Consider the following 56,085-nt stretch of genomic DNA (forward strand, 5'->3'; position numbering starts at 1 on the left):
CGGTGGAGGAGCAGTTCTACCTGATCTGGCCGTTCGCTCTCCTCGGCCTGCTGCTGGTGAGGAGCGGCCGGCTCCGCCTGGCACTCGTCGCCGGCCTGGCCCTGGCCTCTGCCGTCTGGATGGGGCTACTGTACGACCCCGCCGACCCCACCCGGGTGTACTACGGCTCGGACACGCACAGCTTCGGGCTCTTCACGGGTGCCGCGCTCGCGCTACTGCTGCGCCGTTCGGGCCTCCCGGGCGACACGGCACCCCGCCTCGCCGCCCTGCGCGACCGCTGGCGGCCGTGGCTGGGTCGGCTCGCCCTGGCCGGGGTGCTGGCGGCGGCGTTCGCCCTGCCCGACACCGGCCTGGCGACCTATCGAGGCGGACTGATGCTGGTGAGCCTGCTGACCGCGGTCGTGATCTGGGCGGCCGTGCGCGGGCCCGGCTTCGGCCCGGCGCTGGACACCGCGCCGCTGCGCTACCTGGGTGAACGCTCCTACGGCATCTATCTGTGGCACTGGCCGGTGCTTGTGCTCGCTCAGGGGGCGTGGCCGGCGGCCGCCGCATCACCGACCGTGCTGACGAGCATCGGAGTCGGGGTGCTGGCGGGCGCGCTGACGCTGCTGGCGGCCGGTGCGTCGTACCGCTGGCTGGAACTTCCCGTGCGCACGAAGGGCGTGCGCGGCAGCATCCGTCGCCTACGGCAGAGCACGAGCGGCGCGCGCACGATCCGCACGCCCGGCAGGCTCGTCTGGTTCGGCCTGTTCGGCGCCGCCGCGCTGTTCCTGGCGACCGGCACGATCGCGGCCCTGCTCACCGCTCCCGCCCAGACGAGCGCGCAGAGCGAGATCGAACGCGGCCAGAAGGCACTGGATGCTGCGCAGCGGCAGGCCGTGCAGAACGCACGGCGCGCGTCCCGGCCGGCCGCCAGCGCCATCGAACGCGCGGCGCCCGGGGACCTGATCACGGCCGTGGGCGATTCGGTGATGCTCGCCTCGGCCCCCGAGCTGCAGGCCGGCTTCCCGGGGATCGCGATCGATGCCACCGTCTCTCGGGGCATGGGGGCTGCCCCCGACATCCTGGCCACCCAAGCCGAGGCCGGCGCGCTCCGGCCGGTGGTCGTCGTGGGCCTCGGCACCAACGGGCCGATCCGTTCGAGTCAGCTGGCGGCCATCCGCGCGGTGATCGGTCCGGACCGGGAGCTGATCCTGGTCACTGCCTTCGCCGAACGTGACTGGACGGCCGGGGTGAACGCCAGCCTGGCCGAGTACGCGGCCCGGCACCGCGCGGTCGAGCTGGCCGATTGGAGCACGGCGATCGCCTCGCACACGGATGTGCTCGCAAACGACAACATCCATCCCGGTCCGGCCGGCGGTCGGATCTATGCCGACGTCATTCGGGCCGCTCTGGAACGGCTGGCCCAGCCGCCGCCGCAGCCGGGCCTCGAGGCGTATCGCCTGCCCGACCCTGCCGGGTCACCCTCTCTCCGGCCGCCGCTGCTGCCGTGACAAAGTCCGGGTCTGCCGGGTCGGCCGGGTCGGCGGGTGCGGGACCCGGGTGGGACTAAAGCTCAATGGTGAAGGCGAGACTGCGGGTGGTGGGCGTGAAACCCATGCCGAGGTACAGGTTCAGCGCGCCGGTGGGACTTTCGGAGTCGACGACCAGGGTCGCCCGGGCCAGACCCTCGGCGCGTGCGGCACGCAGATGCAGGCCCAGCAGGTTCCGCGCGATGTGTTTGCCCCGCCATCCGTCGATGACGCCGACGAGGTCGACGTGGCTGCCGGTGTAGCCCTGGTTCAGCCAGTCGTCCTCGTTGACCGTGGCCAGGGTGAAGCCCACGACCTTCGGGGTGCCGTCGGGGCCGGTCGCGAGGGCCAGGTATGAGAGGTCGGGGCGGAATTTGCGACTCGTCACGAAGGAGTCCCAGGCATCGTCGCTCATCGGTTGGCTGGCCCAGTGATCCCGGAACGACGAGTCGCGCGCTTCGTGAACGGCCGCAGAGAACTCCGTGGTGAATTGGATGACGCGAATGTCAACCGGAAGGTCGATCTCGGGGACCGGCTCGTCGAGGCGCCGCTCGAGGGACTGGAAGTACCGGGCGCACTCCATGCCGAGGCGCCGGAACAGACGGATGCTGCGGTACGCGGTCTCCTCGGTGTACGCGAGGATCCAGCGTGGAACCGAGGGATCGTCGGTGGCGAGCTGCTGCTCGGCCCGGCCCAGCTGCCACGCGAGCAGCTCGCGGCCGATTCCGCGTCCGCGGTAGTCGGGGTGAACCCCGCCGACCAGGATCGCGCGGGCCAGCGTCTCGCGCCGCGGCGGCGCCATCACCATCCCCATCGCCACGAGGGTGCCGTCGGCGGTGAACCCGATCAGGGAATCCCGCTCCGGATGGAAGTACGACAGACCGAAGTCCCGCTCGATGCCCTCCCGCGTCGTCAGGTGGTACGGATGGTCCGCCTTGCCGACCGCTCGGGTGAGTTGCCACAGGTCGTCGGCGTCCGACACCGTTGCCGGACGCCACCGGGCGATCTCAGGGTGGGCGGGCCCCGGCGCGTCGGGCGGCAGGGCCGCACGGCGCCGCGGACCCTGATTTTGGGTTCCGGTCAGGCGTTCCATGGCGTAGATCGTAGCCGGGGCCCCGCGAGGGCGCTAGCCCGTCGCCGGGGCACAAAGAGAGGGGCCCGACCGAAGTCGGGCCCCTCTCAATTCAACACAGCGATTCAGCTGAGTCGATACAGCACAGAGTGCCTACTTGGATTCCTCAGCGGCAGCGACATCATCCTCGACGACGTCAGCTTCGTCAGCAGCATCCTCGACGACGACCTCGGCCGGAGCCTCGGCAACGGGCGCTGCCGCGGCGGGCTTGGAAGCAGCCTTGGCGGAGGAGCGCTTGACCTTCGGGGTGACGGGCTCGAGAACGAGCTCCATCTGCACCATCGAAGCGTTGTCGCCCTTGCGGAAGCCGAGCTTCGTTATGCGGGTGTAACCACCCTCGCGAAGGGCAACCTGAGGTGCGATCTCGGTGAAGAGCTCATGCACGACGGTCTTGTCGCCGATGGTGGCAAGCACGCGACGACGGGCGTGCAGGTCACCCTTCTTTGCGAAGGTGATCAGTCGCTCGGCGACCGGACGCAGGCGCTTGGCGCGCGTCTCGGTCGTCTTGATGGACTTGTGGGTGAATAGGGATGCGGCCAGGTTGGCGAGCATGAGGCGCTCGTGGGCCGGTCCGCCTCCGAGGCGGGCTCCCTTAGTGGGCGTAGGCATTGGTTATCTCCAGTATCAAAGTCGAAAGTCAGTCTGAACGACTGCTTTAGATGGTTTCTTCGTCGTAGCCGCTGTAGAAGTGGGCGCCGTCGAATCCGGGCACCGAGTCCTTCAGGGACAGGCCGAGCTCAACGAGCTTGTCCTTGACCTCATCCACCGACTTCTGTCCGAAGTTGCGGATGTTCATCAGCTGGGTCTCCGAGAGGGCGACCAGTTCGCTGACGTTGTTGATGCCCTCGCGCTTGAGGCAGTTGTACGAGCGCACCGACAGATCGAGGTCTTCGATCGGAATCGACAGCTCGGTCGACAGCACGGCATCGACCGGCGCCGGGCCGATTTCGATGCCCTCGGCGGCGGTGTTCAGCTCACGGGCCAGACCGAACAGCTCGGTCAGCGTGCGACCGGCGGATGCGATGGCGTCGCGAGGCGAAATCGCCGACTTGGTCTCCACGTCGACGACGAGGCGGTCGAAGTCGGTGCGCTCACCGGCACGAGTTGCCTCGACGCGGTAGGTCACCTTGAGCACGGGCGAGTAGATCGAGTCGACCGGAATCTGGCCGGCCTCGGAGTACTCGTTGCGGTTCTGGGTGGCCGACACGTAGCCGCGGCCGCGTTCGATGGTCAGTTCGAGTTCGAACTTGGCCTTGTCGTTCAGCGTGGCGATGACCAGCTCGGGGTTGTGCACCTCGACACCGGCCGGAGCCGAGATGTCGGCGGCCGTGACCTGGCCGGCACCCTGCTTGCGTAGGTACGCGGTGATGGGCTCGTCGTGCTCGCTGGAGATGACGAGGCCCTTGATGTTGAGGATGATCTCGGTGACGTCTTCCTTGACACCGGGAACGGTGCTGAACTCGTGCAGCACACCGTCGATCCGGATGCTGGTGACAGCGGCTCCGGGGATCGATGACAGGAGGGTGCGGCGCATCGAGTTGCCGAGGGTGTAACCGAAACCAGGCTCAAGAGGTTCGATGACGAACCTGGATCGGAACTCCGAGATGTTCTCTTCGGTGAGCGTGGGGCGCTGTGCAATAAGCACTGTTGATTCCTTTCGGCTAAGTGTCCGCTATATGACACTTGCGTGGCGAGGTTTTGAGTTGTGTGTCTCTCGACAAGCCCGACAATCGAGCACATCGTCGAACGAGGGAGGGGTGATGCCCCACGACCCGCCACAGCCGGGCCCGTCTTGTGACGGGCCCGGCCGATGGCGAGATGCCGGTTGGTTAGACGCGACGACGCTTGGGCGGACGGCATCCGTTGTGCGCCTGGGGGGTGACGTCGTTGATCGAACCGACCTCGAGGCCGGCGGCCTGGAGCGAACGGATCGCGGTCTCGCGGCCCGATCCCGGTCCCTTGACGAAGACGTCAACCTTCTTCATGCCGTGCTCCTGCGCCTGGCGGGCAGCCGACTCGGCAGCCAGCTGTGCGGCGAACGGGGTCGACTTGCGCGAACCCTTGAAGCCGACTCCACCCGAGGACGCCCAGCTGATGACCGCACCGGTGGTGTCAGTGATCGAGACGATGGTGTTGTTGAAGGTGCTCTTGATGTGGGCCTGGCCCACAGCGACGTTCTTCTTTTCTTTCTTGCGCGGCTTCCGAACGGCCGACTTTGGTGCTGCCATGAATTTCTCCTGAGTCCTAAAGGCGAGACGGGCCAGGCCGAGGCCTAGCGCGCCTTCTTCTTGCCGGCTACGGTGCGCTTCGGGCCCTTGCGGGTGCGAGCGTTGGTCTTGGTGCGCTGGCCGCGAACGGGCAGGCCCTTGCGGTGGCGGATGCCCTCGTAGCTGCCGATCTCGACCTTGCGGCGGATGTCAGCGGCAACCTCACGGCGGAGGTCACCCTCAACCTTGAAGGTTCCTTCGATGTAGTCACGGAGGGCGACGAGCTGCTCGTCACTCAGGTCCTTGACTCGGATGTTTCCATCGATTTCAGTGTCGGCGAGGGTCTTGAGTGCCCTCGTGCGGCCAACACCAAAGATGTAAGTCAGTGCAACTTCCACGCGCTTATCGCGGGGAATATCAACGCCGGCTAGACGTGCCATTGTGGCTTCTCCTGTATATGAGTGGAGGTCTGTGACAGTGCCTGTTCATCGGCCTCCAACCGATGGTGTCCCCCCGAAGGGTTCCCGGCACTGCTATTTTCTGTATTCAGTTGCATCTCGTCCGACTCGACCGTGATCGAGCCTGTCGAGATCAGCCCTGACGCTGCTTGTGACGAGGGTTCTCGCAGATGACCATCACGTTGCCATTACGGCGGATGACCTTGCACTTGTCGCAGATCTTCTTGACGCTGGGCTTGACCTTCATGGTGTGTCCTTGTATTCGCTGTCTTCGTACCCCAGGAACGCCTCGGGCCGTTACTTACAGCACTCTCTACTTGTAGCGGTAAACGATCCGGCCGCGAGTCAGGTCGTACGGGCTCAGCTCCACGATCACGCGATCCTCCGGGAGGATACGGATGTAGTGCTGACGCATCTTGCCTGAAATGTGGGCAAGAACTTTGTGGCCGTTGCTCAACTCGACGCGAAACATCGCGTTGGGAAGAGCTTCGACTACCGCGCCCTCGATTTCGATGACACCGTCTTTTTTGGCCATAACTCACTATCGCTAGGGTATTGATTGCTGGTCGTGCGTGGATTGTGGTGCACTGGTACGCCGCATACGTGCGCGCAAGACACCAAGGATTTACTCTATGGTACGGAGTTGCCTTTTGGCAATTCTTCCCTATAATCCCTCGCGGGATTCTCCGCTCAGAGGGCCTTCTGCACCGCGGCCACGACCAGGACCACGTCGGCGAACAGCGGATGCGCGGCGTCCAGGCCACACACCGACGCGGTGAACGATTCGGCCGTCTCGGCGCGCAGCATCCGTTGCAGCAGGGCGCTCTGCTCATCGTCGGCGACGTCGAACCGGAGTGCGGCTTCGACGGCTGCGAGCAGCGCGACCGGGCGGGTGCCGTGTTCGGCGATCTCGGCGGCAGGGCCGATGAACCGTTCGTGGCGGCTGAGCTTACGCAGCGGCTGGCGGCCGACGCGCTCTACCGTGTCGGGCAGGGACGGGTTGGCGAAGCGCACCAGGATCTTCTCCCGGTAGGCGCGCTGGGCGTCCACGTCGAGGCCGTGCTTGGCCACGAGCAGGGCCGAGGTTTCCTCGAGCACCGCTCGGACGCCGTCCAGCACCGCCGGCACCAGGAGCGCGTCGGAGATCTTGGAAGCCCCGGCAACACCGCCGAGATAGGCGACGGTCGCGTGTCCGGTATTCACCGTGAACAGCTTGCGCTCGATGTAGGGCGCGAGATTGTCGACGAAAGTGGCACCCGGGATGACCGGCACGGCGCCGTTGAAGGCGCCCTGCTCGATAACCCACTCGTAGAAGGCCTCGACGGTTACGTCGATGCCGGCACCCTCGGCCTGGCCGGGCACGATGCGGTCGACTGCCGTGTTGGCGAAGACGACGCGCTCGGCCACAGCCGCTCGTTGCGGCTCCGGCACGTTGGCCCAGACCTGTTCGGCGAGGACATCCGTGGCGTTGATGGCGTTCTCGCACGCCATCACGGCCAGGGGCGGCAAATCGGCCGACCGCCGCCCCAGTCCGGCCGCGATGACCGGAGCCACGAAGCGGAGGACGGTGGGGCCGACCGCGGTGGTGACGATATCGGCCGTCGCGATCTCGTCGATCAGTGCGGCCTCATCCGTGACGCTGTTGATGGCCCGGAAAGTGTCGACCACGCGGGTGGTCGACACGTCCCCTGCCTCGTGCACGGCGTAGCTGCCGGCAGCCTGCAAAGCGTCTATCAGGGAGACATTCACATCGGCGAAGACAACCTCGTATCCGGCATCGTGAAGCAGGAGGCCGACAAATCCGCGGCCGATGTTCCCTGCACCGAAGTGAATGGCCTTCATTCTGCGTTTACCTCCTCGAGGAGCATGAAGATGTCCTCTGCTGTGACGGCGTCAATCAATTTCTGCACTTCGTCCTCGTCCGAGAAGACGATCGCGATCTTCTGCAGGATTTCGAGGTGCTCATTGTTGAGCCCCGCGATCCCGACGGCGAAACGCACCTGCTGGCCGTTCCAATCGATCGGTTCGGCGTAACGCACGAGCGACAGAGCCGACCGGACGATCGACTCCTTGGCGTCGTTGGTCCCGTGCGGGATCGCCAGGAAATTTCCCATGTAGGTCGACACGCTGGCTTCGCGGTCGAACATCGAGTCGACGTAGTCTTCGCGCACGGCGCCTGCGGTGACGAGCAGGGCGCCGGCCTCACGGATGGCGCCCTGCTTCGTGGTGGCCGCCCCCGCGGCCACGACGTTGCCCAGTTCCAGAATGCGGTCGGTCATCGCGCTACCTCCTCGGCCGCCTGGCCCTGAATCAGGGCGACGACATCATCGTATTTCGGGCTGTTCATGAAATTCTCGACCGAGACATGCGTCGAGTCAGGAGACTTCGACTGGGCCCGGGCGGTCAGGTCCTGATGCGTGATGACCAGATCGGCCGTGCCGTCGAGGTTCGCGATCGCCTGGTTGGTCACGGTGATTCCGTCGAGACCGGCCTTCTTGATCTTGTTGCGCAGCACCGAAGCGCCCATGGCGCTGGAGCCCATTCCGGCGTCGCACGCGAAGATGATGGTCTTCACACGGCGAGCGGTAGTGACCGAAGTGCCGGAGGCTCCGAGGCCGCCGAGGATGGTACTGGCCTTGCCCTTGTTTGCTTCGGTCTTGGCGATGGCCTCGGCCATGTCACCGGTGTCGCCGGCGGTCAGGTCGCGCTTGCGGCTGGCACGGAGGATGACGGCTGCGATCAGGAATGACACCGTGGCGGCGCCGATGACGGAGAGGATGACGCCGACGTAGCTGCCCGGGGCGGTCTGGATCAGGATGGCGATGATGCTGCCGGGTGAGGCAGGGGCGCGCAGGCCGGTTGCGAAGGCCACGTTGATGGCGACACCGGTCATGCCGCCGCCGACTGCGGCGAGGAGCAGTGCCGGCTTCATCAGCACGTACGGGAAGTAGATCTCGTGGATGCCGCCGAAGAAGTGGATGATGATGGCGCCCGGTGCGCTGGCCCGTGCGATGCCGACTCCGAAGAAGGAGAACGCGAGCAGGATGCCCAAGCCGGGGCCGGGGTTCGCCTCGAGCAAGAACAGCACCGACTGGCCGTTTTCCGCAACCTGCTGCACACCGATCGGCGTGAGCACGCCATGGTTGATAGCGTTGTTGAGGAACAGGATCTTGCCGGGCTCGATGAAGATGCTGGCGATGGGCAGCAGGCTGTTGGAGACGAGCCAGTCGACGATCATCTCGAGGAAATTGCTGATCCCGGTCACGAGCGGGGCGATTCCGAAGAACGCACCCAGCGCGAGGATCATGCCGAGGATGCCGGACGCGAAGTTGTCGACCAACATCTCGAACCCGGGCTTGATCTTGCCGGCCCAGAGGCTGTCAAGCTTCTTCAGCAGGTACGCGGATCCCGGGCCGACGATCATGGCGCCGATGAACATCGGGATCTCGCTGCCCACGATGACACCCATGGTCGCGATCGAGGCGATGACCGCACCACGCGTTCCGTAGACCATCCGGCCACCGGTGTTGGCGATCAGAAGCGGCAGTAAGTACACGATCATCGGTCCGACGAGCGTTTCCAAGGTCGCGTTCGGGGTCCAACCGGTCGGAATGAAGAATGCGGTGATCAATCCCCACGCAATGAATGCAGGGATGTTGGGCATGACCATTCCGCTGAGGAAGGTGCCAAAGCGCTGAACGTGCACACGGGTTCCTCCGCTCTTGGTCTTGGTAGCTGACGTCGTCGTCATTTCTCTGCCTTTCGTAGGGATGCGATGAGGAGTTGCCCCGTCACGTTGCGACTGATTCAAGTCTGATCAAGACGGTCTTGCGGGGCCACCAGAGACTTTTCCGCACCCCCGGAAATCTCGTGGCAGTTATCCGGCCGGGAGCGGCGTGGGAGACTTACTTTTTACTTGGGAGTTTCATGCGATGAGCGACAAACAGACACGGATGCTGGATTTTCTGTCGCAGACACCGGCCTGGGTCACCGCCGGCGAGCTTGCCGACCTCCTGGGCGTCACGCCCCGGACCGTGCGCAGCTACGTCACGAACCTGAAACTGGCTGCCGGGCCGCTCGAGATCATCGAGTCGGGTCCGGCCGGGTACCGGCTGGACCTCGAGGCGTTCGCCGTGTACCGCGCCAGGGGGCGCATACACTCGGACGAAGCCGAGACCCCGACGGATCGCCTTTACGCTTTGGTGCGCCGCCTCACGGAGTCCCACGAGGGGCTCGACGTCTACGCTCTGTCCGCCGAGCTGTTCGTCAGTGACTCCACGATCGACTCCGACCTGACCAAGGTGCGGCAGCTACTGCCCGACACCGGGCTCACGCTCACCCGCCACGGCAGCGTGGTCACGCTCGCCGGCTCCGAGACCGACCGGCGGCGGCTGCTCAGCCGGCTGTTCCGCGAGGAGAGTTCGCGCGGTCTGCTCGAACTCGAGGCGATTCAGCGCGAGTTCGCCTCCGAGAGCCTCGGAGAGTTCAAGACGGATCTGATCGCGATGCTCGACTCGCAGGGGTATTTCGTCAACGAGTACGGCACCAACGACGTTCTACTCCATGTCGCCATCGCCATCGACCGGGTCACGAGGCGCACCTCCCCCGTGGTGGCCGAGACCGCGGCATCCGTCGGCTCCCCCGATGCGATGACCCTCGCCCTCTCCGGGCTGATCGTGCGCCACTTCCACGTCGAACTGGGTGCCGGTGACCTCGACTACATCGCACTCCTGCTCAAGACCCGGGTGATCACCCCCGGGCAGGACCAGCCGGCGCAGGTTCTGATCGAGAGCTTCGTCCGCCCCGAAGATCTCGACGCCGTGCGCCGGATCGTCGGCCAGGCCGGGGACGAGTTCCTGCTGGACCTCGCGGAGGAGAACTTCATCGTGCGGCTCACGCTGCACGTGCGCAACCTGATCAACCGGGCGACCGACCGCTCGTACTCGCACAACCCGCTCACCCGGTCGATCAAGACGTCGTACCCGATGATCTATGAGGTCGCCGTCTACATCGCCAGCCAGTTGCAGCGGCAAGAGCAGATCGTGATCAACGACGATGAGATCGCGTACATCGCGATGCACGTCGGTGCCCACCTTCAGCAACAGTCCCGGCGCGAGGACCTGGTCACGTGCGCCCTGATCTGCCCGAACTATTACGACATGCACGTGCTGCTGCGCGAACGGATCGAGCGGGTCCTCGGTGACGAGCTCGAAGTTGTGTCGGTGGTCACCCGCAGCGACGTCGACTGGAAGGCCCTGGATGCGAAACTCGTGCTCACCACCATCGAACCGCAGTCGCCGGCCGAGTCCGTCATCGTGATCCAGCCGTTCCTGACCGAGGCCGACATCGACCGTGTGCGGAAGGCCGCGAGCCGCATCCGTCGACTTCGCCGTCGCGCCGACCTCAAGGACGAGCTGCTGCAGTTCTTCGACGAGTCTCTGTTCGCGCACAACTTCCACGCCGCTGACGAGACCGCGATGATCCGCGCTCTCGGCGAACGGATGATCGCACACGGCGATATCGACCAGAGCTACATCGACGGCGCGATCGAGCGCGAGCTCATGTCGTCGACGGCGTTCACGGACAACGTGGCGGTGCCGCACTCGATGTCGATGACGGCAATCCGTACCTCGATCGCCGTCGTGATCAACGACACGCCCATGGCGTGGGGCGAGAACCGGGTCAACGTGGTGGCGATGGTCGCCTTCAGCGCCGCCGGGCGCAAGAGCTTCCAGACCGTCTTCGACCAGTTCGTGGAGGTCTTCTCGGACCGGGCCGACGTGCAACGGCTGGTCAAGCGGTCGGTGGACTTCGCATCCTTCATCGACGAGCTCGTGCACCTGATGGACCAGTAGGCCACCGGTCAGCTACTTTTTCGTTTCGGCCCAGTCACGCGTCTTGTAGGCATAGATCGCGGCATCGAGCGCTTCGTCGCCGTTCTGCGAGGCGAAGACGGTCTCCTCCAGCAGGGCGATGCCGACCCCGGCGTGCACGGCCTGAAGGCGGATCTTCTCAAACCGAGGTGCCAGGTGGGGACCCACCAGAAGCACGTCGACCGGGCCGAGGGAGGCCGGCAGATCCGATTCGCTCCCCGCGAAGACGTGGACATCCAGACCGCGGGCCGCGGCCGTGTGCCGAACCCGATGTGCGACAAAGGCACTGGAGGCGCCAGCACCGCAGACGATGAGAATCTTCATGGAATCGCTCTTTCCCTGAGCCGAGACGGACGGTTTGTCCTCTCCACCATCCTCCCGCCTCCGGAGTCCCGAAGAGACCAGATCCCCTCCCCCGAGTGCGGCTGGTTCGGGCCGTGTGCGGCTACGGGAGCGGGTTCCGATTGCCGCGGGTGAGGGGCGATCGCGGGTGGCGGGTGAGTGGCGATTGGTCCATGTCTCGGACAGGCGAGAAGTTGACCGCAGCGCGGGGTGGATGCCCGCTGCAACCGCCGTCTCGTACGATTCCGGAGCCCGGGGACGACTCACCCCGAACGAATTCGACGGAGATTCTGCCCAAAACACCGCTTTCGGGCACGAAAACGGGTGTTTGACCCAAAATTTCCGTCGAATTGGTTTGGCATCGGGCACGGCATTTCGCATGCGGAACGGCGTCCACGCAGTGCGGTGAGATCCGACGTTCCGTGTGCGGCTGGTTCGGGCCGTGTGCGGCTACGGGAGCGGGACGGGCGTGATGCCGAGCGGGGCCAGCCCCGCAGCGCCGCCGTCGGCGGCGGTGAGCACCCAGATGCCGTCCTTGTGCACGGCCACGCTGTGCTCCCAGTGCGCGGCGGCCAGGCCGTCGCTGGTGGCGACGGTCCAGTCGTCGTCGCGCACGAACGTCTCGATGGATCCCATGACGACCATGGGCTCGATCGCGATCACGAGACCAGGCTTCACGTCCGGACCCTTCTGGCGCACGCGATAGTTGAACACGGGCGGGGCCTCATGCATGGACCGGCCGATGCCGTGACCGACATAGTCGGTGAGGATTCCGTAGTCCCCCTGAGACTCGACGTAGTCTTCGATGGCATCGCCGACCTCGTTGAGGTGACGCGCCACCGCGAGCCGGGCGATCCCGTGCCACAGCGACTGCTCCGTGACGTGCGACAGTTTCTCGCGCTCGGCGACGACCTCGGGCCGGGCCGGGTCCGGAATCACGAAGGAGAAGGCCGCGTCGCCGTTCCAGCCGTCGATGATGGCGCCGCTGTCGATCGACACGATGTCGCCGGCGGCGAGCACGCGAGCCCCCGGGATGCCATGCACGACATCCTCGTTGACAGAGGCGCAGACCGTGTGGTGGTAGCCCTGCTCCAGCTTGAAGTTCGGCAGGCCGCCCCGAGCCACGATGGCCGCCTCGGCGGCCGCGTCGAGCTCGAGGGTGGTCCCACCGACCCGGATGGCCGCCCGGGCCGCATCCAGGGATGCGGCCGTGGCCAGTCCGGGCGCGATCATCAACCGCATCTGCGCCGGCGACTTGTAGATGGATCGTCGAAGGCTCATGGTGAAGATCTCTGCAAACTGCTGAGGACGCGCACGCTGGGCGTGCACGACCGGGTTAGGAGGCGCTGGCTGCGTCTCCGCTGGTGACGGGAACGCTGGTGACAGGCGCGCTGGTGACGGGCACGGAGAGTCCGCGCTCGGTCAGTGCCGCAAGGATGCGCCCGGTCACCTCGTCGACGGCGCCGAGGCCGTCGACCGTGACCACGAGACCGCGGGAGGAGTAAACGTCGATCAGAGGAGACGTCTGCTCCTCGTAGACGGAGAGGCGGTGCCGGATGACGTCGGCGGTGTCGTCCGCACGCCCCTGCTCGGCGGCACGTTTGAGGAGTCGGGCGACGACCTCTTCGGTGTCGGCGACGATCAGCACGACGGCGTCGAGTGCGTCACCGTCGGCCTCCAGTATCCGGTCCAGTTCCAGAACCTGTTCCTGCGTGCGCGGGTAGCCGTCCAGCAGGAATCCCCCGGTGGCGTCGGGCTGCTGCAACCGATCGGACACGATCGCGTTGGTGAGGGAATCGGGCACGTACGCGCCGGCATCCATGAACGCCTTGACTTGAAGACCCAGTTCGGTGTCGTTCTTCACGTTGAAGCGGAAGATGTCACCGGTGGAGATGGCCGGAACGTCGAAGGCATCGGACAGGCGCTCGGCCTGGGTTCCCTTGCCCGCGCCGGGCGGGCCGATCAGCAGCAAACGGGTCATCGGAGAAGCCCTTCGTAGTGGCGCTGCTGGAGTTGTGCGTCGATCTGTTTGACCGTCTCGAGTCCGACACCGACCACGATCAGGATGCTGGCGCCACCGAACGGGAAGTTCTGGTCGGCTCCGATCGCGGAGAACGCGATCAGCGGCAGCAGGGCGATCAGGCCCAGGTACAGGGCACCGGGCAGCGTCACCCGGGTGAGAACGAAGTCCAGGTACTCGGCGGTCGGACGACCGGCACGGATGCCCGGGATGAATCCGCCGTACTTCTTCATGTTGTCGGCGACCTCTTCGGGGTTAAAGGTGATCGCTACATAGAAGTAGGTGAATCCGACGATGAGGAGGAAGTACAGCGCCATGTAGAGCGGATCGTTGCCCTGCGTGAGGTTGTTGGTGACCCAGGTGACCCACGCCGCCGGCGCCTGTCCGGCCGCCGGCTGGTTGAACTGCGCGATCAGGGCCGGCAGGTACAGCAGTGACGACGCGAAAATGACGGGCACAACGCCGGCCATGTTCACCTTGATCGGGATATACGTGTTGTTCCCGCCGTAGGTGCGGCGTCCGACCATCCGTTTGGCGTACTGCACCGGAATGCGACGCTGGGACTGCTCGACGAAGACCACGGCGGCGACCACGACCAGACCGACCGCGATCACGATCATCAGGATGTCGAGGCCCTTCTGCTGACCGATGGAGGCGAGCGATCCCGGGAAGAGGGCTGCGATCGAGGTGAAGATCAACAGTGACATGCCGTTGCCGATGCCGCGCTCGGTGATGAGCTCACCCATCCACATGATCAGGCCGGTGCCGGCGGTCATGGTGATGACCATGAGCATGATGGCGTACCAGGCGTCATTGGTGAGCAGCTGCGAGCACTCGGCGCTGGCGGACGTGCCGTAGAGTGCTCCGCTGCGGGCCACCGTGATCAGCGTCGTCGACTGAAGGATCGCGAGGGCGATGGTGAGGTACCGCGTGTACTGGGTGAGCGTGCCCTGTCCGGACGCGCCTTCCTTGTGTAGTGTCTCAAAATGTGGGATGACCACGCGCAGGAGCTGCACGATGATCGAGGCCGTGATGTACGGCATGATGCCGAGCGCGAAGACCGACAGTTGCAGCAGGGCGCCCCCGCTGAAGAGGTTGACGAGCTCATAGAGGCCGCTGGCGTCCTGGTTCGCCGCCAGACACGATTGAACGTTTCCGAAGTCGACGAAGGGGGCAGGGATGAACGAGCCCAGTCGGAACAGGGCAACAATACCCAGGCTGAACCCGATTTTCCTGCGCAGGTCGGGTGTGCGGAATATCCGCGCGATGGCGCTGAACACAATGCCTCCAGTTAATAACGTGAAAAACGAGCTTGTCGAGACCAGCATCGAAAGATTTCGATTGGTGGCCTCGACAAGCTCGCTCAGCGTCTACGGACTTACTTGATTGAGCCACCCGCAGCGACGATCTTCTGCTCTGCTGAGCCGGAGACCTTATCCACTGCAATGTTCAGCTTAACCGCAATGTCACCATTGCCGAGAACCTTGACCTTCTCGTTGTCGCGAACGGCACCCTTGGCGACCAGATCGGCGATGGTTACATCGCCGCCGTTCGGGTAAAGCTCCGCGAGCTTCTCGAGGTTGACGACCTGGTACTCGACGCGGAACGGGTTCTTGAACCCGCGCAGCTTCGGAGTACGCATGTGCAGTGGCATCTGGCCACCCTCGAACCCGATGCGCACGTTGTAGCGCGCCTTCGTGCCCTTGGTTCCACGGCCGGCGGTCTTACCCTTGGATCCTTCACCACGACCGACGCGCATGCGCGACTTCTTGGCTCCGGGGGCGGGGCGAAGGTGGTGAACCTTCAGAACCTGCTCGCGCTTCTCGGTCGGAGCAGCCTTCACTGCGACCTTGGCGGAGGCAGTCTTCTTGGGGGCTGCCTTCTGTGCAGTGGCGGGCTTGGCGGCTGCCGTGGCAGCTTCCTTCTCGTCAGCCATTAGTCAATCTCCTCGACCTTTACGAGGTGAGCAACGGTGTTGACGTAGCCACGGTTCTGCGAGTTGTCCTCGCGAATCGTGACTGCGCCAATGCGCTTGAGACCCAGGCTGCGAAGCGTGTCGCGCTGGTTCTGCTTCTCACTAATTTTGGACTTGATCTGTGTCACTTTGAGGCGAGCCATCAGGCACCTGCCTTTGCTGCCGCTGCAGCTGCAGCTGCTGCGGCGTCGGCACGCAGGAAGCGCGCCGGAGCGACGTCTTCGTACGCGAGGCCACGACGAGCCGCAACCGCACGCGGCTCTTCGAGCTGGTGCAGGGCCTCGACCGTGGCGTGAACGATGTTGATGGTGTTCGACGAACCGAGCGACTTGCTGAGGACATCGTGGATGCCCGCGCACTCGAGAACGGCGCGCACCGGGCCACCGGCGATAACGCCGGTACCGGCCGCGGCGGGACGCAGCAGGACGACGCCGGCTGCGGCTTCACCCTGCACGGGGTGCGGGATCGTCAGACCGACGCGGGGAACGCGGAAGAAGTTCTTCTTCGCTTCTTCGACGCCCTTGGAAATGGCGGTCGGCACCTCGCGGGCCTTGCCGTATCCAACGCCGACGAGGCCGTTTCCGTCACCAACGACGACGAGAGCGGTGAAGCTGAAGCGACGACCACCCTTCACCACCTTGGAAACGCGGTTGATGGTGACGACGCGCTCCAGGAACTGGCTCTTGTCGGCATCGCGGCTTCCGCGGTCCTTGTTCGGGTTGCGCTCACGACCGCCACGACGAGCCTCACGAGGCTCGTTCTGGGCAGGTGCCGTTGAGGCAGCGGTTTCGACGGGTGCCTCTGCGGCCACCACGGTCTCCTTGGTTGCTGTGTTAGCGGTTTCAGTGCTCACAGGTTCAATCCACCCTCTCGAGCTCCATCGGCGATCGCAGCGACGCGTCCTGCGTACTTGCTTCCGCCACGGTCAAATACGACGGCGTCGATGCCGGCGGCCTTCGCACGCTCGGCGACGAGTTCGCCGACCTTGCGGGCCTTGGCGGTCTTGTCACCATCGAAGGTGCGCAGACCGTCTTCGAGCGTGGACGCCGAAGCAAGGGTGAAACCCTTGCTGTCATCGACGACCTGCACGAACACGTGGCGAGCCGAGCGGGTCACGACGAGACGCGGACGAAGCGCGGTCCCCTCGATCTTCTTGCGAAGACGTGTGTGCCTGCGTCCGCGGGCAGCGGCCTTGCTCTTACCTCTAGTTCCTAGACCCATGGTTACTTACCACTCTTTCCGGCCTTGCGGCGAACAATCTCGCCGGCGTAACGCACACCCTTGCCCTTGTAGGGCTCCGGCTTGCGAATCTTACGGATGTTGGCGGCGACCTCGCCGACAGCCTGCTTGTCGATGCCACCGACCGTGAGGCGGTTGACGCTCTCCACGGTGAGGGTGATGCCGGCAGGTGCCTCGACGAGGACCGGGTGCGAGAAGCCGAGGGCGAACTCGATCGAGCTGCCCTTCTGGGCGACGCGGTAACCGGTACCGACGATCTCGAGGGACTTGGTGTAACCCACCGTCACCCCGATGATCTGGTTTGCGATCAGCGTGCGAGTCAGTCCGTGCAGCGAACGCGAGTTGCGCTCGTCGTTCGGGCGTGTGACGACGACGTGGCCGTCCTCGATCTTGACCTCGATGGGGTTCGCGACGGTGAGCGCGAGCTCGCCCTTCGGGCCCTTGACGTTGACGCGCTGGCCTTCAGTGGCGACCGTGACATCCGCGGGAATCGGGATGGGAAGTCTTCCAATACGTGACATTGTCGGCTACCACACGTAGGCGAGAACTTCTCCGCCTACGCCCTTCTTCTCAGCCTGGCGGTCGGTGAGCAGACCGCTGGAGGTGGACAGGATGGCAACGCCGAGACCACCGAGAACGGTGGGGATTTCGGTCGACTTTGCGTACACGCGCAGGCCGGGCTTGGAAACCCGCTTGATGCCGACGATGGAACGCTCGCGGTTCGGACCGAACTTGAGGTTGAGCGTGAGGGTCTTGCCGACCACTGCATCCTTGACATCCCAAGCCGAGATGTAACCCTGGGCCTTGAGAATGTCTGCGATGTTCGCTTTGAGCTTGCTGTGCGGCATGGACACGGTGTCGTGGAACGCCGAGTTAGCGTTGCGCAGTCTGGTCAGCATGTCTGCGACCGGATCTGTCATTGTCATTTGTGGTGCCTTTCTCGCCTGGTTTCGTTCATCCGTTACACGGGTGACGACCTTGGTCGTGGTGGGGCTGGACGGTTGTCCAGCCCCGGGTGTGTACTACAAGAGCCAAAGAGCTACTTTACTTGGTGTTTTCGGCCGTCTTGAACGGGAAGCCCAGCGCCTTGAGCAGCGCGCGGCCTTCTTCGTTGTTCTTGGCCGTCGTCACAACCGTGATATCCATACCGCGGATACGGTCGATCCGGTCCTGGTCGATCTCGTGGAACATGACCTGCTCGGTGAGACCGAAGGTGTAGTTACCGCTGCCATCGAACTGCTTGTCGCTCAGACCGCGGAAGTCGCGGATGCGCGGAAGCGCCAGGCTCAGGAGCCGGTCGAGGAACTCCCACATGCGGTCGCCACGAAGTGTGACGTGCGTGCCGATGGGCTGACCTTCACGCAGTTTGAACTGCGCGATCGACTTACGGGCCTTGGTGACCTGCGGCTTCTGACCGGTGATCTTGGTGAGGTCGGCGACGGCGCCATCCATGATCTTGCCGTCGCGTGCTGCTTCGCCGACACCCATGTTCACAACGATCTTGACCAGGTTCGGAATCTGGTGAACGTTGGTGAAGCCGAGGTCCTTGCTGAGCTGGGCCATGATCTCATCGCGGTACTTCTGCTTGAGACGCGGCAGGACGGCCTCAACGGGCGCTTCTGCTGCTGCAACTGAAGTGTCGGTCATCAGAGGTCCTTCCCTGACTTCTTGGCGTAACGGATGCGGACCGTCTTGGTGACGCCGTCCTTCGTTACTTCTTCGAGGCGGAAACCGACGCGAGTCGGCTTCTTGGTCTCCGGGTCGACGAGGGCCACGTTGGACACGTGAATCGGCGCCTCCATGGTTTCGATGCCGCCGGTCTTGGTGCCGCGCTGGGTCTGGCCCACGCGAACGTGCTTGGTGACGAAGTTGATGCCCTCAACGAGGACCCTGTTCTTCTCCACCAGGACGGCAATGACCTTGCCCTGCTTGCCACGGTCTCCGCCGCGGGCCTGGGTGCGGCCGGTGATGACCTCTACGAGGTCACCCTTTTTGAGTCTGGCCATGATTTAGATAACCTCCGGTGCCAGCGAGATGATCTTCATGAACTTCTTGTCGCGAAGCTCGCGACCGACCGGTCCGAAGATTCGGGTGCCGCGGGGGTCACCTTCGTTCTTCAAAATCACTGCGGCGTTCTCATCGAACTTGATGTACGAACCGTCTGAACGACGGGTCTGCTTTTTGACGCGAACGACGACGGCCTTGACGACGTCGCCCTTCTTGACGTTGCCGCCCGGGATCGCGTCCTTGACGGTGGCGACGATCGTGTCGCCGAGGCCTGCGTAGCGACGGCCGGAACCGCCGAGCACGCGAATGGTCAACAGCTCCTTGGCACCCGTGTTGTCGGCAACCTTGAGTCGTGATTCTTGCTGAAGCACTTTTTATACCCTTCTATCAAGTAAGCGCGAGGCCTACTTGGCCTTCTCGAGGATCTCGACCAGGCGCCAGCGCTTGGAGGCGCTGAGCGGACGGGTCTCACTGATCAGGACCAGGTCGCCGACGCCGGCGATGTTCGCCTCGTCGTGAGCCTTCAGCTTGGACGTACGGCGGATGACCTTGCCGTACAGGGGGTGCTTCACGCGGTCTTCGACCTCGACAACGATGGTCTTGTCCATCTTGTCGCTGGTCACGTAACCACGCAGCGTCTTGCGGTAGCCGCGAACGAGAGCCTCAGCCTCGGCAGCGACGACCTTTTCGTCAGTCTTCGCCATGACTAGGCCTCCTTCGTCTGGGCGGCGTCGGCCGCAGCGGAGTCGTCAACGGACTTCACTGCCGGCTTGGCCTTCTTGGTCTTCTTCTCAGCCTTGGCCGGAGCCTCGACTGGTGCGGGAGTCGGACGAATGCCCAACTCGCGCTCACGGAGCACCGTGTAGATGCGAGCGATGTCGCGCTTGACCGCGCGGAGGCGGCCGTGGCTCTCGAGCTGGCCGGTGGCCGACTGGAAGCGAAGGTTGAAGAGTTCTTCCTTCGCCTTCTTCAGCTCATCGAACAACCGCTCGTTTTCAAAAGTGTCGAGCTCGACTGAGGCGAGCTCCTTGGATCCGATCGCCATTATGCGTCGCCCTCCTCGCGCTTGATGATGCGTGCCTTCAAGGGCAGTTTGTGGATAGCGCGGGTCAGCGCTTCCTTTGCGACGATGTCGGTGACACCGCTGAGTTCGAAAAGCACGCGACCGGGCTTGACGTTGGCAACCCACCACTCGACGGAACCCTTACCGGAACCCATGCGGGTTTCGGCCGGCTTCTTGGTGAGCGGTCGGTCCGGGTAGATGTTGATCCAGACCTTGCCGCCGCGCTTCATGTGACGGGTGATCGCGATACGAGCGGACTCGATCTGACGGTTGGTCACATAGGCGGGCGTGAGGGCCTGGATGCCATACTCACCGAACGACAGCTCGGTACCACCGGTTGCGTGGCCGGTACGGCCCGGGTGGTGCTGCTTGCGGTGCTTGACTCTGCGTGGAATCAACATGGTTATGCCTCAACTCCTGCTGCAACCGGTGCCGCTGCCTCTGCGCGGGGCGCACGACGCGGTCGGTCGTCACGACGCTCGGGGCGGGTCGACTTAGCGTTGGCCTGCTCGCGAGCGAGTTCCTTGTTGGTGATGTCGCCCTTGTAGATCCAGACCTTCACGCCGATGCGGCCGAAGGTGGTCTTGGCTTCGTAGAACCCGTAGTCGATGTTCGCGCGCAGAGTGTGCAGGGGCACACGGCCTTCGCGGTAGAACTCCGAACGGCTCATCTCGGCGCCACCCAGGCGACCGGAGACCTGGATGCGAACACCCTTGGCACCGGCGCGCTGGGCACCCTGCAGGCCCTTACGCATCGCGCGGCGGAATGCCACGCGAGCGGAGAGCTGCTCGGCGATGCCCTGAGCGACCAGCTGAGCGTCGACCTCGGGGTTCTTCACCTCGAGGATGTTCAGCTGGATCTGCTTGGCGGTGAGCTTTTCGAGGTCGGAGCGAATGCGCTCGGCCTCCGCGCCGCGGCGACCGATCACAATGCCCGGGCGGGCGGTGTGGATGTCGACGCGAACGCGGTCACGAGTGCGCTCGATCTCGATGCGGGAAACGCCGGCGCGGTCGAGACTGGTGCTCAACAGGCGGCGGATCTTGACGTCTTCAGCGACGAAGTCGCTGTAACGCTGGCCCGGCTTCGTGCTGTCAGAGAACCAACGCGACACGTGGTCGGTCGTGATTCCCAGACGGAAGCCATAGGGGTTTACTTTCTGACCCATTACTTCGTACCCTCCTCAGGAGTGGCGAGCACAACCGTGATGTGGCTCGTGCGCTTCTTGATCTGGAATGCGCGACCCTGTGCACGGGCCTGGAAACGCTTGAGGGTCGTACCCTCATCAACGAACGCCTGGCTGACGAACAGGTCCTGCTCGTCGAGGAAGGTGTTGGCTGCATCAGCCTTGACTCGCGCGTTGGCGATTGCCGAGGCAACCAGCTTGTACACCGGGTCGCTCGCGCCCTGCGGCGCAAACTTCAGAATTCCCAGGGCCTCGAGGGCCTGCTTGCCGCGGATCAGGTTGACAACGCGACGAGCCTTCTGGGGGGTAACGCGGATGTGACGCACGCGTGCGATCGACTCCACCATTTCTTATCCTCCTTCACGTCCCCGCGTTAGCGGCGACGGCCCTTCTTGTCGTCCTTCACGTGTCCACGGAAGGTGCGGGTGGGCGCAAACTCGCCGAGCTTATGCCCGACCATGCTCTCGGTGACGAACACCGGGATGTGCTTGCGCCCGTCGTGCACGGCGATGGTGTGCCCGAGCATGCCGGGGATGATCATCGAACGGCGCGACCAGGTCTTGATTACGTTCTTGCTGCTGGCTTCGTTCGCCTTGACAACCTTGCGAAGCAGGTGGTCGTCAACGAACGGGCCTTTCTTGAGACTGCGTGGCATCGTCTACTCCTACTTACGCTTCTTGCCGACGGTACGGCGACGAACGATGAGCTTGTCGCTTTCCTTGTTCGGGTGGCGGGTACGCCCTTCTTTCTGGCCCCAAGGGCTGACGGGGTGACGTCCACCGGACGTCTTACCCTCACCACCACCGTGCGGGTGGTCGACCGGGTTCATGGCAACACCACGAACGGTCGGGCGAACGCCTTTCCAGCGCATCCGGCCGGCCTTGCCCCAGTTGATGTTCGACTGCTCGGCGTTACCGACCTCGCCGATCGTGGCGCGGCAGCGGGCGTCGACGTTGCGGATTTCTCCGGACGGCAGGCGCAGCTGGGCGTAGATGCCATCCTTCGCAACGAGGCGAACGGATGATCCGGCGGAGCGGGCCATCTTGGCGCCACCGCCCGGACGCAGTTCGACCGCGTGGATGATGGTACCGGTCGGGATGTTCTTTAGCGGCAGGTTGTTGCCGGGCTTGATGTCAGCACCGGCGCCCGACTCTACGATGTCGCCCTGGTTCAGCTTGTTCGGGGCGATGATGTAGCGCTTGGAGCCGTCCATGAAGTGCAGGAGCGCGATGCGCGCCGTGCGGTTGGGGTCGTACTCGATGTGAGCAACCTTGGCGTTGACGCCGTCCTTGTCGTTACGACGGAAGTCGATCAGACGGTACTGGCGCTTGTGTCCACCACCAATGTGACGGGTGGTGATGCGACCCTGGTTGTTACGGCCACCGGTCTTGGACAGGGGGCGAAGCAGGGACTTCTCCGGCGTGGAGCGGGTGATCTCTGCGAAGTCTGCAACAGATGAACCGCGACGACCGGGAGTCGTGGGCTTGAACTTACGAATAGCCATTTCTTATTCCTCTAGTCCGCGCCGCTTAGCCGACGGCCGTGAAGATGTCAATGGAACCGGACTTGAGCGTGACGATGGCACGCTTGGTGTCCTTGCGCTTGCCCTGACCGAACTTCGTGCGACGCGTCTTGCCGATGCGGTTCATGGTGTTGATCGAAGCGACCTCCACCTTGAAGATCTTTTCGATCGCGAGCTTGATTTCGGTCTTGTTCGAGCGCGGGTCCACGATGAAGGTGTACTTGCCTTCGTCGATCAGGCCATAGCTCTTCTCAGAGACGACCGGAGCGATGATGACGTCGCGGGGATCCTTGTTGATCGGGGTAGCCATTATGCGGACACCTCTTCCTTCTTGGTCTTGCTCGCCACGAACGCGTCGAACGCGCCCTTGGTGAAGACGATGTCGTCGCTGACGAGAACGTCATAGGCATTCAGCTGGTCCCACGGCAGAACGTGCACCGTCGGCAGGTTGCGGATGCTGCGCAGGGTCAGTTCGTCGGTGCGCTCCAGGACGACCAGCACGTGCTTGCTGCTGGCGATCTGGCTGAGCAGCTCGATGGCGCCCTTGGTGCTGGGCGTCTCGGCGCTGAAGAGTGCGGTCACGACGTGCAGGCGGTCACCACGGGCGCGGTCAGAAAGGGATCCACGCAGTGCTGCCGCAATCATCTTCTTGGGGGTGCGCTGTTCGTAGTTACGCGGGGTCGGTCCGTGGACGATTCCACCACCGGTCATCTGAGGGGCGCGGATCGAGCCCTGACGAGCGCGACCGGTTCCCTTCTGCTTGAACGGCTTGCGGCCGGAACCGGAAACTTCGCCACGACGCTTGGTCTTGTGAGTTCCCTGACGTGCGGCAGCGAGCTGCGCGACGACGACCTGGTGGATCAGCGGGACGTTGGTCTGGACGTCAAAGATTTCGGCGGGCAACTCAACGGAGCCGGCCTTCTTACCCTTGGCGTCGATGAGATCGAGTGAGGTAGTCATACGACTAGGCTCCCTTCACTGCATTGCGGACGAATACGAGGCGGCCCTTGGCGCCGGGAACGGCACCCTTGACCAGCAGGAGGCCCTTCTCCGCATCCACGGCGTGAACCTTGAGGTTCAGCACAGTGACGCGCTCGCCACCCATACGACCGGCCATGCGCATGCCCTTGAAGACACGGCTCGGGGTCGAGGAAGCACCGATGGAACCGGGCTTGCGGTGGTTGCGGTGCGAACCGTGAGAGGAGGAAACACCCTTGAAGTTGTGACGCTTCATAACACCGGCGAAACCCTTGCCCTTGCTGGTGCCCATGACGTCGACCTTGGTACCGGCAGCGAACACACCGTCAACGGTGAGTTCCTGGCCCAGGGTGTAGTCAGCGGCATCCGCAGTGCGGAGCTCGGTGAGGTGGCGGCGAGGCGTGACGCCTGCCTTTTCGAAGTGTCCGGCGGAAGGCTTGTTGACCTTGCGCGGATCGATGGCCCCAGCAGCGATCTGGACGCCGGCGTAACCGTCGATGTCCTTGCTGCGGATCTGGGTGACAACGTTGGGCGAGATTTCGATGACGGTGACGGGAACGAGCTTGTTGTTCTCGTCCCACACCTGCGTCATGCCGAGCTTCTTGCCGAGGAGACCCTTGGTGGTCTTGGTATCTGCGTAAGACATCGCGGGCCCTAGAGCTTGATCTCGATGTTGACGTCGGCCGGCAGGTCGAGACGCATAAGCGAGTCGACGGCCTTCGGGGTCGGGTCAATGATGTCGATCAGACGCTTGTGGGTGCGCATTTCAAAGTGCTCCCGGCTGTCCTTGTACTTGTGAGGGGAACGGATGACACACACCACGTTCTTCTCGGTCGGAAGCGGCACGGGGCCGACGACAGTCGCACCCGCGCGGGTCACTGTGTCGACGATCTTGCGCGCCGAGATGTCGATGACCTCGTGGTCATACGACTTAAGTCGAATGCGGATTTTCTGTCCCGCCATGTCGAACTCGCTTTCTTGTCAAGGCTTCGTACATCCCGAGGGGCTGCATTGGACGCCGTAGTAGCACTGCTGCTGTCGCACCACTGTTCATCTGTCAATTTCGGCAGGGCCGCGGAGCGGTCATGCCGAGCCAACCCGCTTCTCCACACTCGCGCGTGGGGGAAGGCATGGATTTACCCAGCTTTCCCGGCTGTTGGTTTGAGCTATGTTCTGCTACCCGCGGCCTAACTGTGCACCTGGCGCCTTTTACGGCGAACGGCACAAGCTATGCACTGCCTGGCAGTGATCCCGACACCGCGTGCAGCGCGGCAGTCGAAAGTGTTGAACTAGAAGAGTCTGCCACAGGGTTGGGTCATTGTGCAACCCGGGCGTGTCGCGGGCGGCGTGTCGCCACATCCGCGTCGTTCCGCGGCTCGGCCGGCTCTCGCCCCGGGCGCGTCGCCGCCACCATTCACGCCGCGCGCACCGGCACCTCACCGAAACTGGAGTCGCGGGCGCCCGATCAGCAGCCCCAATTGCAGCAGTCGAGCGCGCAGCCGGCTCTGACTCATCCCGACCGGGAAGTCCCACCGGGTGAACGCGTGCACCTGGCGCCGCACGCCATCCTCACGGCGTTTCTCGTCGTCGACCACCTCGGCGGTGGTGCGACCGCCTCGCATCGAGGGGTCGAAGTATTTGCCCTTGCCATCGGCCTCCCCCACCGAGTCCTCGTCGATCCAGTAGAAGTCCGTGAAGACGGTCTTGCCTTCAACGACGAACGGATGCTGCAGCACCGGCTCCGGAAATCCGTTCAGTGCTATGTTGACGCGGCTTCCGGACTCGTTGGGGGAACCGGACAGCGTCGAAGAGAAGTCGATCACGGCCCGCGCCCGCACGGACCCGCGGAAGGGAAGCAACCCTTCCCAGGTCTCAAGCAGCCTGGCTCTGGTGGTCAGAGGCAGAATGCGCCCCCTGCGATCCACCGCAATGGAGCGGTCGGCCATGGCGACCGCGGACTTCAGATCCAGAGTGGCGGCGAGGTCGACGACCGTGCGTTCGACGCTGGTGACCAGGAGTCCGTTCACCACGGCGATATCCCGCGTGTCGAGTCCCGATGCATGCTTGCGGATACCCGGCGTCGAGCGTCCGCCGCGGGTGCGTTCGGTGAGGGAGAGGACCTCGGGCGGCCAGCCGGCGAGAGTGGGGAGTCCCCACGGGACAGCCGCGGACCCGTTCGCAGGTGGCATGCCATGCGCGAACCGGCGCACGACCCGCGCCACGGTGCGCTCGGCCACCGAAGTGAGCTCGACCAGCGGTTACCTGGCGTCGGGGCCAGTGCCTCGAGCGTCGCGGTCGGTCGGACCGTCACCGCGACCGAGGTGTTTGTCCGCCGCCGCTCGGGCATCCTTGATCTTGTCGGCGTGCTTGTTGCCGGTGACCTTGTTCGCGGCGGCGGCGCCCCCGTCGAGGATCTTGTCGGCGATCTTCTCGCCCTTCCCTGTTTTGAGGAACTCCTGCGCTTTGCGGCTGATGTCGTTGAAATTCACGGGGTGCTCCGATCGGGGGCGGTTGAGGTTCATAACGAGGCTAGTTCCTGGGCGATTCGGGATCAACCGGCCCCGCAAGTCGGGGACGAAAAAAGGGGCCGGCCCCGAAGGACCGACCCCTTTTTTCTGAAGGGAATTACTTGATGATCTTGGTCACCGTTCCGGCGCCGACGGTGCGGCCACCTTCACGAATGGCGAAGCCGAGGCCCTCTTCCATGGCGATCGGCTGGATCAGCGCGACGTTCATGTCGGTGGTGTCGCCGGGCATGACCATCTCGGTGCCCTCAGGCAGCGTGATGACGCCGGTGACGTCCGTGGTGCGGAAGTAGAACTGCGGGCGGTAGTTCGCGTAGAACGGGTTGTGACGCCCACCCTCATCCTTGGACAGGATGTACGCGGTGCCCTCGAAGTCGGTGTGCGGCGTGACCGAACCCGGCTTGACGACAACCTGGCCGCGCTCGACGTCTTCGCGCTTGGTGCCACGAAGAAGAAGGCCACAGTTCTCGCCGGCCCATGCCTCGTCGAGCTGCTTGTGGAACATCTCGATACCCGTGACCGTGGTCTTGATGGTCGGGCGGATGCCGACAACCTCGACCTCGGAGTTGATCTTGAGGGTTCCACGCTCGGCGCGGCCGGTGACGACGGTTCCACGACCGGTGATCGTGAAGACGTCCTCGATCGGCATCAGGAAGGGCTTGTCCTTGTCACGGACGGGCTCCGGGAAGTAGTCGTCGACAGCCTTCATGAGCTCAAGGATGTTGCCGACCCACTTCTCGTCGCCTTCAAGCGCCTTGAGTGCGGAAACGCGCACGACGGGAGCGTTGTCGCCGTCGAAGCCCTGGGCGGAGAGGAGTTCGCGAACCTCGAGCTCAACGAGCTCGAGGATCTCTTCGTCGTCGACCATGTCGGACTTGTTCAGGGCGACCAGCAGGGACGGCACGCCGACCTGCTTCGCGAGCAGAACGTGCTCACGGGTCTGAGCCATCGGGCCGTCAGTCGCGGCAACCACAAGGATCGCCCCGTCCATCTGAGCAGCACCGGTGATCATGTTCTTGATGTAGTCAGCGTGGCCCGGTGCGTCGACGTGCGCATAGTGACGCTTTTCGGTCTCGTACTCAACGTGCGAGATGTTGATCGTGATGCCGCGCTGGCGTTCTTCCGGAGCAGAGTCGATCGACGCAAAGTCGCGCTGAACGTTCGTCTTGGACGGGTACGTGTCGGCAAGGACCTTGGAGATCGCTGCAGTCAGCGTGGTCTTTCCGTGGTCAACGTGACCGATCGTTCCGATGTTTACGTGCGGCTTGGTCCGCTCGAACTTGGCCTTGGCCACTGTGGGTCCTCCTCAGGACTCATGGCTCCATCGACCGCTGGTTTGCGGCCGGTGAAACTGCTGGATTTGTGTACTTATGCTACTCGGGCCGGGAGGCCGAAGCGATTTGGGCCCGAAGGCCCGGAGAGACCGGAAGGCCGCAGGCTATTCGCCCTTGTTCTTCTGGATGATCTCTTCGGCCACGGCCCTGGGGACCTCCGCGTAGCTCTCGAAGGTCATCGAGTACACCGCGCGGCCCGAGGTCTTCGACCTCAGGTCACCGATGTATCCGAACATCTCCGACAGCGGCACGTTGGCGCGAATTACCTTCACGCCCTGAGCGTCCTCCATGGTCTGGATCTGTCCACGACGCGAGTTGAGGTCGCCGATGACGTCGCCCATGTATTCCTCGGGCGTACGAACCTCGACGGCCATCAACGGCTCGAGCAGAACAGGGTCAGCCTTACGAACGGCTTCCTTGAAGCCCATCGAACCGGCAATCTTGAACGCCATCTCCGAGGAGTCGACGTCGTGCGCGGCGCCGTCAAGCAGGCTTGCCTTGACGCCCACCATCGGGTAGCCGGCCAGGACGCCAACGTGCAGCGCATCCTGGATTCCTGCGTCCACCGAGGGAATGTACTCCCGGGGGATGCGGCCACCCGTGACCTTGTTGACGAACTCGTAGCTCTTCTCGGCAGTGATCTCGAGCGGCTCGATCGCGATCTGAATCTTCGCGAACTGCCCGGATCCACCGGTCTGCTTCTTGTGCGTGTAGTCGTGACGCTCGACCGCCCTGCGGATGGTCTCGCGGTAGGCGACCTGAGGCTTGCCGACGTTGGCTTCGACGTTGAATTCACGTCGCATCCGGTCGACCAGGATGTCCAGGTGAAGTTCACCCATTCCCTTGATGACCGTCTGACCAGTTTCCTGGTTCTGCTCGGTGCGGAAGGTCGGGTCTTCTTCGGCCAGTTTCTGGATCGCGAGACCCAGCTTTTCCTGGTCCTGCTTCGTCTTCGGCTCGATCGCAACCTCGATGACCGGGTCAGGGAACGTCATCGACTCGAGCACGACCTGCGCGTTCGGGTCGCACAGGGTGTCGCCTGTAGTGGTGTCCTTGAGGCCGATGACCGCGTAGATGTGACCGGCGGTCACGAAGGCCACCGGGTTCTCCTTGTTGGCGTGCATCTGGAAGATCTTGCCGATGCGCTCCTTCTTGCCCTTGGTCGAGTTGACGACCTGGGCGCCGGAGTCAAGGTGACCGGAGTACACGCGAACGTAGGTCAGACGACCGAAGAAAGGGTGGACGGCGACCTTGAACGCGAGGGCCGTGAACGGCTCCGTCGCGTCGGGGTGACGCATGACGACCTTTTCCTCGTCGCGCGCGTCGTGGGCCTCGATGGCCGGCACGTCGAGCGGGGTGGGGAGGTAGTCGACGACTGCGTCAAGCATCGGCTGCACGCCGCGGTTCTTGAACGCGGAACCGCAGAGGACCGGGTAGATCTCGCTGGAGACCGTCAGCTTGCGAATCGCGTGCTTGATCTCGGAGACGGTGAGCTCTTCGCCGGAGAAGTACTTCTCCATGAGGTCGTCGTCGGTCTCGGCGACGGTTTCGAGGAGCAGCTTGCGGTATTCCGCGGCCTGCTCGGCGAGGTCGGCCGGGATCTCCTCGATGGCGTACTTGGAGCCCATCTCGACGTCACCCTTGGAGTCGCCGCGCCAGGTCAGTGCACGCATTTCGACGAGGTCGACAACACCTTCGAAGGTGTTCTCGGCGCCGATGGGCAGCTGGATGACGAGCGGCTTCGCGCCGAGGCGCTTCACGATGGTGTCGACCGTGTAGAAGAAGTCGGCGCCGAGCTTGTCCATCTTGTTGACAAAGCAAATGCGGGGCACATCGTACTTGTCGGCCTGACGCCAGACGGTCTCCGACTGGGGCTCAACGCCCTCCTTGCCGTCGAACACTGCGACGGCGCCGTCGAGGACGCGGAGCGAACGCTCCACCTCGACGGTGAAGTCGACGTGGCCGGGGGTGTCGATGATGTTGATCTGGTTTGAGGCCCAGAAACAGGTCGTCGCGGCAGACGTGATGGTGATGCCACGTTCCTGCTCCTGCGCCATCCAGTCCATGGTCGAGGCGCCGTCGTGCGTCTCGCCGATCTTGTGATTGACACCCGTGTAGTACAGGATGCGCTCAGTGACGGTGGTCTTGCCAGCATCAATGTGAGCCATGATGCCGATGTTGCGGACCTTACTCAGGTCGGTGAGCACGTCAAGTGCCACAGGGGTCCTCCGGAAGTTTGCTTATGGATCTTGGGGCGAAACAGGGCATCCGGTAACCGGGCCCATCGAGATCTGATCTCGACAAGCCCGGATTCCGGAACGCGACTACCAGCGGTAGTGAGCGAAGGCCTTGTTCGCCTCGGCCATCTTGTGCGTGTCCTCGCGGCGCTTCACAGCGGCGCCGAGGCCGTTGGATGCGTCGAGGATTTCGTTGGTGAGACGCTCGGTCATCGTCTTCTCGCGACGGGCCTTGGCGTAGCTGGTCAACCAGCGCAGAGCCAAGGTGTTGGCGCGGTGCGGCTTGACCTCGACGGGCACCTGGTAGGTGGAACCACCGACGCGGCGCGAACGCACCTCGAGGGTCGGGCGCACGTTGTCGAGTGCCTTCTTCAAGGTGACGACGGCATCCGCACCGTTCTTGGCAACGACGCCTTCGAGTGCATCGTAAACGATGCGCTCGGCGAGGCCCTTTTTTCCGTCGAGGAGGATCTTGTTGACGAGCTGGGAGACGATGGGGGCGCCGTATACCGGGTCAGCGATAACGGGACGCTTGGGCGCTGGGCCTTTACGAGGCATTACTTCTTCTCCATCTTGGCGCCGTAGCGGCTACGAGCCTGCTTGCGGTTCTTCACGGCCTGGGTGTCCAGTGCGCCGCGAACGATCTTGTATCGAACACCGGGGAGGTCCTTCACACGACCACCGCGGACGAGCACCATCGAGTGCTCCTGCAGGTTGTGACCCTCGCCGGGAATGTAGGCGGTGACCTCGGTACCGTTCGACAGCTTGACGCGGGCGACCTTGCGGAGGGCCGAGTTCGGCTTCTTCGGCGTGGTCGTGTAAACACGGGTGCAGACGCCGCGCTGCTGGGGGTTGGACTTCAGGGCGGGCGCCTTGGTCTTGGTGACCTTGGGGCTGCGGCCCTTTCGTACCAACTGCTGAATGGTGGGCACTAATTACTCCTTGTTTTTGCTGCACGGTGACAGCTCATTGATGGTTAGCATTCGAATCGTTCCGTTTCCGGCCCGATCGAGTTCATCTGGACCCACCGAAACACGCGGAATGAGTTCCGCGGGCGGTAGTGGGTATGCCGTGGGGGCTGCTCGGAGAGCACACCCTGTGTGAGTGCCAGATCGAGGCGCCTAAGGTGCGGCACGACAAGATCGCGGTGGCATGACTCAAGCGCACGACAAAGCGCACACCTCGAAAGGATATCCCGGCGGTGACCGCGGGGTCAAATGGATCACGCAGCCTGAGGGGTTCGTTCAGGTGTTGTTCAGGGGCCGCGCGGCCAGAGCGGGGAATCGAGCGCGGTGTCGAGGTCGGCAAGGAGAGCGAGCACCCAGGGTTCGACGAATTCGGTGACGGCGCTGCGCATCCGTTCACGGTGCCGGGACAGTTCGGCGCAGACCCGACCGCCGACCAGTGCCGCGTGTTCGTCGGCGCGTGTGACCTCGGCGCGGATGGCCGCCTTCTCCTCGTCGGTCAAGGGAGTCGGGTCAACGGGCAGGGCCACGGATGCCTCGGGCCGGGCGAGTTCGGCGAAGGTGAAGAGGTAGGGGGCGTCGGGCATGGCCGGCGGGTCGAGGTCGAGGCCGGTGTAGGCCGGGTCGAGGCCCTCGGCCGGGCGATAGGTCAACGCGGCCTGCTTGCGCTCCTCGTTCAGGCGGATCTCCCGGAACAGCAGGGGGAGGTGCGTCTCGGTGAACTCGTCGACCTCGGCGTCGATCAGGTGCTTCAGGCGCATGGCGAGGGCGTGCTGCACGGCGTGCGGGACATCCGTGGCGAGGCCGGCGGCGGCGATGACCGGCGACCCGAAGCAGGTGCGGCACAGGCGTGAACGGCCGCGATGCGTGCCCGGGCGCCAGCGAGGCAGCCAGTTGAGCCAGTCGTCAACCTGTTGGCTGACCCGCAACTCGATGGAACCGCCCATGAAAGTCAAGGGTACCCGATCGGAGTGCTCCGCAGTCAGCGACTTTCAGGCCGGCGGTGTTTCAGTCTTCGCCGTGCTCCCACGGCCATTTCGGGGGGCCGCGTTCGGGCATCCGTGAGGCGAGGACCAGCGAGTACAGCAGGGTGACGATGAAGGAGAGGATGCCGGTGGTCACCGCGAACGGGCCCAGCAGCACGGAGGCTGCGAACCCGACGCTATCGCCCGGGAGCCCGGCGGTGTCGGCCGGCACCCCGGTGCCGAGCGCGTAGAGCACCCCGCCCACCAGAACGAAGACGACAAGCGCGGCGACCCCGGTGCCGAGGGAGTACCCGACGGCGATCCGCTGGTTCTCCGGTCTGGTGCGCAGCCCGAGCAGCAGCATCAGGGTGAACACCAGCATCACGGCGGCGGCGGTCATGATCGGGCCGACGAGAGGTCCGGCGTCGGGGTCACTGATGACATCCGTGTCGGTCAGCAGGCTGATCATTCCGAAGGCGGCGACGAGGAGCGCGGCAAGGAGCACTGCCGCGAAGACGGCGACGACCGTCGCGTACTTCTGGTAATTTCGCATCGCTCCTCCTAGGTGGCGTACCTGCTGGGGCCCGGCACGCTGAGCGCCGGGCGTCGAACGACTAGTTGCTGCGGATGCCCTGCGGTCCGGCGGCGAGGACGCGGTCGTATTCGGCCTTCGCTGCAGTGTTGCGTTCGGTGACGGCACGGCCGTTGCGGGCGATCCAGGCGCCGGCCCAGATCGGCACCTCGCGGGCGACGACCGCAGCGGCGATGGCCCCCGGGTTCAGCCACTGCTGGCTGATGAAGCGCGCCGCCTGGTCGGGCGTGAAGTTCCAGGCCTGCACGCTCAACAGCGCCGCACCGATGTAGGAGAAGTAGACGGCCACGGCCACCAGGAAGCCGAAGAGCACGTAGGCCCACCAGCCGCCGCGGTTCACGATCAGCACCAACAGGGCGAACGCGACGAAGAAGAAGATGACCGGCACGTAGAAGATGGGCAGCACGATGAAGTCGGTGAACTTTGAGGCCGTGTCCGCAATGGACAAGCTGCCGATGCCGGACAGTACGAAGGCGACCACGGCATAGAGGGCGGCGAAGATAACGGTGGAGAGCAGGGCGATCAGCACGCCGGGGCCGCGGTTGCTCTTGTAGCGGGGAGCGGTCGGCGCCTGGATGTAGACGGGGGGCTGCGCCGTGGTGTTCGTGGGGGCATAGGCCTCGGCGGGTGGGGCCTCTGATGGGGTCGCAGCCGGGTTCTCGACCGGCTCGATGCGCCGGGTCTCGGCGGTGGTGTTCACCGGGGCGATGTTCACGGAGGCGGCGGGCACGTAGGTGGGCGTCGCGGGCTCGCGGGAAGTCGCGGGGGTGTCATTGGAGATCGGCTCGCCGACGGGGGTGGCCGGGTAGTGCGCCGGTGTCTCAGCGGCAGCTTCGTGCGCGTCGCCGGACTCGGCCGGAGCGGAGTGCGAGCCGGTGCCGGTGTAGTCGGGGGCATCCGTGCGCTCTTCATGGCCGGCGTAGTCGACCGGTTCAGGATTCGGGTCGTTGTTACGGTTGCGGTTGCCCTCAGGGGACGTTGTGTCGCTCATGGTGCGCTCCTTGTGGTTGGCCGTGACGTTCAGCCGCAATCTTAGCAATGCGACTCCCCCGGACGAGGGAGGCGTGACCTGGCGGGGCGATGTGTCGGGTCGGGTTACTCGGTGTCCGTCGGCGCTGCGGAAGCCGGATTGAGTAGGACGTAGATGTACGCAGCGATCTTGGCCGTCGAGATGTCAGGCGAGACGGTCGTCGTCTCAATCGATGTCACCAGCGCGAGTCGCTCGCCCTTCTGGAGGCCGTCCAGATAGTCCAGAAGCTTGGAGTAGCTGCCCTCGATGGAGACCGTGATCGGCACGGCCACAAAGTTTTCCCCTGTGATGCCCGGAGGGGCCGCCGGGAGAGTAGGAGCTGCGGCGACAGTGGCGGGAGTAGTCGCGGCTGCAGCCGCGTCCTCAGCGACGGGTGCCACTTCTTCCTCGGCGACGGGAGCTTCGATGACCGCGGACGTAGCCGGCGCCGCGGGCGCATAGCGCTCGGCATCGCCGACGGAGAAGTCCGTCAGCCTGACGTCGTTTTGACTGGTCAGGGTACCCAGCTGCCTCAGGAAAGCCGGAATCGCCGCGCCCTCGGGGACGGCCATCCGAACAGACGCCAGGTCGTTCTTGAGCGTACCGATGCCTTCGAATTGTTTTTTTAGTGCGGCGAGCTTTGCGTCGGCATCCGCATTTTGTTGTTCGACAATCAGGCGATCCGCGTTCGCGCCACTCGCCGCCTTCAAATTCGGGGAAATACCAATCATCCAGCCGAGAAGGGCGGTGATACCCATCAGCGCGATTGCTCCGAGCACCCAGAGTCGGTTCCGATCCACAGTTACTTCTCCTCAGCGTCGGCGAAGCGCTGTGAGTACGCGTCCTCGTTGATGTGCAGGACCAGATTCACTTGGTAGGTACCCAAATCGGTCTGTGTGATCGTGCCCGGAGTTCCATCTGCATAGCCGGGCAGATCCTTCAACCCTGTGAGCCACGCAGGAGCTTCGGGCAGATTTGTGCTGGTGAGATCGAGTGTGAGTGTCGCCACTCGGGCACCCTGCAGCGGCACAGTCGCCTGGTCATACAGCGCCAACGGCGATGCCGAGTTCACCGTTACGGCGTCGATGGCCACGTCTGCGGGCAAAATGGCCCGCACGTTCTCGAGGTACTTCTTCCAGTCGATCTCGGTGGATGCGCCCAGCTGGCGTGCTGAGATCGCCAGGTCGACCTCGTTCTGAACGTTGCGCGCCTCGACGTACTTCGACTGCTCCGCCAGCAGTTCGATTGTGCGGTCCTGGGCGCTGACCAGGCTGTCCTGGCTTTGCATCACCAGCCATGAAGAGCCGGCCGCGCCCGCCAAAGCTAGAAGGGCCACGAGAACGAAAGAGGCACCGAGGTTTCGCCGCATAGCTTTGCCTCGACGTCCTGCGGCCACTTCGGGAGGAAGAAGGTCCACGCGCGGCTCTGCTCCCAGCACCAAATCGTCGGTGACCGAAGCGCGGCGGCTCATGCCTGGCTACCCAACGCGAGGCCCAGTGCCACAGAAAAGGCACCGCGCGTCTCTTGTAGCGCTTTCGCATCAACACCCTTGCCCAGGGCAACCGCCGCGCTCGGGTCAGCCGACAAGACCGGCATCCGTGTCATTTCACCCAGTGCTTTGGCAAAGCCACTCAACTGGGCACCACCACCGGTCAGCACGATCCGGGTCACTGGCAGGTTCTGTCTCGTGTTGACGAAGTAATTAACGGTATTGCGAAGGCTCGTGAGCAACTCTGTTGTCACCTCAGAAATGATTGTGGCCGCCATCTGGTTTTCAGACGCCGACGTGGAGCGCACGCCCTGCGCTCGTTTCAATGCTTCTGCCTCCTCCACCGTGATTCCCAGGCGAAGGACGAGCGCCTGAGTCAGGTCACCACCACCTGCCGGGATGAGACGTACGAACTGTGGCACGCCCGCCCGGGTCACGACAACCGTCGTCGTAGCGACGCCCACGTCGATCTGCACCACAGCGTCTTCAGTTTTGGCCCCGCGGTAGATGACTCGGCTCAAGGCGAACGGGATGAGGTCCACTTCAACCGGATTCAACCCGGCCAGCTGCACCGCCCTCACGTTGCTTTGAACCGCTTCCTTGATTGCGGCGATCAGCAATCCGTTGATTTCCGAACCGTTCTCACCCTCAGCCTCCGAGATCGGGTAAAAGTCGAGAAGGGCGTCGGCCACCGGCACGGAAAGCATGTCCTGAACCTGGAAGGGCAGTGATTCACGGATGCGTTTGATCGACATTTTCGGGACTGTCAGGTCGCGGGCGAGCACTCGATGGTTGCCCATTCCGAGCACGACGTTCTTGCTTTTGAAGCCACCGGACGACCACAGGCCCTTGATCGCCGCCGCCACAGTATTGGGCTCGACGACCTCGCCCCGGTTGACTGCCCCCTCCGGCAGCCCGACCTCGTGGTAGCGCACCAGAGTAGGGCTGTCTCTGCCCGCGTCGCTCACCTCGACGGCCCTCAGACCGGCCGTGCCGATGTCGATTCCTACGACGTTTGCCGTCATTGCGTCTCCTTCGAGGACCGTGTCATGATGCCAAACCAATGAGTGAGAGATAGCCGTTGGCTATCTGTTCACCATAGAAGATCCCGAGCCAGGCTCCCGCCAACATCCAGGGGCCGAATGGGATGCCGCTCTTGCGGTTCGCCTTGCGAGCAATCACGAGAACAAGGGCAAAAAAACCGCCCAATAGGAATGCGGCGAAACCACCGACCGCGAGTTCTCCCCAGCCGAGCCATCCCAGATACAAGCCGAGCACCCCGGCGAGTTTCACGTCGCCGAGTCCCATGCCGGCCGGGTAAGCCAGAGCGAGCAGCAGGTAGACGCCGAAGAGCGCCGCTCCCCCGACTAGTGCGCCGAGAATTCGACCTGGCTCACCAGTCATCATCGCCGCCGCGCCCAGCAGAACGGTCGCGACAGGGTAGGCCGGCAGCACGATACGGTTCGGAAGAGTATGGGTGTCGAGGTCGATCATCGCGAGCGAAATGCTCACGCCCGCCAGATACAGGAACGCCACAAGCGTGACAAGTGCCGCGGCCATCGCTAGCCCGGTGGTCGAGCCGAACCCGGTAATCGAGATTGTCGAGACCCCCGACAGCACCCATGCGGCCACGCCAGCGAAGAAGACCGCCGTTCCGAGCTCAACAAGCGGATAGCGCGCTGAAATGTGCACCTTGCAATCACGGCATCGCCCACGCAGAGCCAGCCACGAGAAAACGGGAACGTTATCCCAAGGACGAATACGTGCCCCACACCCGCCGCAGGCGCTCTCGGGTGAAACGATCGATCGGCCAGCGGGAACGCGGAAAATGACAACGTTCAAGAACGAGCCGATCAGGGAACCAAGAAGTCCCGTCCCGGCCACCAAGAGGCTAACCACCCGTTACCAGGTCACGCAGGCTCGTACGCACGCCCAAGTGCGCGGGCACCGGTGGCGTGTACGGTATTCCTGAGAGAGACACGCCCGGAACGCCAACGGGAACAAAGGTGAGCTTCGCCTGTTGCCCGAACTCCACCTCACCTCCGTAGATCTGCCCCCGCCAACCGTCGCGGTTGCTGTAGAACTTGCAGGGCGTATAGGCCATGACGGAAACCAACCCGTCAATATCCGTCTCATTACTCATCGTGATGTTGCCAGCCGGAGCGACGCAGGTCGGCACGCCGTCCGCGGAATTTGGGTCCGGGACGTAGAACCATAGACGGCGCGCAGTCGTGTCACTGGATAAAACGTTGAGCTTGCCAAAATTGAACTGATGGGCCGCGAATGCGACGTTTGTCTTAAGCGTGAGCGTCTTGACGTTCGAGTCGGTGGAGAGGCCAGCCGCACCGCACTTAGCCAGCGTATTGACCACGGTCGGCACGGTGAGATTCGACAGAGCCGTCCAGGACGGATCGACGCCGCTGATGACGCACGGACCGTTCCACACGAGCTCCTGGAATCCCTGCGCTGCCCAGGTCGTCGAGGAGAACGGCGTCGGATACGGAATCTCACTCCAGTTGGGCACAAGGGGCACGGGGGGCGAAACAAGTCCGGTTACGTTCTGCGTTTTTGCACCAACAATGTTGCCGTCGTTGGCGATTGTGCCACTGGACTGCACGTACCCGTTGACGGTGGAATTATTCGCAACCGTCGCGACACTCGCGGGAGTCCCTGCAACGGTGACATTACCGTTGACCGTGGAACCAGGGCTGCTCGTGACGCTCACGTTTCCGTTGGAAAGCAGGCTCCCGTTCACTTTCGCACCGTTCGCGATAGCGACGACAAATCCCGTTACCGGTCCAGCTGCCTGACCGGCAGCGATTACGTCGCCTTGAACGAGGCTCGCACCGCCATTCAACGTGACGTAATTGGAAACGTGAACAGTGCCGGAGACGGTGCAGTTGTCGAGTGCCGCATAACCGTTGCCCAGAATCAGATTTCCCGAGATCTTGGCTCCGTTCGTGCAGATTGCATTCCCGTTCTTGATCTGAACGTCAGCCGCAACGGTATTGACCGCGGAGTCGAGGGTGAAATTCTTGAGCACACCGGAGATGGTGTGGGCGTAGACCGCGGAGCCGATCGTGGGAATTGTGATCTGGGCGGGAATGTAGGTGTAGACCGCTTCGAGCACGCTGTCGTCACCCGAAGATGCACCCGAGACCCCATTCGCCTGCGCGAATCCGGTTGAGATGATCTTCACCTTTGTGGAAGCGCTGGTAGGGCAGCCGGTGACCCAGCCAGATCCCGGGTCGATCTGGACCTTAGTGGAATACTTCGGAACAGTTCCCGTTACGGAGTCGTACAGACCGCTGCGTGAACTGCAGCTTTCTGGGCCTGTCGCAACCTGAAGGCTGACCATCGTAACGTCGATGCCGGCCTCGGCGGCGGCGCGGGATTGGACTGACGCGCGCGCGGAGCTCGTGGCACTTATTCCGTTCAGCGTCGCCGCCGTTACCGTGAGAGCGATGATCGCTGTAACAGCCATGACGCCAATGACAGCCAATAAAGTGCTGCCCTGCTCATCGGGCAATGACAGTCGAGACCTGAAGGACAAACGTCTCATAAGCATGTCGGCACACTCTCCACAGCAACGGGCACAGGTTGACGACTTAATGCAGAAGTCTTGATGAGAACGGAGTTGCCTCCGTCGTCTCGCACTTGCATTGCGAGGTCGAGCTGTCGGCCCGTGAGGGTGAAGATATTCGTTCCGGAGCTCGGCTGAATTCCAGTTGCCAGAAGTGTCCAGGTGGCGACATCTGCAGGGGCCGGCGTAGGAATCGTCGCTCCTGAAGTCGTGTAGCGCACTTCGCCGTTTCCGAAGTACCAGGCCTGACAGCGCCAGACTGGGTTGGCACTAGCGCCAACGGTTCGTGCCTTCAGGAGTTGTATGCCTGCGGCGGGGACGATGAGTTGCATGGAACTTGCGTTTCGGATTCCCTGAGCGACGGATTTGGAGACCAATTGGCCGCTAGTGCTGGCCTGAGAGGATTTCCGAACAGTGCCCTGCGCGGTCAGCGAGGTAATCAGCAGGCTGCCAACGATAAACAGCACTGCGACGGACAGCAAGGAGTAGATCAGCAATTCGATGAGACTAATACCGCTCTCGCCACCCCTCGGTCGGTAGCGATCGGCCCTCATGGGGTTGCTTTCTCGACGTAAACGAGAGTGGTTGCATCGGCGATCACCTTGGCGTCGCCTGCCCTAGTCACCCAAGCCTTTACGCTGACCACTCCGGGATATGCCCCGGGACAAGTACCGACCAAACGGTACGGCTGGAAGACTGTGCCTCCGGGCAAACCCGAGGTAGCAACGGGTGCGTCATCGAACGCGCTGACTGCGGCGCAGTTCGGAGCAACAGCACGAATCGCGTCAAGTTGCTGACTCACTAATTGACTCGCGGAAGCAATGGTCGAACTCAGAACCGTGGTCTTCATTGCCGTGATCAGGAGAGGCAGGAATGCAATTGTCAGCAGCGAGAGAAGAAACATTGAAATAACGATCTCGATCAGACCGAAGCCACGCTCACCCTCGGCGTGTGCGGTCTGCGAGGCCGGAGATGTCATCACGGTTGGGGTCCGGTCTGCCAGTTGGTTCTGAGGAAAAGGATGAAAATTCTGAAGGGGCGCCGCGTCGAGCGGCGCCCCCCTTTGCTCTCATTTAGCGGGTGATGCTTACGGGCAGGTCGAGCCCTTCGCAACGCCGGCGCGGTCGGAAATGTTGAACATTTGGGAACCGGCTGTCGTGCTCTTCGCGATGATACAGAACGGAGTGGCTGCGCTCGTGGGCGCCGTGCCGACCCAGATGAAGGAGGTGGTGTCACCAAGAGTGTTGTCGCTCTTCTTGAAGCCGTACTTCTGGAGGCCCGTTGCAGTTGCATTGTCGAAGGTCGGTGCGGCCGTGGCACCGTCAGTGAAGTAGGAGACGATGGCGATCTTCGCGGTGGCGAGGTCTGACTTCACGCCGCCGTCCTTGGCCGACTCCTGCTGGCCGAGGAAGATCGGGATGGCGATCGCGGCCAGGATGCCGATGATGATGACGACGACGAGAAGCTCGATGAGCGTGAAGCCCTTTTCCTTCTGGCCAAGTTCTGAACGCTTGTGGGCAAGCGCTTCCGAGATGCTGCGGATCATGTGGAAGTCCTTTTCTGAATGGGTGCTGGGAAAGGCGATTGCGTTTGCCTGATTTGAGCTTATGGGCCACGCAACCTTGTACCATCCCACGTTTAGGGGTAAGGGGGTAAAATCGTGCCCCCAGTGCGGGGGGCTACTTGATGTATTCGAAGATGCTAAACATGGGCATGTATAGGGCGACGATCATCCCGCCGATCACGACACCGATGAACGCAATCATCAGGGGTTCGATCAGCGCAGTGAGTTGCTCGGCGGTCGCTTGGACTTCCTGGTCATAGAAGTCGGCGATCTTGCCCAGCATCTGTTCCAGGGCGCCGGCGTCCTCGCCGACCGCGATCATCTGGGTCACCATGGCTGGAAAGACCGGCTCCAGGCTGAGCGGTCCCGCGATTGACTTACCTTGACGCACCGATTCCTGCACCTTATGCAGGGCAGACTCGACGACCCAATTTCCGGAGGTTTCACCCACGATGCTCAGCGACTGGAGGATGGGCACACCGGCCCCAATCATCGTTGAGAAGTTGCGACTGAAACGCGCAATTGCGAGCTTCGTCAAGAGTTGACCGAAGACGGGGAGTTTGAGTTTGACCGGGTCGACGGCTTTGCGCACGCGCTCGGTGTTCTTGTTCTTCTTCCACCAAATACTGAACGCAATTGCCACGAGGATGAGAACAGGTAGCAGCCATACCATTGCTTTCGAAAGCACGACCAATACCATCGTGGGCGCGGGGAGCTGCCCGCCGAAACCAGCGAACATCTTCTCGAAGACCGGAACGATGAAGGTAAGCATGCCGATCACAGCGACGACAGCCATGATGAGCACAATGGTCGGATAGGCCAGGGCTGACTTGATGGTGTCGCGCAGCTTCACCTCGGATTCGAAGTTCCCAGCCACTGAATTGAGCGATTTTTCGAGGAATCCACCCGTCTCACCTGCCCGGACCAGGTTGATCATGATGGGCGGAAAGACGATGGAGTGCTTCTCCATGGCCTCAGACAGGGAAACGCCAGTCTCCACATCGGTACGGATTTTCCCCAAGATCTTGGCGAGTTCCTTGTTTTCGGTCTGCTCGGAGAGAATATTCAGGGTTCGTAGGAGCGAGAGGCCAGCCGAGGTCATCGTCGCCATTTGGCGGCTCATGATCGCCAAATCTTTAAGGCCGATACTCTTACTGAACCCGGGAATCCGGATCTCCGTACTGAGTCCGGTTCCGTCCGCGGCCTCGCTGACCGAGATCGGTGACAGCCCCATGGTGCTCAGGCGTGCCATCGCGGCACTCTCAGAGGCTGCGTCCAGTCGCCCCTTTACAGCTTTACCAGCGGCGTTGCGCGCCTTGTAGTCATAAGCCTGAGTTATTGCCATTTAGTGTCCTCTGGATGAGTACGAGTCGCCGAAGTCGATTCCGCTAGCCGACATTCCCCGGCCAGTGGTTTCGGTGGGGTCCACGCGACGGATCAACTGGTTGAGCCCCTCGAGGTCCTGCGCCTTCTCCTCTGCAGATGCGCGGGTGATGAGACCCGCATCAACGAGCTCGGCGAGATGCTGGTCCATGGTGTGCATGCCGAGCGCACGCCCTGCCTGCATCGCGGAGGCGACCTGATAGGTCTTTCCCTCGCGGATCAGGTTAGCGACCGCGGATGTTGTGACCAGAACCTCGGTGGCGACGACTCGACCGCCACCGACCTTCTTGACCAGGGTCTGACAGACCACACCCTGCAGGGTGGCGGCCAGTTGTGCGCGAACCTGACCCTGCTGATGCGGCGGGAACACGTCGATCACGCGGTCGATGGTCTGGGCCGCCGACTGCGTGTGCAGGGTGGCGAAGACGAGGTGGCCGGTCTCGGCCGCGGTCAGGGCCACCGAAATGGTCTCCAGGTCGCGCAGCTCGCCGATCAGAATCACGTCGGGGTCCTGGCGCAGCACATGCTTGAGCGCGGAGGCGAAGCTCTTCGTGTCGTGGCCCACCTCGCGCTGGTTGACCAGGGACTTCTGGTGCTTGTGCAGAAACTCGATCGGGTCTTCGACCGTGACGATGTGGTCGGCACGGGTGCGGTTGACCAGGTCAATCAGTGCCGCCAGGGTGGTGGACTTGCCCGAACCGGTGGGCCCGGTCACCAGAACCAAGCCGCGGGGAAGCTTGGCGAACTGACCGACGGTCTCGGGGATGCCGAGGTCTTTCAGGGGCTTGATCTCGCGCGGGATCAGACGGAACGCCCCGCCGATCGAGTTGCGCTGGTAGTAGTAGTTCACGCGAAAGCGCGCGCCGCCGGCCGTGTAGGCGAAGTCGAGTTCGAGCTCCTCCTCGAACTGCGTGCGCTGCTTCGCCGAGAGGATGCTGTAGAGCGCAGAGGTGACCTTGTCACCCATCCATTTGCTCGCGCCCTCAATCGGCCGCAGGCCGCCATCGACACGGATGCTCGGCGGCGCTCCGACGGTGATGTGCAGGTCGGAGGCGTTCAGGTCGAGAACCTCGGCCAGAGCGTTCAGCAGGTCAAGGTCGGAGACCTCGTTGTCGCCGGTGCGGTTGGCACGGGCGCGGCGCCCGGTCGTCTCGACCGCGCTGGTGTCCACCGGGAGGACCGTTGTCGGCGGCTGCGCGGCATCCGTCACATCGACGAAATCGAACTCCGCCGAGTCAGGAGCGGCAGGCGCGGCATCGTGCTCCGTCAGTTCGGCACCACGACGCTCGGGATCGCCGAGGCTCCAGCTGCCCCCGGCAGCCCCAGGAGGCGTGACCGGAATTTCATAGATGGGCTGGCTCATGCAGATATCCCCTTTTGCACTATGCGACCACTCGCAAGATTTCTTCGATCGATGTCAAACCCATTTGGGCCTTGGCCCAGCCATCCTCGCGGAGGGTGATCATGCCCTGTTCGCGCGCCACCCGGCCGATTTCGGCGCTCGATGCTCGGGCCACGGCGAGCCGCTCGATCTCCTCGGTCACGGTCATCACCTCGTGCACGGCGATGCGCCCGCGGTAACCGGTCTTCGAACACTGCGTGCAGCCGACCGCCTCGAAGATCGTGGGCAGCGGGCGCTCCGGGTCGAACGCGAAGCGGAGGCGCGTCAGGTAGTCGACGGTCAGCACGGATGGCGTCTTGCACTTGTCGCAGAGGCGCCGCGCCAGGCGCTGGGCGACCACGCAGTCCAGGGCGGAACCCACCAGGAAGGGCTCGATACCCATTTCCGTCAGGCGGGTGATGGCGCTCGGCGCGTCGTTGGTGTGCAGGGTGGAGAGCACGAGGTGGCCCGTCAGCGAAGCCTCAATGGCGATCTGCGCGGTCTCGTGGTCGCGGATCTCACCCAGCAGAACGACATCCGGGTCGCTTCGCAGGATGGAACGCAGCGCACTCGCGAAGGTGAGGCCCGCCTTCGGGTTCACCTGCACCTGGTTGATGCCCGCCATGCGGTACTCCACCGGGTCTTCGACCGTGATCACGTTGATCTCGGGACGAGCGACCGCACCCAGGGTCGTATAGAGCGTGGTCGACTTGCCCGAACCGGTCGGACCGGTGATCAGGATCATGCCGTAGGGCTTGGAGTAGGAGGTCTTGTAGGCCTCGAAGTTGTGCTCGAGCAGGGCCAGCGCGCGCACGTCGAGAGTCGTGTTCGAGTTGTCGAGAATTCGCATGACGACCTTCTCGCCCCACACGGTGGGGAGAGTCGCAACGCGCAGGTCGATCTGACGGCCGGCATGGCGCACGGTCATGCGGCCGTCCTGCGGTTTGCGCCGCTCGGCGATGTCGATATCGCTCATGATTTTGAGCCTGGAGATAACACCGTTCTGGATGCTCTTGGGTGCGGTCTGCATCTCGTGCAGCACCCCGTCGATGCGGTAGCGCACCCGCAGGCTGTGCTCGCCGGGTTCGATGTGGATGTCCGAGGCCAAGTCCTGGATGGCCTGGCTGACCAACAGGTTCACGAACCGCACGATTGGGGCATCGTCGTCGATGGAGTCCGAGACTCCGAAAGAGGAGCTCTCGGTGGCGGCGTTCTCTTCCTCGAGTGTGGAGGTGAGGTCGCTGAGCTCGTCGTCGGCGCGGTGGTAGCGGGTGATAGCGGCGAGCAGGTCGCTGCGCTCGGCGACAACCTGGGTGACGCGCATCCGTGATGCTTCGCGCACGTCGTCGACGGCGAAGACGTTGCCAGGGTCGACCATGGCGAGGATGAGGCGGCCGTTGTCGACGGCGATCGGGAGCACTTCGTGGCGTTTGCAGACGGCCACCGGAACGAGAGCCACGGCGAGGCGATCGACCGGGTAGTCGATTAGCTCGACGAAGGGCAGGTTGGCCTGCTGGGCCCGAGCCTTGGCGAATTGAACCTCGGTGATGACGCCCTTGGCGACGAGGGCGCGGACGGCGCTCTCATCGGCGGGGTCGCCGGCCATGAGGTGGTCGAGCTCCTCGATCGGCAGCAGACCGTGCAGGATCAAGATTTCGGTGAGGCTGGCCACGCGATCCTCTCGAACAGGCTCGGTAAGTAAGTAACGGACAACGCTATCTCGGGGGCAGGGAATCCGGCCAGACCCACAATGAGGGGACACGGTTCGAAAAAATACCTCTGTTCAGTGATCCTAACGGGGCGGGGCTTCGACCCGACATCGACACGGTATCGACCGGTGTCGACACGGCATCGACACGGTTGCTGCCCGCGGAGCGGCAGGCGGAATGCGGCCGCTGCTGGGCGATGCCCGGGGCGGTCTCGGCCTGCTCGAAACGGTCTAGACACCCATCCAAAGGTTGTCGATGATGCTCTGTGTGTAGTCCAGCGGGCGGGCATTCGTGTACTTCGTGGCGAGCCAGATGCCGCCCCTCAGAAAGTGGGACTCACCGAAAGCGCCGTCTGCCGTGTTCGTCTGGATGACGCAGCGGCGGCCCTCCGACTAGGTGAAGCACTCCAGTCCGTTTGCGACGAGCCGGGCCTCCACCGCGGCGCTCTCTTCCCGGATCACCCAGACCACGGTGGTGATGATCCCGGTGTCGGATCCCCCGTACGGGCTCGCCCAGACGCAGGTCAGGTGGTCGAGAGCGTCGATCTGGACGCGCAGTTCGGCATCGTCGGTGCCGTGGGACACGCCGGCATCCGGGTCCTGGTTCCAGAAGGGGTACAGGGTCAGGTCGCCGAGCGCCTCGACCATGGCCGGGCTGTAGAGCTGCGTGCACGCGGTCGAACGTGGAACGCCCGGCGCCGCGGTCTGCCCGGGTTCGGATTGCGTCGGCTTGAGGGTTGCCGGGGGCGTGGTGGTCGTGGTCGGAGAACCTGTAGCGGTGGGTGCGTTGGTCGGGGCGGGCGTCACGGTGCCGGTTCCGGTGGTCTCGCCTGCGCCCGGGAAACCTTCGCCGTCCCGCCAGACCACTGCCACCACGAGGATCACGAGGAGTGCGGCTCCGAGGACGACCAGCCCGATCCAGGCCCGGCGACCGGCGGGCGGCCGGCCCGACGTCGGGGGCTCAGGCCCGGTGGCGTTCTCGTTCTCGGCCGCATTCTCTGGACTCATCGGCGCATCCTCCGAGGTTGTGCCTTCCACCGTAGCCGGGGTCTCCATTGAGGCAACCGGCGGCCTTGCACGGCTTCGGAGCGGCCGGAGTTGCTCAGAGATAGATTCGATCATTCTCTATAATTATGTGAGTTACTCTCGACACTGGGTGCGAGTTGAGGTATTCTTTTAACATGACCAACCTCGCGGATGACCGCAGGCAGGCGGCCGATGCCGTGGCCCTGCTGGGCTCGTCATGCGCTGACTTCTCGGCCCTTCCTGATGCCGAGGTGTTGGCCGGTCAGAAGCGAATCGCTGCGATCCGCCGTCTCGTCGATACCTATGCCGCCTGGATGGCGGCGACCATCGCCGAACGTTCCCGACCGGAGCTCGGGCTCTCGGGCCTGGCGGCGCAGCAGGGGTACCTCTCCCCGGAGGCCCTGATCCAGAACTCGACCGGCTCGTCGAAGGGCGACGCGTACAAGCTGGTCACGGTCGGCACGATGATGGCCGATGCCGAGGCGGCCGACAGGCTCGTCGAGGCGGCGCTCTCGACGCCCGACGCGGATGCCGCCGAGGTCGCCGAGGTCGAGGCGAAGGTGCCCTGGCAGGCACCGATCGCCCGGGCCGTCACCGCCGGCACCCTCTCCGTCGACGCGGCCGAGTCGATTCGCGCGGGGCTCGGCCAAATAGATACCTCGGTCACCGCCGAGAAGCTCGCGGTGGCGCTGGAAGCGCTCCTGGCGGAGGTGTCGTCGCTGAATGCCGATCAGGTGTTCAAGCAGGCGAGACGGATGCGCGACCGGCTCGATGAGGCCGGCATTGCCGCCCGCGAGAAGCAGTCCTACGACGACCGCTACCTGCGGGTCTACCGGCTGGGCAACGGCAACGTACGACTCAGCGGGCTGTTTGCCCCCGAAGACGGCGAGTTCGTGCTCTCCACCTTCGACTCGATCACGGGCCCCCGCCGCGGCGGGGTGCGGTTCGTGGACGCGGAGCGGGCAGCCTGGGCAAAGAAGATGCAAGACGACCCCCGCACGACCGAACAGATCGCCGCGGACTCCCTCGTGCAGCTGCTCAAGATCGCCGGCGAGGCCGACCCGGGCCGGGTCTTCGGCGGCCGCCGCCCCTCGGTGCGCGTGATCGTGACCGAGAAGGCATTGAAAGGTGGCCAGGCCGGTCAGACCGGTCAGACCGGGCAGCAGGGCCAGACCGGGCCGGCGCCGACGACCGTCCAGACTGAAACGGGCGAATCTGGGCCCGTCGAACCCGCCGAAGGGGCCGCTCACGGGCAGATCGAGGGCAACCCGGTCCCCATCTCGCAGGAGACCATCGACCGACTCCGCTGCGACACCGGAACCCGCGGCATCAAGTTCGACGCGGACGGCCAAATCATCAATGTCGGCCGCGACGAACGGCTCTTCACCGAGCACCAGCGCGCCGCAATGGCAGTCCGCGACGGTGGATGCCTCTGGGTCGACTGCGACAGGCCACCGGCGTGGACTGAGGCCCATCACGTCAACGAGTGGCTCAAAAACAACGGATGTACGGACCTTGCTGACGGGGTACTCCTCTGCCATCCCCACCATCTGCTGCTGCACAACCAGCACTGGACGATCAGCCGCACCGGAACGCAGTATTGGCTCCAGCCACCGGTCGAGGTAGATCCGGAGCAGACGCTGGTGGCACTGCCGAGCAAGCGGGCAGCGCTGTAGCTCTTGGTCTCGACCAGCGTCGCGGGCAGGGGCGCGTCAGGGGGCGAGGAGGAGGGCGGGGGACGCGGTTGGGGCGGGCTTCGAGAAGAGGTAGCCCTGGCCGTAGCGGCACCCCATTTTCTGCAGCAGGTCCCGCTGGCTCGTCGTCTCGATGCCCTCGGCGACGACATCCAGGTTCAGGGAATCGGCCAGCCGCAGGATTCCCTCCACGATCGCGCGATCGTGATCGGAGCTCTCGACGTCGCGAATGAACGTCAGGTCGATCTTGAGCAGGTCAACCGTGAACGCGCGCAGGTGGGTGAAAGATGAATACCCCGTGCCGAAGTCGTCGATGGCCAGCCGCACGCCCAGGTTACGCAGCTCCTGGAAGGTCCGAGCCGCGGAATCGATGGCGTCGAGCACCGCACTCTCAGTCAGCTCCAGCCAGAGCTGTTCCGGCGGCAGACCCGACTCGGCGAGGGCCCGCTTGACGACGTCACCGAAGTCATCCTGCACGAATTGCCGCGCGGACACGTTGACGCTGACCGCCATTCCCTGAGCCAGGCCCGTGGCCGCCCGGCACGCCTGGCCGAGCACCGTCGATCCGATTCCCTTGATCAGACCCACTTCCTCGGCCAGTGCAATGAAGTCTCCCGGCATCACGAGCCCGCGCTCGGGCCGCCGCCAGCGTGCCAAAGCCTCGGTCGCCACCACCTTATGGTCCTGCAGATCCACGATCGGCTGATACCAGGTTTCGATCTGGCCCAGTTCCACCGCGTCACGCAAGGCCAACTCGCTGTCGAGCCGCTGATGGATGCGGTACCGCAGGTCGTCGTCGAAGACCTCGTAGCGGGCGCGCCCACGGTCCTTCGCCAGGTACATGGCCTGATCCGCATTGCGCAGGAGCAGTTCGGCATCGTCGTGCCCGAGGCCAAAAGCAATCCCGATGCTGGCATCGACGGATGCCGACTGGTCGCCGATCGTGATCGGCCGCGCGATGGCCGCCTGGATCGAATCGGCGATCCGGTGCACATCCTCACTGCCACCGACATCCGGGCAGATCACGACAAACTCGTCGCCGCCGATCCGGGACACCGTGTCGCCGGCGCGGATGCTCTGCCGGAGGCGGATGGCAACCTCGTTCAGCACGGTGTCACCGGCGTGGTGCCCAAGACTGTCATTGACGAACTTGAACCGGTCGAGGTCGATGAATAGCACCGCAACGCCGCGCCCCTGGCGCGACGCCTGCAGAAGCGCCTGCTTCAACCGGTCGAGCAGGAGCAGACGGTTGGGCAGGTTCGTCAGCGGGTCGTGGAATGCCAGGTGCTCAACCCGCGCCTCGGCCAGGCGTCGGGCGGTGATGTCCTCCAGCTGGTACAGCAGTCCCCCAGCCTGGTCTCCCTCGAAGATCTCGGCGATGCTGACCTTGACCCAGGTTTCCTGATTGCCTTCGTGGCGCATCCGTCGGTCGATGCGTTGTCGGGTCGACGGACCTTCCAGGCCAGCGCTCTCCGACTCCTCATCGTCACCGTCCTCAGCCGGCATGAAGATCGTCTCGATATGGGCGCGGACGAGCGGGTTCTGGTGACCCGCCAGTTCCAGAAGCCGCCTGTTGGCGGCCACTACCTGTCCGTCGAGCGTCACGATGGCCGTTCCCAACGGCGAGGAAGCGAAGGCAGCCTCGAACCGGGCCGCGGCGGCCGTAGCCGCGTTCTCGGCCTCACGCTGCGCGGTGACATCGGTGACGCTGGCCAGGTGCCCGATGATGCCCTTCTCATCACGCATCGGGGCGGTGTTCACCTGCACCCAGTTGATGTGGCCCTCAGGGGTGCGGAACCGCAGGGTGGTTTCGTAGGGCTCGCCGGCTGCGGCGCTCGCTTCCCAACCGAGGAGCACCCGTTCCGCGTCGTCCGGATGAAGCGCGGTGGCCCAGCCATCGCGGCGCGACTGACTCTTCGTGAGGCCGCTGAGTGCCAGCCACTGGTCGTTGGCGGACACGAGCCCGCCCGCGGCATCCATCTGCACGATTCCAACGGGTGCGATCTTGATGAGGGTGTGCAGCGTGTCGGCCGTCTCCGCGAGCTGGCGGGTTCGGTTCTCGACCGTCGCCTCCAACGTGTGGTTGGCCTCAGCGAGAGCCTGCATCGCGCCATCACGCTGACGATCGAGGTCACGCAGCCGGCGGGCGGCGACCCACGCCAGCACGCAGCTGAGCACTGTCATGCCGAGGATCAGGATGGCGACGCCGAAGGCCGTGTCGTACCAGCCCTGGCGCTGTCCCCACAGCCGCAGCCAACCGAGGATGAACGGTCCCAGAACTAGGAATGGAATGACCTGGCGGAGGAGCCGACCCGCACTGCCACCGTCTCGGAAGAGGCCGATCAGACCGGCATCGGGGCGCTGAACCAACAGGGCCGTGGCGAGGATTCCGACGCCCAGGGCCGTCTGCCAGGCCATACTCGTGTAGCCGCCCAGCGAATACAGCGAGGAGACGCCGTAGGCGTAACCCAGGATCGCGACCAGGCTGACGCCCAGAGCCGCGAATGCGAAGCCGAGCATCACGGCGGATCGAGCGGCCCGGCTGGCGATGACGGACGCACCGAGCAGAACCAGCGCCACCGACGTGGACGGCGCCATCCGCTCCGACCGCCCCCCGAAGTCGATTCCCGGCAGGAGCACATCGATGCCGAGTGATCGGCCGACGACGAACTCCGCGATCGTGAGAGCGCCGATCATCAGTGCCAGCAGACCCAGGGTCACGGTCAACCTGCGACGATCGACGGCCAGCACGGCAACCGCCACCAGCACGAGCCCCAGGGCTGCCGTCGGCTTCATCGCCAGCAAGTCGCGGAGCACGGGCGGCAGGGCGTCGACTCCAACGTACCAACTGACCAGCACCAGGAGACCCATGGCACCGACTAGCGCTCCACCGAGCTGCCCGACCAACCGCATACTGTTCCTCTGCTCCCGAAAAGCAGGTCTGCCGGTCGTTGCTTCTACCCTACTTTGTGCGCGGATTGCGGATCTCCCCGGCGACTACTCGTCGGCCCACACGTTGGCGATGATATCGTGCGTGTAGCCGTCCGGTCCGGTATTGACATATCTGGTGGCCAGCCAGATGTCGTCGCGAAGAAAGTGCGACTCACCGACGAGTTCACCGTCCTTCGTTGTCTCGATGAGGCAACGCATTCCGCCGAGTTCCTCGTAACAGTTCATACCTGCGGCGGTCAGCCGGCTTTGAATCTGAGTCGACTGTTCCGGGGTCACCCACACCAGCTCCGTGGTCAGTCCCAGGCCGGACCCGCCGTTGGCGTTCGCCCACACGCAGGTGAGGCGCTCCCCGGCAGCGTCGATCAGGGCGATCAACTCCGGGTCCCCGGACCCCCGGTTGACGTCCGAGTTCTCCTCAGCGACCCAGGCCGGGTTGAGCACCAGGTCACCGAAAGCGGCCACGATCGCCGGGCTGTAGAGCTCATCACAGGTCGACGGATGCGGCCCATCCGTCGTGGCCGTCGGAGCAGGCACACTGGCGAGGGCCAGGGGTGCAGGGGACGAGTGCGGCTGCGGCCGCCCGACCGCCTCTCCCTCCGGCGCGCCCGCGCCGCCCCGCCAGACAATGAGCAGGACAATGAGGGCGATGACCAGCAGGGAGCCGACGGCGCCGAGGAGCACCCACATCCGTCGACGCGTCATTGCCGAAGCGGACACCGGACCTGCACCCATGCGATACCCCCAGAAAGATTCTGGGCCAGCCTATCGCGGGTCTCGGCAGGGTCGGGTCTCGACAGGCTCGGGCAGCGGGCGTAAAAGCGGAACGGCCCCCTGCCGAGGCAGGAGGCCGTCCGTGGAACCTATCGCTAGTGACTAGTTGTAGGTGCCGGGGGTGAAGTCATCCGACGAAAAGCTGTCGAAGTCGACGAAGCTCAGGTCACCCTCGTTGAACGCTGCATCATCGGTGAAGATGCGGTTCGGGTAACGCTCAGCCTTGGCTTCATCCGTTGCCTCGACGGTGACGTCGCGGTAGCGGGGAAGGCCGGTGCCGGCCGGGATCAACTTACCGATGATCACGTTCTCCTTGAGGCCCATCAGCGGGTCGCTCTTGCCTTCCATGGCCGCCTGGGTCAGAACCCGGGTGGTTTCCTGGAAGGAAGCGGCCGACAGCCAGGACTCGGTCGCCAACGAAGCCTTGGTGATACCCATGACTTCTTGACGAGCCGACGCCGTCTTCTTGCCCTCGGTGAGCGCGGTGCGGTTGAGATCGTTGTACTTCAACCGGTCAACGAGCTCGCCGGGGAGCAGGCCGGTGTCGCCGTGCTCGACGACGGTCACCTTGCGCAGCATCTGGCGAACGATGACCTCGATGTGCTTGTCGTGAATCGGCACACCCTGCGACCGGTAGACATCCTGCACGCCCCCGACGATGTGCTTCTGCACGGCGCGAACACCCTTGACGCGAAGAACTTCCTTCGGGTCGACGGCGCCGATGATGATCTGCGTGCCGAGCTCGACGTGCTGGCCATCCTCGACGAGGAGGGTGGAGCGCTTGAGCACCGGGTAGGCAATCGGCTCATCGCCGTTGTCGGGGGTCAGGATAACCTTCCGGCTGCGGTCGGTGTCCTCGATGGTGATGCGACCGGCGGTGTCGACGATCGGCGACGCACCCTTGGGGGTACGGGCCTCAAACAGTTCCTGCACACGAGGCAGACCCTGGGTGATGTCGTCGGCGGATGCCGATCCACCGGTGTGGAAGGTACGCATCGTGAGCTGGGTACCCGGTTCACCGATGGACTGTGCGGCGATGATACCGACGGCCTCACCGATGTCGACGAGCAGCCCGGTGGCGAGCGAGCGGCCGTAGCAGACCGCACACACCCCAACAGCCGACTCACAGGTCAGCACCGAGCGCACCTTGATGGTCTCGACACCGGCCTCGACCAGCTTGTCGATGAGCACGTCACCCACGTCGTCGCCGGCGTCAGCCACGATCTCACCCTTGGCGTTGACCGCCGGGGTGGCCAGGCTGCGAGCGTAGACCGCGTTTTCCACGTTGGGGTGGCGAACGAGCTCGCCCATCGGGTTGACCTCGGCGATCGGCAGTTCCAGACCCTTGGTCGTGCCACAGTCGTCTTCGCGGATGATGACATCCTGCGAGACGTCCACGAGACGACGCGTGAGGTACCCGGAGTCGGCGGTACGCAGAGCCGTGTCGGCCAGACCCTTACGAGCACCGTGAGTAGCAATGAAGTACTCGGCGACGGACAGGCCTTCGCGGTAGCTCGAGATGATCGGGCGAGGAATGATCTCACCCTTCGGGTTGTTGACCAGGCCTCGCATACCGGCGATGTTGCGCACCTGCAGCCAGTTACCACGGGCACCGGAGGTGACCATGCGGTTGATGGTATTGTCGGCCGGGAAGTTCTCCTGCATGGCCGCGGCGACGTCTTCGGTTGCCTTGGTCCAGATCTGGATGAGCTCCTGGCGACGCTCGAGGTCGGTCGTGAGACCCTTCTCGAACTGCGACTGCACCTTGGCGGCCTGCTTCTCATAGCCGGCAACGATCTGCGGCTTGTTCGGCGGGGTCAGGATGTCGCTGAGCGCCACGGTCACACCGGACCGGGTGGCCCAGTAGAAACCGGCGTCCTTGACGCGGTCAAGCGTCGCGGCGACTTCCACCTTCGGGTACCGTTCGGCGAGGTCGTTGACGATCGCCGAGAGGCTGCCCTTGTCGGCGACCTTTTCGAAGTACGGGTAGTCAACCGGCATGGCCTCGTTGAAGATCGCGCGGCCGAGCGTGGTGGTCACCAGCACGGTTCCGACGGCCTGGCCGTTGACGAGTTCGACGCCTTCGGGCTGCGTGCCCTCTTCGAAGTACTTGTCGGCCAGACGGATGCGCACCTTGGCGTTCAGGTCGAGGCCCTGGTTCGCGTCCTTCTTCTGGTCGAAAGCGAGAATCGCTTCCGCGATCGAGGAGAACGCCCGGCCCTCGCCGATGACGCCTTCCTTGAGCGTGGTCAGGTGGTGCAGACCGATGATCATGTCCTGGGTGGGCAGGGTCACCGGGCGACCGTCAGACGGCTTCAGGATGTTGTTCGAGGCGAGCATCAGGATGCGCGCTTCGGCCTGGGCTTCCATCGACAGCGGCAGGTGAACTGCCATCTGGTCACCGTCGAAGTCGGCGTTGAACGCGGCACAGACGAGAGGGTGCAGCTGGATCGCCTTACCTTCCACGAGCTGAGGCTCGAACGCCTGGATGCCGAGGCGGTGAAGCGTCGGTGCCCGGTTCAGCAGCACGGGGCGCTCGCGGATGATCTCCTCGAGCACGTCCCAGACCTGCGGGCGTGAACGCTCGACCATGCGCTTGGCTGCCTTGATATTCTGAGCGTGACTCAGGTCGATCAGGCGCTTGATCACGAACGGCTTGAACAGCTCGAGTGCCATCTGCTTGGGCAGACCACACTGGTGCAGCTTGAGCTGCGGGCCGACGACGATGACCGAACGGCCGGAGTAGTCGACGCGCTTGCCGAGCAGGTTCTGACGGAAACGACCCTGCTTGCCCTTGAGCATGTCGCTCAGCGACTTGAGAGCGCGGTTGCCGGTACCCGTGACGGGGCGGCCACGACGACCGTTGTCGAAAAGTGCGTCAACGGCCTCCTGCAGCATCCGCTTCTCGTTGTTCACAATGATCTCGGGGGCACCGAGGTCGAGCAGACGACGCAGGCGGTTGTTGCGGTTGATCACGCGACGGTAGAGGTCGTTGAGGTCGGAGGTCGCGAAGCGGCCACCGTCGAGCTGCACCATCGGGCGCAGTTCGGGCGGGATCACGGGGACGACGTCGAGCACCATCGCGGCCGGCGAGTTGCCGGTGATGATGAACGCGTTGACCACGCGGAGGCGCTTGATCGCACGGATCTTCTTCTGGCCCTTGCCCTCGGCGATCTGCAGGTGCAGGTTTTCGCTCTCGGTGACCAGGTCGAAGGCCAGCAGGCGCTTCTTGATGGCTTCGGCGCCCATGTAGGCCTCGAAGTACATGCCGAAACGGTCCTGCAGCTCGTGGAAGACGGAGTCTTCGGGCTTCAGGTCGCCGACCTTGAGGGTGCGGAAGTCTTCCCACACGCGCTCGAGGTGAGCGATCTGCTCGTCGAGAGACTTGCGGACCTGGCTCATCTCCTTTTCGGCGGCGTCCTTGGTGCGCTTCTTCTGGTCGCTCTTGGCGCCTTCGGCCTCCAGTGCTGCGAGGTCGGTTTCCAGGCGCTGCAGACGGTCGGCGATGCGGGAATCGCGCTGGCCCTCGATGGTCTTGATCTCGAGGCGGAGCTCGTTCTCAAGGCCGGGCATGTCCTGGTGGCGGCCGTCTTCGTCAACCGTGATGACCATGTACGCGGCGAAGTAGATGACCTTTTCGAGGTCCTTCGGAGCCATGTCCAGCAGGTAGCCGAGACGCGAGGGAACACCCTTGAAGTACCAGATGTGGGTGACCGGGGCGGCGAGCTCGATGTGGCCCATGCGCTCACGGCGCACCGACGACTTCGTGACCTCGACGCCACAGCGCTCACAGACGATGCCTTTGAAGCGCACTCGCTTGTACTTGCCGCATGAGCATTCCCAGTCCCTGGACGGGCCGAAGATCTGCTCGCCGAACAGGCCGTCTTTTTCCGGCTTGAGCGTGCGGTAGTTGATGGTTTCGGGCTTCTTGACCTCACCGTGAGACCAGCGACGGATGTCGTCGGCGGTCGCAAGGCCAATGCGAAGCTCGTCAAATGTGGTTACGTCGAGCAATTTCTCTCCTTGGAAAGTATTCGAAGTGTTCGTCATCGGCCGGGCCTAGATGTCGTCGATCGAAGACGACTCAAACCGGGTGGAAATGTTGATGCCGAGCTCTTCCGCAGCGCGGAACACCTCGTCATCCGTGTCGCGCAGGCTGACGGCGGTGCCGTCGCTCGACAGCACCTCGACGTTCAGGCACAGCGACTGCATTTCCTTGATCAGAACCTTGAAGCTCTCGGGGATACCCGGCTCCTGAATGTTCTCGCCCTTGACGATGGCCTCGTAGACCTTCACCCGGCCGAGGATGTCATCGCTCTTGATGGTCAGGAGTTCCTGCAGGGCATAAGCGGCTCCGTATGCTTCGAGCGCCCACACCTCCATCTCACCGAAACGCTGTCCGCCGAACTGCGCCTTACCACCCAGCGGCTGCTGCGTGATCATGGAGTAGGGGCCGGTGGAACGGGCGTGGATCTTGTCATCGACAAGGTGGTGGAGCTTCAGGATGTACATGTAGCCCACGGAAACCGGGTTGGGGAACGGCTCGCCGGAGCGGCCGTCGAACAACTGGGTCTTACCGGTGCGGTCGATCAGGCGGTCGCCGTCACGAGTCGGGGTCGTCGAGTCGAGGAGACCCTCGATCTCGACCTCGAGCGCGCCGTCGAATACCGGGGTCGCGACCTTGGTGTTCGGAGCTGCGCTGTGCGCGGCCTCGGGCAGACGGCCGGCCCACTTGGGCTTGCCTTCCACCTGCCAGCCCTGCTTGGCGATCCAGCCCAGGTGGGTTTCCAGGACCTGACCGAAGTTCATGCGGCCCGGGATGCCCAGCGGGTTGAGGATGATGTCGACCGGGGTTCCGTCGGCGAGGAACGGCATGTCCTCGATCGGCAGGATGCGGGAGATGACACCCTTGTTGCCGTGACGGCCGGCGAGCTTGTCACCCTCGGTGATCTTGCGCTTCTGCGCGATGAAGACCGCGACGCGCTGGTTGACGCCCGAGCCGAGCTCGTCGTCGCCGTCCTGCGAGTCGAAGACCTTGACACCGATGATGGTGCCGCGCTCACCGTGGGGAACCTTGAGGCTCGTGTCGCGAACTTCGCGGCTCTTCTCGTTGAAGATGGCGCGCAGCAGGCGTTCCTCGGCGGACAGCTCGGTCTCGCCCTTGGGCGTGACCTTGCCGACGAGGATGTCGCCGGGGCGAACCTCGGCGCCGATCCGGATGATGCCGCGTTCGTCCAGGTCTGCAAGCAGATCAGGCGACACGTTGGGCAGGTCGCGGGTGATCTCTTCCTTGCCCAGCTTGGTGTCGCGAGCGTCAACCTCGTATTCCTCGATGTGAATCGACGAGAGGGTGTCGTCTTTGACCAGGTTCTGGCTCAGGATGATCGCGTCCTCGAA

General features: G+C 63.9%; 62 protein-coding genes (2 of these 62 running past the window's edge). 3 read left to right on the forward strand and 59 right to left on the reverse strand.

What is annotated here, in order from left to right; genetic code table 11:
- Positions 1-1,493, forward strand: the 3' portion of a protein-coding gene (locus tag E3O18_RS09780) for an acyltransferase family protein (protein ID WP_241978167.1). It extends 418 nt beyond the left edge of the window; 1,493 of the gene's 1,911 nt are visible here — the last part of the coding sequence; the start codon falls outside the window, past its left edge; the stop codon is at positions 1,491-1,493.
- Between the two features lie 55 nt (positions 1,494-1,548).
- Here E3O18_RS09780 and E3O18_RS09785 read toward each other — a convergent pair whose 3' ends face one another.
- The 10 genes from E3O18_RS09785 to E3O18_RS09830 form a co-directional block, all read right to left on the reverse strand.
- Entirely contained in the window at positions 1,549-2,604 is a 1,056-nt protein-coding gene (locus E3O18_RS09785) for a GNAT family N-acetyltransferase (RefSeq protein ID WP_134417996.1), read from the reverse strand.
- A 132-nt stretch (positions 2,605-2,736) separates the two neighbouring features.
- Positions 2,737-3,252, reverse strand: a complete 516-nt coding sequence (rplQ, locus tag E3O18_RS09790) for a 50S ribosomal protein L17 (RefSeq protein ID WP_134395122.1) — start codon at positions 3,250-3,252, stop codon at positions 2,737-2,739.
- 46 nt (positions 3,253-3,298) lie between these two features.
- Positions 3,299-4,288 (reverse strand): DNA-directed RNA polymerase subunit alpha, encoded by a 990-nt coding sequence (locus tag E3O18_RS09795; protein ID WP_134365630.1) that lies wholly within the window; start codon positions 4,286-4,288, stop codon positions 3,299-3,301.
- 184 nt (positions 4,289-4,472) lie between these two features.
- Positions 4,473-4,871, reverse strand: coding sequence for a 30S ribosomal protein S11 (gene rpsK, locus E3O18_RS09800; protein WP_022883249.1), 399 nt, complete (start codon positions 4,869-4,871; stop codon positions 4,473-4,475).
- A 44-nt stretch (positions 4,872-4,915) separates the two neighbouring features.
- Positions 4,916-5,290 (reverse strand): 30S ribosomal protein S13, encoded by a 375-nt coding sequence (gene rpsM / locus E3O18_RS09805; RefSeq protein ID WP_104100946.1) that lies wholly within the window; start codon positions 5,288-5,290, stop codon positions 4,916-4,918.
- A gap of 151 nt (positions 5,291-5,441) precedes the next feature.
- On the reverse strand, positions 5,442-5,555 hold the full coding sequence (gene rpmJ / locus E3O18_RS09810; RefSeq protein WP_035834639.1) for a 50S ribosomal protein L36: 114 nt from the start codon (positions 5,553-5,555) through the stop codon (positions 5,442-5,444).
- Between the two features lie 66 nt (positions 5,556-5,621).
- On the reverse strand, positions 5,622-5,843 hold the full coding sequence (infA, locus tag E3O18_RS09815; RefSeq protein WP_055965022.1) for a translation initiation factor IF-1: 222 nt from the start codon (positions 5,841-5,843) through the stop codon (positions 5,622-5,624).
- Between the two features lie 155 nt (positions 5,844-5,998).
- Positions 5,999-7,150, reverse strand: a complete 1,152-nt coding sequence (locus tag E3O18_RS09820) for a mannitol-1-phosphate 5-dehydrogenase (protein ID WP_134417997.1) — start codon at positions 7,148-7,150, stop codon at positions 5,999-6,001.
- A complete protein-coding gene (locus E3O18_RS09825; RefSeq protein WP_134395124.1) occupies positions 7,147-7,587 on the reverse strand; it encodes a PTS sugar transporter subunit IIA in 441 nt (146 codons plus the stop codon). The genes E3O18_RS09820 and E3O18_RS09825 overlap by 4 nt, the downstream gene beginning before the upstream one ends.
- Positions 7,584-9,059: a PTS mannitol transporter subunit IICB gene (locus E3O18_RS09830; protein ID WP_134395125.1), complete on the reverse strand. Its 1,476-nt coding sequence runs from the start codon at positions 9,057-9,059 to the stop codon at positions 7,584-7,586. The genes E3O18_RS09825 and E3O18_RS09830 overlap by 4 nt, the downstream gene beginning before the upstream one ends.
- 181 nt (positions 9,060-9,240) lie before the next feature.
- On the opposite strand from E3O18_RS09830, the gene E3O18_RS09835 reads away from it, so the two are divergent.
- Positions 9,241-11,163, forward strand: a complete 1,923-nt coding sequence (locus E3O18_RS09835) for a BglG family transcription antiterminator (protein WP_134395126.1) — start codon at positions 9,241-9,243, stop codon at positions 11,161-11,163.
- 12 nt (positions 11,164-11,175) lie between these two features.
- Here the strand turns inward: E3O18_RS09835 and E3O18_RS09840 are convergent, their stop codons facing one another.
- The 45 genes from E3O18_RS09840 to E3O18_RS10060 all read right to left on the reverse strand — a co-directional run bounded on the left by E3O18_RS09840 (position 11,176) and on the right by E3O18_RS10060 (position 45,253).
- The gene (locus tag E3O18_RS09840; protein WP_104171764.1) at positions 11,176-11,505 is read right to left on the reverse strand and encodes a PTS sugar transporter; all 330 of its coding nucleotides are present in this window, start codon (positions 11,503-11,505) and stop codon (positions 11,176-11,178) included.
- A gap of 468 nt (positions 11,506-11,973) precedes the next feature.
- Positions 11,974-12,804, reverse strand: coding sequence for a type I methionyl aminopeptidase (map, locus tag E3O18_RS09845; RefSeq protein ID WP_134395127.1), 831 nt, complete (start codon positions 12,802-12,804; stop codon positions 11,974-11,976).
- 55 nt (positions 12,805-12,859) lie between these two features.
- Complete coding sequence (locus E3O18_RS09850; RefSeq protein ID WP_174720119.1) at positions 12,860-13,504, reverse strand: adenylate kinase; 645 nt, start codon at positions 13,502-13,504, stop codon at positions 12,860-12,862.
- Positions 13,501-14,823 carry a preprotein translocase subunit SecY gene (gene secY / locus E3O18_RS09855; RefSeq protein WP_104171762.1) on the reverse strand — a complete coding sequence of 441 codons (1,323 nt, stop codon included), beginning with the start codon at positions 14,821-14,823 and terminating at the stop codon, positions 13,501-13,503. The genes E3O18_RS09850 and secY overlap by 4 nt, the downstream gene beginning before the upstream one ends.
- 98 nt (positions 14,824-14,921) lie before the next feature.
- Positions 14,922-15,479 carry a 50S ribosomal protein L15 gene (rplO, locus tag E3O18_RS09860; protein ID WP_134395128.1) on the reverse strand — a complete coding sequence of 186 codons (558 nt, stop codon included), beginning with the start codon at positions 15,477-15,479 and terminating at the stop codon, positions 14,922-14,924.
- Positions 15,479-15,661, reverse strand: a complete 183-nt coding sequence (gene rpmD / locus E3O18_RS09865; RefSeq protein ID WP_174235710.1) for a 50S ribosomal protein L30 — start codon at positions 15,659-15,661, stop codon at positions 15,479-15,481. The genes rplO and rpmD overlap by 1 nt, the downstream gene beginning before the upstream one ends.
- Positions 15,661-16,332 carry a 30S ribosomal protein S5 gene (rpsE, locus tag E3O18_RS09870; RefSeq protein ID WP_104101028.1) on the reverse strand — a complete coding sequence of 224 codons (672 nt, stop codon included), beginning with the start codon at positions 16,330-16,332 and terminating at the stop codon, positions 15,661-15,663. The genes rpmD and rpsE overlap by 1 nt, the downstream gene beginning before the upstream one ends.
- A gap of 35 nt (positions 16,333-16,367) precedes the next feature.
- Entirely contained in the window at positions 16,368-16,739 is a 372-nt protein-coding gene (gene rplR, locus E3O18_RS09875) for a 50S ribosomal protein L18 (protein ID WP_104171761.1), read from the reverse strand.
- 2 nt (positions 16,740-16,741) lie between these two features.
- Entirely contained in the window at positions 16,742-17,278 is a 537-nt protein-coding gene (rplF, locus tag E3O18_RS09880; RefSeq protein WP_104100956.1) for a 50S ribosomal protein L6, read from the reverse strand.
- Between the two features lie 6 nt (positions 17,279-17,284).
- The gene (gene rpsH, locus E3O18_RS09885; protein ID WP_104100957.1) at positions 17,285-17,683 is read right to left on the reverse strand and encodes a 30S ribosomal protein S8; all 399 of its coding nucleotides are present in this window, start codon (positions 17,681-17,683) and stop codon (positions 17,285-17,287) included.
- Positions 17,684-17,801: 118 nt separating this feature from the next.
- Positions 17,802-18,404, reverse strand: a complete 603-nt coding sequence (rplE, locus tag E3O18_RS09890) for a 50S ribosomal protein L5 (RefSeq protein ID WP_134395129.1) — start codon at positions 18,402-18,404, stop codon at positions 17,802-17,804.
- Positions 18,404-18,763, reverse strand: coding sequence for a 50S ribosomal protein L24 (rplX, locus tag E3O18_RS09895; protein WP_134369268.1), 360 nt, complete (start codon positions 18,761-18,763; stop codon positions 18,404-18,406). The genes rplE and rplX overlap by 1 nt, the downstream gene beginning before the upstream one ends.
- 3 nt (positions 18,764-18,766) lie before the next feature.
- A complete protein-coding gene (gene rplN / locus E3O18_RS09900; RefSeq protein WP_104100960.1) occupies positions 18,767-19,135 on the reverse strand; it encodes a 50S ribosomal protein L14 in 369 nt (122 codons plus the stop codon).
- A 33-nt stretch (positions 19,136-19,168) separates the two neighbouring features.
- Positions 19,169-19,468 carry a 30S ribosomal protein S17 gene (gene rpsQ, locus E3O18_RS09905; protein WP_104100961.1) on the reverse strand — a complete coding sequence of 100 codons (300 nt, stop codon included), beginning with the start codon at positions 19,466-19,468 and terminating at the stop codon, positions 19,169-19,171.
- A gap of 2 nt (positions 19,469-19,470) precedes the next feature.
- A complete protein-coding gene (rpmC, locus tag E3O18_RS16795; RefSeq protein ID WP_134395130.1) occupies positions 19,471-19,809 on the reverse strand; it encodes a 50S ribosomal protein L29 in 339 nt (112 codons plus the stop codon).
- Positions 19,809-20,228, reverse strand: a complete 420-nt coding sequence (gene rplP, locus E3O18_RS09915) for a 50S ribosomal protein L16 (protein ID WP_104100963.1) — start codon at positions 20,226-20,228, stop codon at positions 19,809-19,811. Before rplP ends, rpmC begins: the two co-directional genes overlap by 1 nt.
- A 2-nt stretch (positions 20,229-20,230) precedes the next feature.
- Positions 20,231-20,992 (reverse strand): 30S ribosomal protein S3, encoded by a 762-nt coding sequence (gene rpsC, locus E3O18_RS09920; protein ID WP_104100964.1) that lies wholly within the window; start codon positions 20,990-20,992, stop codon positions 20,231-20,233.
- Positions 20,992-21,357 (reverse strand): 50S ribosomal protein L22, encoded by a 366-nt coding sequence (rplV, locus tag E3O18_RS09925; RefSeq protein WP_134395131.1) that lies wholly within the window; start codon positions 21,355-21,357, stop codon positions 20,992-20,994. Before rplV ends, rpsC begins: the two co-directional genes overlap by 1 nt.
- 26 nt (positions 21,358-21,383) lie before the next feature.
- Positions 21,384-21,665: a 30S ribosomal protein S19 gene (gene rpsS, locus E3O18_RS09930; RefSeq protein WP_104100966.1), complete on the reverse strand. Its 282-nt coding sequence runs from the start codon at positions 21,663-21,665 to the stop codon at positions 21,384-21,386.
- Between the two features lie 9 nt (positions 21,666-21,674).
- Entirely contained in the window at positions 21,675-22,514 is an 840-nt protein-coding gene (gene rplB, locus E3O18_RS09935) for a 50S ribosomal protein L2 (protein ID WP_104100967.1), read from the reverse strand.
- A 25-nt stretch (positions 22,515-22,539) separates the two neighbouring features.
- Positions 22,540-22,842, reverse strand: a complete 303-nt coding sequence (gene rplW / locus E3O18_RS09940; protein ID WP_104100968.1) for a 50S ribosomal protein L23 — start codon at positions 22,840-22,842, stop codon at positions 22,540-22,542.
- Positions 22,842-23,492 (reverse strand): 50S ribosomal protein L4, encoded by a 651-nt coding sequence (rplD, locus tag E3O18_RS09945; protein ID WP_104100969.1) that lies wholly within the window; start codon positions 23,490-23,492, stop codon positions 22,842-22,844. The genes rplW and rplD overlap by 1 nt, the downstream gene beginning before the upstream one ends.
- Before the next feature lie 4 nt (positions 23,493-23,496).
- A complete protein-coding gene (gene rplC, locus E3O18_RS09950; protein ID WP_134363320.1) occupies positions 23,497-24,156 on the reverse strand; it encodes a 50S ribosomal protein L3 in 660 nt (219 codons plus the stop codon).
- 8 nt (positions 24,157-24,164) lie between these two features.
- Positions 24,165-24,473: a 30S ribosomal protein S10 gene (rpsJ, locus tag E3O18_RS09955; protein ID WP_035834607.1), complete on the reverse strand. Its 309-nt coding sequence runs from the start codon at positions 24,471-24,473 to the stop codon at positions 24,165-24,167.
- A gap of 473 nt (positions 24,474-24,946) precedes the next feature.
- The gene (locus E3O18_RS09960) at positions 24,947-25,747 is read right to left on the reverse strand and encodes a hypothetical protein (RefSeq protein ID WP_134417999.1); all 801 of its coding nucleotides are present in this window, start codon (positions 25,745-25,747) and stop codon (positions 24,947-24,949) included.
- Between the two features lie 21 nt (positions 25,748-25,768).
- Positions 25,769-25,999: an Rv0909 family putative TA system antitoxin gene (locus tag E3O18_RS09965; protein WP_241973355.1), complete on the reverse strand. Its 231-nt coding sequence runs from the start codon at positions 25,997-25,999 to the stop codon at positions 25,769-25,771.
- A 136-nt stretch (positions 26,000-26,135) separates the two neighbouring features.
- Positions 26,136-27,329, reverse strand: coding sequence for an elongation factor Tu (tuf, locus tag E3O18_RS09970; protein ID WP_104171753.1), 1,194 nt, complete (start codon positions 27,327-27,329; stop codon positions 26,136-26,138).
- A gap of 144 nt (positions 27,330-27,473) precedes the next feature.
- Positions 27,474-29,588 (reverse strand): elongation factor G, encoded by a 2,115-nt coding sequence (gene fusA / locus E3O18_RS09975; protein ID WP_134397975.1) that lies wholly within the window; start codon positions 29,586-29,588, stop codon positions 27,474-27,476.
- A gap of 105 nt (positions 29,589-29,693) precedes the next feature.
- Positions 29,694-30,164 (reverse strand): 30S ribosomal protein S7, encoded by a 471-nt coding sequence (gene rpsG, locus E3O18_RS09980; protein ID WP_066597688.1) that lies wholly within the window; start codon positions 30,162-30,164, stop codon positions 29,694-29,696.
- Entirely contained in the window at positions 30,164-30,538 is a 375-nt protein-coding gene (rpsL, locus tag E3O18_RS09985) for a 30S ribosomal protein S12 (protein WP_055811472.1), read from the reverse strand. Before rpsL ends, rpsG begins: the two co-directional genes overlap by 1 nt.
- A gap of 323 nt (positions 30,539-30,861) precedes the next feature.
- Positions 30,862-31,518 (reverse strand): spermidine/putrescine ABC transporter substrate-binding protein, encoded by a 657-nt coding sequence (locus E3O18_RS09990; protein WP_134418000.1) that lies wholly within the window; start codon positions 31,516-31,518, stop codon positions 30,862-30,864.
- A gap of 61 nt (positions 31,519-31,579) precedes the next feature.
- A complete protein-coding gene (locus E3O18_RS09995; protein ID WP_134418001.1) occupies positions 31,580-32,089 on the reverse strand; it encodes a DUF6121 family protein in 510 nt (169 codons plus the stop codon).
- A gap of 61 nt (positions 32,090-32,150) precedes the next feature.
- Positions 32,151-33,119, reverse strand: a complete 969-nt coding sequence (locus E3O18_RS10000; protein WP_134418002.1) for a hypothetical protein — start codon at positions 33,117-33,119, stop codon at positions 32,151-32,153.
- A gap of 104 nt (positions 33,120-33,223) precedes the next feature.
- On the reverse strand, positions 33,224-33,895 hold the full coding sequence (locus E3O18_RS10005) for a hypothetical protein (RefSeq protein WP_134418003.1): 672 nt from the start codon (positions 33,893-33,895) through the stop codon (positions 33,224-33,226).
- A gap of 44 nt (positions 33,896-33,939) precedes the next feature.
- Positions 33,940-34,608 carry a hypothetical protein gene (locus E3O18_RS10010; RefSeq protein ID WP_134418004.1) on the reverse strand — a complete coding sequence of 223 codons (669 nt, stop codon included), beginning with the start codon at positions 34,606-34,608 and terminating at the stop codon, positions 33,940-33,942.
- The gene (gene pilM, locus E3O18_RS10015; protein WP_134418006.1) at positions 34,605-35,651 is read right to left on the reverse strand and encodes a type IV pilus assembly protein PilM; all 1,047 of its coding nucleotides are present in this window, start codon (positions 35,649-35,651) and stop codon (positions 34,605-34,607) included. The genes E3O18_RS10010 and pilM overlap by 4 nt, the downstream gene beginning before the upstream one ends.
- Positions 35,652-35,673: 22 nt before the next feature.
- Positions 35,674-36,525 carry an A24 family peptidase gene (locus E3O18_RS10020; protein WP_134418007.1) on the reverse strand — a complete coding sequence of 284 codons (852 nt, stop codon included), beginning with the start codon at positions 36,523-36,525 and terminating at the stop codon, positions 35,674-35,676.
- The gene (locus E3O18_RS10025) at positions 36,518-38,155 is read right to left on the reverse strand and encodes a hypothetical protein (RefSeq protein WP_134418008.1); all 1,638 of its coding nucleotides are present in this window, start codon (positions 38,153-38,155) and stop codon (positions 36,518-36,520) included. The genes E3O18_RS10020 and E3O18_RS10025 overlap by 8 nt, the downstream gene beginning before the upstream one ends.
- Positions 38,156-38,184: 29 nt before the next feature.
- Positions 38,185-38,706, reverse strand: coding sequence for a hypothetical protein (locus E3O18_RS10030; RefSeq protein ID WP_134418009.1), 522 nt, complete (start codon positions 38,704-38,706; stop codon positions 38,185-38,187).
- Between the two features lie 53 nt (positions 38,707-38,759).
- Positions 38,760-39,191, reverse strand: a complete 432-nt coding sequence (locus tag E3O18_RS10035; protein ID WP_134418010.1) for a type II secretion system GspH family protein — start codon at positions 39,189-39,191, stop codon at positions 38,760-38,762.
- A gap of 105 nt (positions 39,192-39,296) precedes the next feature.
- Positions 39,297-39,755, reverse strand: coding sequence for a prepilin-type N-terminal cleavage/methylation domain-containing protein (locus E3O18_RS16800; protein ID WP_134418012.1), 459 nt, complete (start codon positions 39,753-39,755; stop codon positions 39,297-39,299).
- Between the two features lie 133 nt (positions 39,756-39,888).
- Positions 39,889-41,118, reverse strand: a complete 1,230-nt coding sequence (locus E3O18_RS10045) for a type II secretion system F family protein (protein ID WP_134418013.1) — start codon at positions 41,116-41,118, stop codon at positions 39,889-39,891.
- Positions 41,119-42,519, reverse strand: coding sequence for a type IV pilus twitching motility protein PilT (locus E3O18_RS10050; RefSeq protein ID WP_134418014.1), 1,401 nt, complete (start codon positions 42,517-42,519; stop codon positions 41,119-41,121).
- 19 nt (positions 42,520-42,538) lie between these two features.
- Positions 42,539-44,209 carry an ATPase, T2SS/T4P/T4SS family gene (locus E3O18_RS10055; RefSeq protein WP_104100986.1) on the reverse strand — a complete coding sequence of 557 codons (1,671 nt, stop codon included), beginning with the start codon at positions 44,207-44,209 and terminating at the stop codon, positions 42,539-42,541.
- A 429-nt stretch (positions 44,210-44,638) separates the two neighbouring features.
- The gene (locus E3O18_RS10060; RefSeq protein WP_134418015.1) at positions 44,639-45,253 is read right to left on the reverse strand and encodes a hypothetical protein; all 615 of its coding nucleotides are present in this window, start codon (positions 45,251-45,253) and stop codon (positions 44,639-44,641) included.
- A gap of 173 nt (positions 45,254-45,426) precedes the next feature.
- On the opposite strand from E3O18_RS10060, the gene E3O18_RS10065 reads away from it, so the two are divergent.
- Positions 45,427-46,947, forward strand: coding sequence for a DUF222 domain-containing protein (locus tag E3O18_RS10065; RefSeq protein ID WP_134418016.1), 1,521 nt, complete (start codon positions 45,427-45,429; stop codon positions 46,945-46,947).
- Positions 46,948-46,983: 36 nt separating this feature from the next.
- On the opposite strand, the gene E3O18_RS10070 is transcribed toward E3O18_RS10065, so the two are convergent.
- The 4 genes from E3O18_RS10070 to rpoB form a co-directional block, all read right to left on the reverse strand.
- Complete coding sequence (locus tag E3O18_RS10070; RefSeq protein ID WP_134395147.1) at positions 46,984-49,878, reverse strand: EAL domain-containing protein; 2,895 nt, start codon at positions 49,876-49,878, stop codon at positions 46,984-46,986.
- 84 nt (positions 49,879-49,962) lie between these two features.
- On the reverse strand, positions 49,963-50,619 hold the full coding sequence (locus E3O18_RS10075) for a hypothetical protein (RefSeq protein ID WP_134397959.1): 657 nt from the start codon (positions 50,617-50,619) through the stop codon (positions 49,963-49,965).
- Between the two features lie 171 nt (positions 50,620-50,790).
- Positions 50,791-54,702 carry a DNA-directed RNA polymerase subunit beta' gene (locus E3O18_RS10080; RefSeq protein WP_134395149.1) on the reverse strand — a complete coding sequence of 1,304 codons (3,912 nt, stop codon included), beginning with the start codon at positions 54,700-54,702 and terminating at the stop codon, positions 50,791-50,793.
- 45 nt (positions 54,703-54,747) lie between these two features.
- Positions 54,748-56,085, reverse strand: partial view of a DNA-directed RNA polymerase subunit beta gene (gene rpoB / locus E3O18_RS10085; RefSeq protein ID WP_104100993.1) — the 3' portion only. Its footprint extends 2,157 nt past the window's final position; the window shows 1,338 of its 3,495 coding nt (coding positions 2,158-3,495); the start codon falls outside the window, past its right edge; the stop codon is at positions 54,748-54,750.

Source organism: Cryobacterium sp. TMT2-42-4 (assembly GCF_004402645.1).
GTDB lineage: Bacteria > Actinomycetota > Actinomycetes > Actinomycetales > Microbacteriaceae > Cryobacterium > Cryobacterium sandaracinum.

Excerpts from the sequence above, each read along its gene's own strand:
- E3O18_RS09785 (WP_134417996.1), bottom strand. The coding sequence starts at position 2,604 with ATGGAACGCCTGACCGGAACCCAAAATCAGGGTCCGCGGCGCCGTGCG.
- rplQ (WP_134395122.1), bottom strand. The coding sequence starts at position 3,252 with ATGCCTACGCCCACTAAGGGAGCCCGCCTCGGAGGCGGACCGGCCCAC.
- rpsK (WP_022883249.1), bottom strand. The coding sequence starts at position 4,871 with ATGGCAGCACCAAAGTCGGCCGTTCGGAAGCCGCGCAAGAAAGAAAAG.
- rpsM (WP_104100946.1), bottom strand. The coding sequence starts at position 5,290 with ATGGCACGTCTAGCCGGCGTTGATATTCCCCGCGATAAGCGCGTGGAA.
- rpmJ (WP_035834639.1), bottom strand. The coding sequence starts at position 5,555 with ATGAAGGTCAAGCCCAGCGTCAAGAAGATCTGCGACAAGTGCAAGGTC.
- infA (WP_055965022.1), bottom strand. The coding sequence starts at position 5,843 with ATGGCCAAAAAAGACGGTGTCATCGAAATCGAGGGCGCGGTAGTCGAA.
- E3O18_RS09820 (WP_134417997.1), bottom strand. The coding sequence starts at position 7,150 with ATGAAGGCCATTCACTTCGGTGCAGGGAACATCGGCCGCGGATTTGTC.
- E3O18_RS09825 (WP_134395124.1), bottom strand. The coding sequence starts at position 7,587 with ATGACCGACCGCATTCTGGAACTGGGCAACGTCGTGGCCGCGGGGGCG.
- E3O18_RS09830 (WP_134395125.1), bottom strand. The coding sequence starts at position 9,059 with ATGACGACGACGTCAGCTACCAAGACCAAGAGCGGAGGAACCCGTGTG.
- E3O18_RS09835 (WP_134395126.1), top strand. The coding sequence starts at position 9,241 with ATGAGCGACAAACAGACACGGATGCTGGATTTTCTGTCGCAGACACCG.
- E3O18_RS09840 (WP_104171764.1), bottom strand. The coding sequence starts at position 11,505 with ATGAAGATTCTCATCGTCTGCGGTGCTGGCGCCTCCAGTGCCTTTGTC.
- map (WP_134395127.1), bottom strand. The coding sequence starts at position 12,804 with ATGAGCCTTCGACGATCCATCTACAAGTCGCCGGCGCAGATGCGGTTG.
- E3O18_RS09850 (WP_174720119.1), bottom strand. The coding sequence starts at position 13,504 with ATGACCCGTTTGCTGCTGATCGGCCCGCCCGGCGCGGGCAAGGGAACC.
- rplO (WP_134395128.1), bottom strand. The coding sequence starts at position 15,479 with ATGGCTGACGAGAAGGAAGCTGCCACGGCAGCCGCCAAGCCCGCCACT.
- rpmD (WP_174235710.1), bottom strand. The coding sequence starts at position 15,661 with ATGGCTCGCCTCAAAGTGACACAGATCAAGTCCAAAATTAGTGAGAAG.
- rplR (WP_104171761.1), bottom strand. The coding sequence starts at position 16,739 with ATGGGTCTAGGAACTAGAGGTAAGAGCAAGGCCGCTGCCCGCGGACGC.
- rplF (WP_104100956.1), bottom strand. The coding sequence starts at position 17,278 with ATGTCACGTATTGGAAGACTTCCCATCCCGATTCCCGCGGATGTCACG.
- rpsH (WP_104100957.1), bottom strand. The coding sequence starts at position 17,683 with ATGACAATGACAGATCCGGTCGCAGACATGCTGACCAGACTGCGCAAC.
- rplE (WP_134395129.1), bottom strand. The coding sequence starts at position 18,404 with ATGACCGACACTTCAGTTGCAGCAGCAGAAGCGCCCGTTGAGGCCGTC.
- rplX (WP_134369268.1), bottom strand. The coding sequence starts at position 18,763 with ATGGCCAGACTCAAAAAGGGTGACCTCGTAGAGGTCATCACCGGCCGC.
- rpsQ (WP_104100961.1), bottom strand. The coding sequence starts at position 19,468 with ATGGCGAAGACTGACGAAAAGGTCGTCGCTGCCGAGGCTGAGGCTCTC.
- rpmC (WP_134395130.1), bottom strand. The coding sequence starts at position 19,809 with ATGGCGATCGGATCCAAGGAGCTCGCCTCAGTCGAGCTCGACACTTTT.
- rplP (WP_104100963.1), bottom strand. The coding sequence starts at position 20,228 with ATGTTGATTCCACGCAGAGTCAAGCACCGCAAGCAGCACCACCCGGGC.
- rpsC (WP_104100964.1), bottom strand. The coding sequence starts at position 20,992 with ATGGGTCAGAAAGTAAACCCCTATGGCTTCCGTCTGGGAATCACGACC.
- rplV (WP_134395131.1), bottom strand. The coding sequence starts at position 21,357 with ATGGTGGAGTCGATCGCACGCGTGCGTCACATCCGCGTTACCCCCCAG.
- rpsS (WP_104100966.1), bottom strand. The coding sequence starts at position 21,665 with ATGCCACGCAGTCTCAAGAAAGGCCCGTTCGTTGACGACCACCTGCTT.
- rplB (WP_104100967.1), bottom strand. The coding sequence starts at position 22,514 with ATGGCTATTCGTAAGTTCAAGCCCACGACTCCCGGTCGTCGCGGTTCA.
- rplW (WP_104100968.1), bottom strand. The coding sequence starts at position 22,842 with ATGGCTACCCCGATCAACAAGGATCCCCGCGACGTCATCATCGCTCCG.
- rplD (WP_104100969.1), bottom strand. The coding sequence starts at position 23,492 with ATGACTACCTCACTCGATCTCATCGACGCCAAGGGTAAGAAGGCCGGC.
- rplC (WP_134363320.1), bottom strand. The coding sequence starts at position 24,156 with ATGTCTTACGCAGATACCAAGACCACCAAGGGTCTCCTCGGCAAGAAG.
- rpsJ (WP_035834607.1), bottom strand. The coding sequence starts at position 24,473 with ATGGCGGGACAGAAAATCCGCATTCGACTTAAGTCGTATGACCACGAG.
- rpsG (WP_066597688.1), bottom strand. The coding sequence starts at position 30,164 with ATGCCTCGTAAAGGCCCAGCGCCCAAGCGTCCCGTTATCGCTGACCCG.
- E3O18_RS09990 (WP_134418000.1), bottom strand. The coding sequence starts at position 31,518 with ATGGGCGGTTCCATCGAGTTGCGGGTCAGCCAACAGGTTGACGACTGG.
- E3O18_RS09995 (WP_134418001.1), bottom strand. The coding sequence starts at position 32,089 with ATGCGAAATTACCAGAAGTACGCGACGGTCGTCGCCGTCTTCGCGGCA.
- E3O18_RS10000 (WP_134418002.1), bottom strand. The coding sequence starts at position 33,119 with ATGAGCGACACAACGTCCCCTGAGGGCAACCGCAACCGTAACAACGAC.
- E3O18_RS10005 (WP_134418003.1), bottom strand. The coding sequence starts at position 33,895 with ATGGGTATCACCGCCCTTCTCGGCTGGATGATTGGTATTTCCCCGAAT.
- E3O18_RS10010 (WP_134418004.1), bottom strand. The coding sequence starts at position 34,608 with ATGAGCCGCCGCGCTTCGGTCACCGACGATTTGGTGCTGGGAGCAGAG.
- pilM (WP_134418006.1), bottom strand. The coding sequence starts at position 35,651 with ATGACGGCAAACGTCGTAGGAATCGACATCGGCACGGCCGGTCTGAGG.
- E3O18_RS16800 (WP_134418012.1), bottom strand. The coding sequence starts at position 39,755 with ATGATCCGCAGCATCTCGGAAGCGCTTGCCCACAAGCGTTCAGAACTT.
- E3O18_RS10045 (WP_134418013.1), bottom strand. The coding sequence starts at position 41,118 with ATGGCAATAACTCAGGCTTATGACTACAAGGCGCGCAACGCCGCTGGT.
- E3O18_RS10050 (WP_134418014.1), bottom strand. The coding sequence starts at position 42,519 with ATGAGCCAGCCCATCTATGAAATTCCGGTCACGCCTCCTGGGGCTGCC.
- E3O18_RS10060 (WP_134418015.1), bottom strand. The coding sequence starts at position 45,253 with ATGAGTCCAGAGAATGCGGCCGAGAACGAGAACGCCACCGGGCCTGAG.
- E3O18_RS10065 (WP_134418016.1), top strand. The coding sequence starts at position 45,427 with ATGACCAACCTCGCGGATGACCGCAGGCAGGCGGCCGATGCCGTGGCC.
- E3O18_RS10070 (WP_134395147.1), bottom strand. The coding sequence starts at position 49,878 with ATGCGGTTGGTCGGGCAGCTCGGTGGAGCGCTAGTCGGTGCCATGGGT.
- E3O18_RS10075 (WP_134397959.1), bottom strand. The coding sequence starts at position 50,619 with ATGACGCGTCGACGGATGTGGGTGCTCCTCGGCGCCGTCGGCTCCCTG.